The sequence below is a fragment of the Mycobacterium kyorinense genome (genome assembly GCF_002101735.1).
GTDB lineage: Bacteria > Actinomycetota > Actinomycetes > Mycobacteriales > Mycobacteriaceae > Mycobacterium > Mycobacterium kyorinense.
Map to the genome: position 1 here is coordinate 1 of NZ_LQPE01000106.1, position 55128 is coordinate 55128.

General features: G+C 66.6%; 57 protein-coding genes and 2 pseudogenes (1 of these 59 only partly in view). 27 read left to right on the forward strand and 32 right to left on the reverse strand.

The genetic code is table 11. The annotated features are described in order from the left end of the window. Window positions 1-108: 108 nt before the first annotated feature. Genes ipdC through echA20 form a run of 4 tightly spaced genes read right to left on the reverse strand, consistent with a single transcriptional unit; the run spans window position 109 to window position 3522 of the window. A complete protein-coding gene (gene ipdC / locus AWC14_RS12465; protein WP_045377391.1) occupies window positions 109-1167 on the reverse strand; it encodes a (3aS,4S,5R,7aS)-5-hydroxy-7a-methyl-1-oxo-octahydro-1H-indene-4-carboxyl-CoA dehydrogenase in 1059 nt (352 codons plus the stop codon). After that, window positions 1164-1907 (reverse strand): cholesterol ring-cleaving hydrolase subunit IpdB, encoded by a 744-nt coding sequence (gene ipdB / locus AWC14_RS12470; RefSeq protein ID WP_045377388.1) that lies wholly within the window; start codon window positions 1905-1907, stop codon window positions 1164-1166. The genes ipdC and ipdB overlap by 4 nt, the downstream gene beginning before the upstream one ends. After that, window positions 1904-2782 carry a cholesterol ring-cleaving hydrolase subunit IpdA gene (ipdA, locus tag AWC14_RS12475; RefSeq protein WP_045377385.1) on the reverse strand — a complete coding sequence of 293 codons (879 nt, stop codon included), beginning with the start codon at window positions 2780-2782 and terminating at the stop codon, window positions 1904-1906. Before ipdA ends, ipdB begins: the two co-directional genes overlap by 4 nt. Then, window positions 2779-3522: a (7aS)-7a-methyl-1,5-dioxo-2,3,5,6,7,7a-hexahydro-1H-indene-carboxyl-CoA hydrolase gene (gene echA20, locus AWC14_RS12480; protein ID WP_045377382.1), complete on the reverse strand. Its 744-nt coding sequence runs from the start codon at window positions 3520-3522 to the stop codon at window positions 2779-2781. Before echA20 ends, ipdA begins: the two co-directional genes overlap by 4 nt. A gap of 55 nt (window positions 3523-3577) precedes the next feature. Here echA20 and AWC14_RS12485 point away from each other — a divergent pair, with 55 nt between their 5' ends. After that, the gene (locus AWC14_RS12485; protein WP_162267195.1) at window positions 3578-4357 is read left to right on the forward strand and encodes an SDR family oxidoreductase; all 780 of its coding nucleotides are present in this window, start codon (window positions 3578-3580) and stop codon (window positions 4355-4357) included. Between the two features lie 14 nt (window positions 4358-4371). Next, window positions 4372-5283, forward strand: a complete 912-nt coding sequence (locus AWC14_RS12490) for an SDR family oxidoreductase (RefSeq protein ID WP_045377379.1) — start codon at window positions 4372-4374, stop codon at window positions 5281-5283. A gap of 1 nt (window position 5284) precedes the next feature. Here the strand turns inward: AWC14_RS12490 and AWC14_RS12495 are convergent, their stop codons facing one another. The 4 genes from AWC14_RS12495 to AWC14_RS12510 are packed head-to-tail and all read right to left on the reverse strand — an operon-like array spanning window position 5285 to window position 7732. After that, window positions 5285-5734 (reverse strand): nitroreductase family deazaflavin-dependent oxidoreductase, encoded by a 450-nt coding sequence (locus AWC14_RS12495; RefSeq protein WP_045377376.1) that lies wholly within the window; start codon window positions 5732-5734, stop codon window positions 5285-5287. 4 nt (window positions 5735-5738) lie between these two features. After that, on the reverse strand, window positions 5739-6191 hold the full coding sequence (locus AWC14_RS12500) for a nitroreductase family deazaflavin-dependent oxidoreductase (RefSeq protein WP_045377373.1): 453 nt from the start codon (window positions 6189-6191) through the stop codon (window positions 5739-5741). A 9-nt stretch (window positions 6192-6200) separates the two neighbouring features. Further along, window positions 6201-6572 (reverse strand): DUF8021 domain-containing protein, encoded by a 372-nt coding sequence (locus AWC14_RS12505; protein WP_045377370.1) that lies wholly within the window; start codon window positions 6570-6572, stop codon window positions 6201-6203. Next, the gene (locus AWC14_RS12510; RefSeq protein WP_045377367.1) at window positions 6572-7732 is read right to left on the reverse strand and encodes a steroid 3-ketoacyl-CoA thiolase; all 1161 of its coding nucleotides are present in this window, start codon (window positions 7730-7732) and stop codon (window positions 6572-6574) included. Before AWC14_RS12510 ends, AWC14_RS12505 begins: the two co-directional genes overlap by 1 nt. 120 nt (window positions 7733-7852) lie before the next feature. Here AWC14_RS12510 and AWC14_RS12515 point away from each other — a divergent pair, with 120 nt between their 5' ends. The 7 genes and pseudogenes from AWC14_RS12515 (at window position 7853) to AWC14_RS12545 (ending at window position 14681) form a co-directional block, all read left to right on the forward strand. Then, a complete protein-coding gene (locus tag AWC14_RS12515) occupies window positions 7853-9103 on the forward strand; it encodes a cytochrome P450 (RefSeq protein WP_045377364.1) in 1251 nt (416 codons plus the stop codon). Then, window positions 9103-10116 carry an acyl-CoA dehydrogenase family protein gene (locus AWC14_RS12520; protein WP_045377435.1) on the forward strand — a complete coding sequence of 338 codons (1014 nt, stop codon included), beginning with the start codon at window positions 9103-9105 and terminating at the stop codon, window positions 10114-10116. The genes AWC14_RS12515 and AWC14_RS12520 overlap by 1 nt, the downstream gene beginning before the upstream one ends. Beyond that, window positions 10101-11264 carry an acyl-CoA dehydrogenase FadE29 gene (gene fadE29, locus AWC14_RS12525; RefSeq protein ID WP_045377361.1) on the forward strand — a complete coding sequence of 388 codons (1164 nt, stop codon included), beginning with the start codon at window positions 10101-10103 and terminating at the stop codon, window positions 11262-11264. The genes AWC14_RS12520 and fadE29 overlap by 16 nt, the downstream gene beginning before the upstream one ends. Continuing rightward, a complete protein-coding gene (locus AWC14_RS12530) occupies window positions 11261-12199 on the forward strand; it encodes a bifunctional MaoC family dehydratase N-terminal/OB-fold nucleic acid binding domain-containing protein (RefSeq protein WP_057003278.1) in 939 nt (312 codons plus the stop codon). The genes fadE29 and AWC14_RS12530 overlap by 4 nt, the downstream gene beginning before the upstream one ends. Continuing rightward, window positions 12196-12585, forward strand: a complete 390-nt coding sequence (locus tag AWC14_RS12535) for a MaoC family dehydratase (protein WP_045377358.1) — start codon at window positions 12196-12198, stop codon at window positions 12583-12585. Before AWC14_RS12530 ends, AWC14_RS12535 begins: the two co-directional genes overlap by 4 nt. After that, the gene (locus AWC14_RS12540; RefSeq protein WP_045377354.1) at window positions 12585-13745 is read left to right on the forward strand and encodes a lipid-transfer protein; all 1161 of its coding nucleotides are present in this window, start codon (window positions 12585-12587) and stop codon (window positions 13743-13745) included. Before AWC14_RS12535 ends, AWC14_RS12540 begins: the two co-directional genes overlap by 1 nt. A 97-nt stretch (window positions 13746-13842) precedes the next feature. Further along, window positions 13843-14681 (forward strand): annotated as a pseudogene (locus AWC14_RS12545) (hypothetical protein). A 59-nt stretch (window positions 14682-14740) separates the two neighbouring features. Here the strand turns inward: AWC14_RS12545 and AWC14_RS12550 are convergent. Continuing rightward, window positions 14741-15601 (reverse strand): MaoC/PaaZ C-terminal domain-containing protein, encoded by an 861-nt coding sequence (locus tag AWC14_RS12550; protein WP_045377351.1) that lies wholly within the window; start codon window positions 15599-15601, stop codon window positions 14741-14743. 1 nt (window position 15602) lies between these two features. Continuing rightward, window positions 15603-17261: a 3-oxosteroid 1-dehydrogenase gene (gene kstD / locus AWC14_RS12555; protein ID WP_057003279.1), complete on the reverse strand. Its 1659-nt coding sequence runs from the start codon at window positions 17259-17261 to the stop codon at window positions 15603-15605. Between the two features lie 72 nt (window positions 17262-17333). On the opposite strand from kstD, the gene AWC14_RS12560 reads away from it, so the two are divergent. The 7 genes from AWC14_RS12560 to AWC14_RS12590 all read left to right on the forward strand — a co-directional run bounded on the left by AWC14_RS12560 (window position 17334) and on the right by AWC14_RS12590 (window position 23610). Beyond that, a complete protein-coding gene (locus tag AWC14_RS12560) occupies window positions 17334-18119 on the forward strand; it encodes a 2-keto-4-pentenoate hydratase (RefSeq protein ID WP_045377348.1) in 786 nt (261 codons plus the stop codon). A gap of 12 nt (window positions 18120-18131) precedes the next feature. After that, window positions 18132-19046: an acetaldehyde dehydrogenase (acetylating) gene (locus AWC14_RS12565; protein WP_045377345.1), complete on the forward strand. Its 915-nt coding sequence runs from the start codon at window positions 18132-18134 to the stop codon at window positions 19044-19046. After that, complete coding sequence (dmpG, locus tag AWC14_RS12570) at window positions 19043-20080, forward strand: 4-hydroxy-2-oxovalerate aldolase (protein WP_045377342.1); 1038 nt, start codon at window positions 19043-19045, stop codon at window positions 20078-20080. Before AWC14_RS12565 ends, dmpG begins: the two co-directional genes overlap by 4 nt. A 29-nt stretch (window positions 20081-20109) precedes the next feature. Then, the gene (locus AWC14_RS12575; protein WP_045377339.1) at window positions 20110-20412 is read left to right on the forward strand and encodes a hypothetical protein; all 303 of its coding nucleotides are present in this window, start codon (window positions 20110-20112) and stop codon (window positions 20410-20412) included. Window positions 20413-20500: 88 nt separating this feature from the next. After that, the gene (locus AWC14_RS12580) at window positions 20501-21628 is read left to right on the forward strand and encodes a hypothetical protein (RefSeq protein ID WP_045377336.1); all 1128 of its coding nucleotides are present in this window, start codon (window positions 20501-20503) and stop codon (window positions 21626-21628) included. Window positions 21629-21630: 2 nt separating this feature from the next. Beyond that, window positions 21631-22413, forward strand: coding sequence for an SDR family oxidoreductase (locus AWC14_RS12585; RefSeq protein ID WP_045377333.1), 783 nt, complete (start codon window positions 21631-21633; stop codon window positions 22411-22413). Window positions 22414-22443: 30 nt separating this feature from the next. Then, entirely contained in the window at window positions 22444-23610 is a 1167-nt protein-coding gene (locus AWC14_RS12590) for a sulfotransferase family protein (RefSeq protein ID WP_142281679.1), read from the forward strand. Window positions 23611-23692: 82 nt separating this feature from the next. Here AWC14_RS12590 and AWC14_RS12595 read toward each other — a convergent pair whose 3' ends face one another. Both AWC14_RS12595 and AWC14_RS12600 read right to left on the reverse strand, forming a co-directional pair. Continuing rightward, the gene (locus tag AWC14_RS12595) at window positions 23693-24085 is read right to left on the reverse strand and encodes a hypothetical protein (RefSeq protein WP_045377432.1); all 393 of its coding nucleotides are present in this window, start codon (window positions 24083-24085) and stop codon (window positions 23693-23695) included. Between the two features lie 44 nt (window positions 24086-24129). Continuing rightward, entirely contained in the window at window positions 24130-25287 is a 1158-nt protein-coding gene (locus AWC14_RS12600) for a 3-ketosteroid-9-alpha-monooxygenase, oxygenase component (protein WP_045377326.1), read from the reverse strand. Between the two features lie 111 nt (window positions 25288-25398). Here AWC14_RS12600 and AWC14_RS12605 point away from each other — a divergent pair, with 111 nt between their 5' ends. Further along, complete coding sequence (locus AWC14_RS12605) at window positions 25399-25923, forward strand: gamma carbonic anhydrase family protein (protein ID WP_045377323.1); 525 nt, start codon at window positions 25399-25401, stop codon at window positions 25921-25923. On the opposite strand, the gene AWC14_RS12610 is transcribed toward AWC14_RS12605, so the two are convergent. The 5 genes from AWC14_RS12610 to AWC14_RS12630 are packed head-to-tail and all read right to left on the reverse strand — an operon-like array spanning window position 25920 to window position 30456. Beyond that, the gene (locus AWC14_RS12610) at window positions 25920-26327 is read right to left on the reverse strand and encodes a nuclear transport factor 2 family protein (RefSeq protein WP_045377320.1); all 408 of its coding nucleotides are present in this window, start codon (window positions 26325-26327) and stop codon (window positions 25920-25922) included. The two genes, AWC14_RS12605 and AWC14_RS12610, sit on opposite strands and share 4 nt — an antisense overlap. Continuing rightward, window positions 26324-27205, reverse strand: coding sequence for a TIGR03619 family F420-dependent LLM class oxidoreductase (locus AWC14_RS12615; RefSeq protein ID WP_045377317.1), 882 nt, complete (start codon window positions 27203-27205; stop codon window positions 26324-26326). Before AWC14_RS12615 ends, AWC14_RS12610 begins: the two co-directional genes overlap by 4 nt. Then, window positions 27202-28371 (reverse strand): thiolase domain-containing protein, encoded by a 1170-nt coding sequence (locus AWC14_RS12620; protein ID WP_045377429.1) that lies wholly within the window; start codon window positions 28369-28371, stop codon window positions 27202-27204. The genes AWC14_RS12615 and AWC14_RS12620 overlap by 4 nt, the downstream gene beginning before the upstream one ends. A gap of 52 nt (window positions 28372-28423) precedes the next feature. Beyond that, window positions 28424-29485 (reverse strand): thiolase domain-containing protein, encoded by a 1062-nt coding sequence (locus tag AWC14_RS12625; protein ID WP_045377314.1) that lies wholly within the window; start codon window positions 29483-29485, stop codon window positions 28424-28426. Window positions 29486-29493: 8 nt separating this feature from the next. Further along, entirely contained in the window at window positions 29494-30456 is a 963-nt protein-coding gene (locus AWC14_RS12630; RefSeq protein WP_193393822.1) for a Zn-ribbon domain-containing OB-fold protein, read from the reverse strand. Between the two features lie 73 nt (window positions 30457-30529). Here AWC14_RS12630 and AWC14_RS12635 point away from each other — a divergent pair, with 73 nt between their 5' ends. Next, a complete protein-coding gene (locus AWC14_RS12635) occupies window positions 30530-31561 on the forward strand; it encodes an LLM class F420-dependent oxidoreductase (RefSeq protein ID WP_045377308.1) in 1032 nt (343 codons plus the stop codon). Window positions 31562-31662: 101 nt separating this feature from the next. Here the strand turns inward: AWC14_RS12635 and AWC14_RS12640 are convergent, their stop codons facing one another. Further along, on the reverse strand, window positions 31663-32385 hold the full coding sequence (locus AWC14_RS12640) for an acetoacetate decarboxylase family protein (protein WP_045377305.1): 723 nt from the start codon (window positions 32383-32385) through the stop codon (window positions 31663-31665). Between the two features lie 16 nt (window positions 32386-32401). On the opposite strand from AWC14_RS12640, the gene AWC14_RS12645 reads away from it, so the two are divergent. Next, window positions 32402-33610, forward strand: coding sequence for a cytochrome P450 (locus AWC14_RS12645; RefSeq protein WP_045377303.1), 1209 nt, complete (start codon window positions 32402-32404; stop codon window positions 33608-33610). 15 nt (window positions 33611-33625) lie between these two features. Here the strand turns inward: AWC14_RS12645 and AWC14_RS12650 are convergent, their stop codons facing one another. Next, window positions 33626-34501, reverse strand: a complete 876-nt coding sequence (locus tag AWC14_RS12650) for a type IV toxin-antitoxin system AbiEi family antitoxin (RefSeq protein WP_045377301.1) — start codon at window positions 34499-34501, stop codon at window positions 33626-33628. Between the two features lie 108 nt (window positions 34502-34609). Continuing rightward, window positions 34610-35410, reverse strand: a complete 801-nt coding sequence (locus AWC14_RS12655; protein ID WP_045377298.1) for a crotonase/enoyl-CoA hydratase family protein — start codon at window positions 35408-35410, stop codon at window positions 34610-34612. A gap of 68 nt (window positions 35411-35478) precedes the next feature. Here AWC14_RS12655 and AWC14_RS12660 point away from each other — a divergent pair, with 68 nt between their 5' ends. Next, window positions 35479-37125 (forward strand): acyl-CoA synthetase, encoded by a 1647-nt coding sequence (locus AWC14_RS12660; protein WP_045377295.1) that lies wholly within the window; start codon window positions 35479-35481, stop codon window positions 37123-37125. An 18-nt stretch (window positions 37126-37143) separates the two neighbouring features. Beyond that, window positions 37144-38691 carry an acetolactate synthase large subunit gene (locus AWC14_RS12665; RefSeq protein WP_045377292.1) on the forward strand — a complete coding sequence of 516 codons (1548 nt, stop codon included), beginning with the start codon at window positions 37144-37146 and terminating at the stop codon, window positions 38689-38691. A gap of 4 nt (window positions 38692-38695) precedes the next feature. On the opposite strand, the gene AWC14_RS12670 is transcribed toward AWC14_RS12665, so the two are convergent. The 9 genes and pseudogenes from AWC14_RS12670 to AWC14_RS12710 all read right to left on the reverse strand — a co-directional run bounded on the left by AWC14_RS12670 (window position 38696) and on the right by AWC14_RS12710 (window position 45545). Continuing rightward, a complete protein-coding gene (locus tag AWC14_RS12670) occupies window positions 38696-39541 on the reverse strand; it encodes a TauD/TfdA dioxygenase family protein (protein WP_045377289.1) in 846 nt (281 codons plus the stop codon). 13 nt (window positions 39542-39554) lie between these two features. Further along, on the reverse strand, window positions 39555-39890 hold the full coding sequence (locus tag AWC14_RS12675; protein WP_142281680.1) for a hypothetical protein: 336 nt from the start codon (window positions 39888-39890) through the stop codon (window positions 39555-39557). Further along, the gene (locus AWC14_RS12680; protein WP_045377285.1) at window positions 39883-41154 is read right to left on the reverse strand and encodes an aromatic ring-hydroxylating oxygenase subunit alpha; all 1272 of its coding nucleotides are present in this window, start codon (window positions 41152-41154) and stop codon (window positions 39883-39885) included. The genes AWC14_RS12675 and AWC14_RS12680 overlap by 8 nt, the downstream gene beginning before the upstream one ends. Before the next feature lie 12 nt (window positions 41155-41166). Beyond that, window positions 41167-41916: an SDR family NAD(P)-dependent oxidoreductase gene (locus AWC14_RS12685; RefSeq protein ID WP_045377282.1), complete on the reverse strand. Its 750-nt coding sequence runs from the start codon at window positions 41914-41916 to the stop codon at window positions 41167-41169. Continuing rightward, a pseudogene (locus AWC14_RS12690) lies at window positions 41909-42193 on the reverse strand (2Fe-2S iron-sulfur cluster-binding protein); the annotation flags it as partial. The gene AWC14_RS12685 and the pseudogene AWC14_RS12690, both read right to left, overlap by 8 nt. Before the next feature lie 49 nt (window positions 42194-42242). Next, window positions 42243-42707: a MarR family winged helix-turn-helix transcriptional regulator gene (locus AWC14_RS12695; RefSeq protein ID WP_045377277.1), complete on the reverse strand. Its 465-nt coding sequence runs from the start codon at window positions 42705-42707 to the stop codon at window positions 42243-42245. 8 nt (window positions 42708-42715) lie between these two features. Next, window positions 42716-43954, reverse strand: a complete 1239-nt coding sequence (locus AWC14_RS12700) for a metal-dependent hydrolase family protein (RefSeq protein ID WP_045377276.1) — start codon at window positions 43952-43954, stop codon at window positions 42716-42718. Beyond that, entirely contained in the window at window positions 43951-44280 is a 330-nt protein-coding gene (locus AWC14_RS12705) for a hypothetical protein (protein WP_045377273.1), read from the reverse strand. Before AWC14_RS12705 ends, AWC14_RS12700 begins: the two co-directional genes overlap by 4 nt. Then, window positions 44280-45545, reverse strand: a complete 1266-nt coding sequence (locus AWC14_RS12710; protein WP_045377271.1) for an aromatic ring-hydroxylating oxygenase subunit alpha — start codon at window positions 45543-45545, stop codon at window positions 44280-44282. Before AWC14_RS12710 ends, AWC14_RS12705 begins: the two co-directional genes overlap by 1 nt. 90 nt (window positions 45546-45635) lie before the next feature. Here AWC14_RS12710 and AWC14_RS12715 point away from each other — a divergent pair, with 90 nt between their 5' ends. Then, entirely contained in the window at window positions 45636-47078 is a 1443-nt protein-coding gene (locus tag AWC14_RS12715; protein WP_057003277.1) for an aldehyde dehydrogenase, read from the forward strand. On the opposite strand, the gene fadD17 is transcribed toward AWC14_RS12715, so the two are convergent. From fadD17 to AWC14_RS12730, 3 genes are read right to left on the reverse strand one after another with little or no spacing between them, the layout of a single operon-like run. After that, window positions 47075-48586, reverse strand: coding sequence for a long-chain-fatty-acid--CoA ligase FadD17 (gene fadD17, locus AWC14_RS12720; RefSeq protein ID WP_045377423.1), 1512 nt, complete (start codon window positions 48584-48586; stop codon window positions 47075-47077). The genes AWC14_RS12715 and fadD17 overlap by 4 nt on opposite strands. Before the next feature lies 1 nt (window position 48587). Beyond that, window positions 48588-49679 carry an acyl-CoA dehydrogenase family protein gene (locus AWC14_RS12725; protein WP_045377268.1) on the reverse strand — a complete coding sequence of 364 codons (1092 nt, stop codon included), beginning with the start codon at window positions 49677-49679 and terminating at the stop codon, window positions 48588-48590. 18 nt (window positions 49680-49697) lie between these two features. Further along, entirely contained in the window at window positions 49698-50879 is a 1182-nt protein-coding gene (locus tag AWC14_RS12730; protein WP_045377265.1) for an acyl-CoA dehydrogenase family protein, read from the reverse strand. 118 nt (window positions 50880-50997) lie between these two features. Here AWC14_RS12730 and AWC14_RS12735 point away from each other — a divergent pair, with 118 nt between their 5' ends. The 5 genes from AWC14_RS12735 to AWC14_RS12755 form a co-directional block, all read left to right on the forward strand. Next, complete coding sequence (locus AWC14_RS12735) at window positions 50998-51189, forward strand: ferredoxin (protein WP_045377263.1); 192 nt, start codon at window positions 50998-51000, stop codon at window positions 51187-51189. Window positions 51190-51213: 24 nt separating this feature from the next. Beyond that, a complete protein-coding gene (locus AWC14_RS12740) occupies window positions 51214-52122 on the forward strand; it encodes a 3-oxoacyl-ACP reductase (protein WP_045377260.1) in 909 nt (302 codons plus the stop codon). Between the two features lie 262 nt (window positions 52123-52384). After that, the gene (locus AWC14_RS12745) at window positions 52385-53149 is read left to right on the forward strand and encodes an MlaE family ABC transporter permease (RefSeq protein ID WP_045377257.1); all 765 of its coding nucleotides are present in this window, start codon (window positions 52385-52387) and stop codon (window positions 53147-53149) included. Continuing rightward, on the forward strand, window positions 53146-53988 hold the full coding sequence (locus AWC14_RS12750; RefSeq protein ID WP_045377254.1) for an MlaE family ABC transporter permease: 843 nt from the start codon (window positions 53146-53148) through the stop codon (window positions 53986-53988). Before AWC14_RS12745 ends, AWC14_RS12750 begins: the two co-directional genes overlap by 4 nt. 8 nt (window positions 53989-53996) lie before the next feature. After that, window positions 53997-55128, forward strand: partial view of an MCE family protein gene (locus AWC14_RS12755; protein WP_045377251.1) — the 5' portion only. Its footprint extends 71 nt past the window's final position; the window shows 1132 of its 1203 coding nt (coding positions 1-1132); its start codon is at window positions 53997-53999; the stop codon falls past the right edge of the window.

Below are 55128 nucleotides of genomic sequence, written 5' to 3' on the forward strand. Positions count from 1 at the left end.
GGGTTCCAAAGTCCCATAGAGTGACCGGCGTGGCGGGCGACCCGACCCCATTTTCACGCCTGCGAGGCGGCCCCCGGAAGGGTCAGAGGGCTCGCGGGCAAAAGGGGGCTATACCACCAACGCGGAGGCGGCCTGTAGGTGTTTGACGGCGTCGGCGACGATCGTCTGGATGAGCTCGGCGCACGACGGCAGATCCTCGAGGATGCCGGCCACCTGACCGGACGCCAGCACACCGGCATCGGTGTTGCCCTCGACCAGCCCGGCCTTCAGCAGCATCGGAGTGTTGGCCGCCATCACCACCTGCGACCAGGTCAACTCCTTGCCGTGCCGCATCGCCAGGCCGTCGCGGATCATCGACCTCCAGGTCATCTGCGACATCTTCTTGAACTTGGCGGCATTGCGCACCGCCGCGGTGAAACCCCTTGCACGCGAGCCACTCTCCAGCTTCTCGACCAGACCGGTGCGCAGCACGCGGTGCGGCATGCCGTCGACGCGGGTGGTGACCACCGTGCCGTCGAGCCCGGCCTCCAGGTAGCGCCGTTTGACCGCATCGGGCACTGTCGAATCCGAGGTCAACAAGAACCGGGTGCCCATCGCCACCCCGGCGGCACCGTACGACAACGCGGCCGCAAGTCCCCGACCGTCGAAGAAGCCTCCGGCCGCAACCACCGGGATATCCACTGCGTCCAATACCGACGGCAACAGCAACGTCGTCGCCACCGGCCCGGTATGGCCGCCACCCTCGCCACCCTGCACGATCACCGCATCGGCACCCCACGACGCCACCTTGCGGGCGTGTTTGGCGGCGCCGACCGACGGAATCACCACCGAGCCGGCCTCTTTGAGCCGAGTGATCAACTCCTGCTTGGGCGCCAACGCGAACGACGCCACCTTGACGCCTTCGCGGATCATCAGGTCCACCCTGTCGCCGGCGTCGGCGGCGTCGGCGCGGATGTTGACACCGAACGGCTTGTCGGTGGCGGCCTTGACCTTGCCGATCGCCACAGCCAGTTCGTCCAAAGTCATCGTGGCCGACGCCAAGATGCCCAGCCCGCCGGCGTTGGCGGTCGCCGAGACCAGCCGGGCGCCGGCCACCCAGCCCATCCCGGTTTGCACCACCGGATGCTCGACGCCGACCAGCTCGGTCAGCGGCGTGCGCAGCCTCATGAACGTACCTCTTTGTCCCGCAACGATTTCGGGTCGATGACTTCGCGGATCAGCCGCAACTCGTCGATATCGGGAGGCCTGGTCTCGCCGGCCTCGTCCAGCCCGTGGATCTCGAACGACGTGGCTTCCCGCACGTCGTCGGGGGAGACGCCGGTATGCAGGCTCACCGCCCGCATCGTGTGGTCCGGACCGCCGAAGTCGAACACCCCGAGATTGGACACCACCCGGTGCACGTTGACGAACCGGAACGCCGGATTCTCGGGATTGACCTTGTCGTAGCCGATCCCGGAGACCACGTCGACGGATTCGCAGAACACCCGCTTGGAATGGTTGCCGACCCAGTAACTGGTGGCATGGTTGATCGTGTTGCCGGGAGCGCCGCGAACGCCGAACATCTGCCGCGTCGGATGCTGCAGAGGCCCGAACGCCGACAGGTTCTGATTGCCGTAGCGGTCCACCTGATTGGCGCCCATCACCACATGCCGTCGGCCCCAGGCCAGCGTCTCGAACACCCGCCCGAACGGCATCCAGCCCTCGACGGAACCGGCGGCGCCCAGCGCCGGGGTGTCCGCCAGCAGCTGTGCTTCGCCGTCGGTCAGCAGAATGTCGGGGGAGAACGTCAACCGGGCCAGCCGGGCACCGACCAGCGCCACGGTCGTCATCGGACTGATCATGATCTCGCCGGCGTCGCGGAACAGCTCGGCGCATGCGGTCACGCAGATTTCGGCTCGGGTGATCATGACTGTGCTCCAAACTTGCGGACCGCCTCCTGGTAGTCGGCTTCGCTGCCGGACAGATAGGTCGCCACAAAGTCGCGCCAACCCTCGTCGGTTCCGGCGGCCTCGACGTAGTGACGCTGAAACTTCTCGTCGCGGCCGTAATCCGGTGCGGCGGTGGTGAAGTGGGCGCCGCCGGGCGCTTCCACCACGGCGTCGACCATCATCCGGTTGATCAGCAGCGCCTGCGGCGGCACCGCCTTGACCAGCTCATCGGTGGGCACCAGGCGCTCGACCGACAGGTAGCGCTTCTCGGCGGCCATCAGATACAGGTCGTCGAAGTAGGGGTCGATCCCGGTGTAGGCCGCATTGCCACGGGCGTCGCCGAGGTTCATGTGCACGAACGCGGCGTCCAGGTTCAGCGCCGGCATCGCGATCAGGGTTTCGTGCCGGCCATCGGACGACGGGTACGGCGATGTGACCGTTTGCAATTCGCCCTCGAAGAAGTCCGGCACGGAACTGCCCAGCCCTGCGCGGATCGGCAGGAACGGCAGCCGCTGCGCCGCCGCCTGCAGCCCGCAGCGCAGCATCCCCTCGTCCATCTCGCGGGCCTCGATCAAGCCGTTCGTGCGCGCGCGAGCAAACCACGGGTCGTAGAACGGCGGCGAGTCCAGCGAGACGAAGCCGTAGTAGACCCGGCGCACCTTGCCCGCCGAGCACAGCAGCCCGACGTCCGGGCCGCCGTAGGTCACGACCGTCAAATCCGTGACGTCGGTGCGCAGAATCGCGCGCACGAACGCCATCGGCTTGCGCCGTGACCCCCAGCCGCCGATTCCGATCGTCATGCCGTTGCGCAGCCCGGCAACAGCCTCGTCCAAAGTGGTCAGTTTGTTGCTCATGACTTCTTCACAAATGCGTCGCGGTGCTCGTCGGAAACCCCGGCGAGGTTGAGTTCGAACGTAAAGCCTTGCTCCATGCGGTAACTCGAGTTGACCCGCTGCACGTCGATGAAGTTCAGCGCCTCCTTGGCGGCCCGGATCACCCGGGTGTCCTTGGCGGCAATGTCACGGGCTACCCGTAAGGCGGCCTCGTCCAACTGATCTCGCGGTACCACCTCGTGGACCGAGCCGAAGTGATGCAGGGTGGCGGCGTCGACGGTGGCCGCGGTGAAGAACAGCCGTCGCATCATGTGCTGCGGCACCAGCCGGGACAGGTGGGTGGCCGCCCCGAGCGCACCGCGTTCCACCTCTGGCAGCCCGAACGTCGCGTCGTCGGAGGCCACGATGACGTCGGCGTTGCCCACCAGCCCGATGCCGCCGCCGACGCAGAACCCGTTGACCGCGGCGATCACCGGGACCGAGCACTCGTAGACCGCTTTGAATGCCGCGAAGCAGCCGCGGTTCGCGTCGATCAAAGCGGTGTAGCCGTCGGTGCGCTGCATCTCCTTGATGTCGACGCCGGCGTTGAAGCCGCGGCCTTCGGCCCGCAGGATCACCGCGTGGGTGTCCGGGTTGTCGCCCGCGGCCGTCAGCGCGTCGGCCAGTTCGAACCAACCTTGCGACGGGATGGCGTTGACCGGGGGAAAGTCGACTGTGACGGCGACGATGCCCGGTTCTTTGACGGTGGACGTGATCGGCATTGCACTTCCTGGGGGTCGGCTACCTGAGCAAGCACTTGCTTGGTACGCTAGCACAGTGACCCGCGCCGAAGCAGACCCCGCGATCAACTTTGGACTGGCCGGCCGGGTGGTACTGGTGACCGGCGGCGTCCGGGGGGTGGGCGCCGGGATCAGCTCGGTTTTCGCCGGCCAGGGCGCGACGGTGGTGACCTGTGCGCGACGCGCCGTCGAGGGCCTGCCCTACGAGTTCCACAGCTGCGACATCCGCGACGACGACGCCGTCAAGGCGATGATCGACGCGGTCGTCGACCGGCACGGCCGCCTCGACGTCGTCGTCAACAACGCCGGCGGTTCGCCGTACGTGCTGACCGCCGATTCCAGCGCGAAGTTCAACCGCAAGATCATCGAGCTGAATCTTCTTGGCGCACTGTTCGTTTCACAACACGCCAACGACAGGATGCAAGCCCAGCAGCACGGCGGGACGATCGTCAACATCACCAGCGTCAGCGGGCGACGGCCCACGCCCGGGACCGCCGCGTACGGAGCGGCCAAGGCGGGCATGGAGAGCCTCACCCAGACGCTGGCGGTGGAATGGGCGCCGAAGGTCAGGGTGAACGCCCTCGTGGTCGGCATGGTGGAAACCGAACAGGCCGATCTGTTCTACGGCGACGCCGAGTCGATCGCCGCGATTTCGAAGAACGTGCCGCTCGGCCGTCTCGCCAAACCGGATGATGTCGGTTGGGCGGCAGCGTTTTTGGCGTCGGATGCGGCGTCCTACATCAGTGGCGCCACGTTGGAGGTCCACGGTGGCGGCGAGCCGCCGCACTACCTCGCCACGACTAGCGCGATCAAGTAGAGGAGACAACGGATATGGGTTTGCTCGACGGCCGAGTGGTCATCGTCACCGGAGCAGGCGGCGGTATCGGCCGCGCGCACGCACTGGCCTTCGCGGCCGAGGGAGCGCGAGTCGTCGTCAACGACATCGGCGTCGGCCTGGACGGTTCCCCGGCGAGCGGGGGCAGCGCGGCACAAAGCGTGGTCGACGAGATCACCGCTGCCGGTGGCGAAGCCGTCGCCAACGGGTCGAACGTCGCGGACTGGAATCAGGCGGCCGAGCTGATCCAGACCGCCGTCGACACCTTCGGCGGCCTGGACGTCCTGGTGAACAACGCCGGCATCGTGCGGGACAGGATGATCGCCAATACCAGCGAGGAGGAGTTCGACGCTGTCGTCGCCGTGCACCTCAAGGGCCACTTCGCCACGATGCGGCACGCCGCCTCGTACTGGCGGGGGCTGTCGAAGGCCGGCAAAAGCGTTGACGCGCGGATCATCAACACCAGTTCCGGTGCGGGCCTGCAGGGCAGCGTCGGGCAGGGCAACTACAGCGCCGCCAAGGCCGGCATCGCCACGCTGACCCTCGTCGGCGCCGTCGAGATGGGCCGCTACGGCGTCACCGTCAACGCGATCGCACCGTCGGCCCGGACCCGCATGACCGAGACCGTCTTCGCGGAGATGATGGCCAGGCCCGACGAGGGTTTCGACGCGATGGCGCCGGAGAACATTTCACCGCTTGTGGTGTGGCTGGGAAGCAGCGAGTCAAAGGACGTGACCGGCAAGGTCTTCGAGGTCGAGGGTGGCATCATTCGCGTCGCCGAAGGGTGGGCGCACGGCCCGCAGGTCGACAAGGGCGCGAAGTGGGATCCCGCCGAACTCGGACCCGTCGTCGCCGACCTGCTGGCCAAGTCGCGGCCGCCGGTCCCGGTCTACGGCGCCGGGGCGTAGCTCAGGGTTCGCACACCACCAACGGGATCACCCGGTCGGTGGCCTGGCGGTAACCGCGATACGGCGGATACATCCTGATCAGCGCCGGCCAATAGCGTTGCCGCTCTTCGTCGGTGGCGTCGCGGGCGGTCAGACGCAGCCGCTCGGCGCGGATCTGCACCTCGACGTTCGGATTGGCGTGGAGGTTGAGGTACCACGTCGGGTTTTCGGCGCGACCGCCGAAGGAGGCGGGAAGGATCACGCGGTCGCCGTCGCGTAGGTACAGCGTGGGCGTGGTCCGCGGCTCGCCGGTCTTGCGGCCGGTGGTGGTCAGCAGCGCCGCGGGGAACCACAAGAGTCTGGCGCCGAGCCGGCCGTTAGTACGCCGATACACCCAAATATGGGCGCGGGCAAAGTATTTCAGCAGTAAGGCGAGGACCCGCGAATTGCGAATCCAGTGTCGCCGGGTCACTCTGTTAGGGCTCGCAGACCACGATCGGGATGGTCCGGTCGGTCCATGACTGGTAATCCTCGAACGAGGAGTACATCTCGACCAACGAAGGCCAGTACTTGGCGCGCTCCTCCTCGGTGGCGTCGCGCGCGGTGAGGTCGAGCACCTCTTTTTTGATCTGAACCGAAACCTTGGGGTTGGCCTTGAGGTTGAGGTACCACATCGGGTTGTTGGCGCGGCCGCCGTGGGAGGCAACCAGCACCACGCGGTCGCCGTCGCGCAGGTACAGCAATGGACTCACCCGCGGCTGGCCCGTCTTGCGGCCGATCGTCGTCAACAATGCGACCGGCGCGCCCTGCAGGAACTTGCCGCCGAGCTTGCCGCCGGTCGCCTTGTACAGCAATGCATTAGTGCGTGACATCCACTTGATGAAGACGCCAGTGCCGGCGGAATTGAGTGCACGCGGCGGATTGGCCATCGGTAATCCCTATCGCTGGATGAACGGGCGGAGCCGAGCATGGATGTGGTGGATTGTGCCATCCGGGATCAGAAAGGTCTCGTCGACGTGCGCGCCCACCCGCCGGCCGCCGAGCGACGGCTTGGTGATCACGTCGAACCGCGCCCGCACCCGATCGCCGTCGACGCTGAACTGCGGTAGCGTGGTGGCCTCGATCAGCCGGAACTGCGGGCCGCGATTCAGGCTGCGGCGCAAATGATTTCCGGAGAATCCGGTCTTGATGCCTTGCTCGATCCGCACACAGCCCGGCGCGAACGGAACCGAGTCGCCGTCGTGGGTGACCAGCGCGTCGATGTAGGACTGCGCGGCCGCGATGCGGTCGGCGTCGGAAACTTGAGCCACTAGATCCGCTCGATGATGGTGCCGGTGGACAGTGCGCCTCCGGCGCACATGGTGATCAGCGCGGTGCTCTGGTCCGACCGCTCCAGCTCGTGCAGCGCGGTGGTGATCAGCCGGCTGCCGGTGCACCCCACCGGATGGCCCAGCGCAATAGCGCCGCCGTTGACGTTGACCCGGGCCATGTCGGCGTTGTGCACCCGCGCCCAGGACAACACCACCGACGCGAACGCCTCGTTGATCTCGACAATGTCGATGTCGCCCATCTTCATGCCGGCCTTCTCCAGAACCTTGGCCGTCGACTGCACCGGGCCGTCCAGGTGGTAGTAGGGCTCGGCGCCGACGTTGGCCTGGCTGATGATCCGGGCGCGGGGCTTCAGACCGAGCGCTTTGGCTTTGTCTTCGTCCATCCACAGCACCGCCGCGGCGCCGTCGGAGATCTGCGAGGACGTGCCCGCGGTGTGGATACCGCCGTCGAGCACCGGCTTCAGCTGCGAGAGGCCTTCCAGCGTGGTGTCGCGCAGACCCTGGTCGCGGCTGACCATGTGCCGCTCGCTGGTGGGTTGCTTGTTCTCGTCGAGCACCGGCGCCTCGATCGGCGAGATCTCCCGGTCGAAGCGGCCCTCGTCCCACGCCTGCTTGGCCTTTAGCTGTGAGGCCAACCCGAACTCGTCGATGTCTTCCCGGGTGATGCCGCGGCGCTTGGCGATGCGCTCGGCGGCCTCGAACTGGTTGGGCATGTCGATGTCCCACGATTCGGCGCGCCAGTTGCGGTCCGGGCCGGCGTTGGCGCCCAGCCCGACGCGGCTCATCGCCTCGATGCCGCAGGCGATGCCGATGTCGATGGCGCCGGCCGCGATCAGCCCCGCGATCAAGTGGTTGGCCTGCTGGCCGCTGCCGCACTGGCAGTCGACGGTGGTGGCGCCGACCGCTTCGGGCAAACCCGCGGTCAGCCAGGCGGTGCGGCTGATGTTGTTGGACTGCTCGGCGTACTGGGTGACGCAGCCACCGATCACCTGCTCGACGGCACCGGCGTCGATGCCGGCCTTCTGTACCAGGGCCTTTTGCACCGAGCCCAGCAGCTCGGTGGCATGCAGCCCCGACAGCCAGCCGTTGCGTTTACCGATGGGGCTGCGAGTGGCTTCGACGATTACCGGGTTACCCATGCGGTCAGGCTAGAACACGTTTCATTACTCTGACAAGCGACGATGCGTTCACACCTTTTGGTCTGCGGTGAAGCCGTGTTTTACTGGCACTAGAACACGTTGCAATGAGGAGCTGTACCGATGCCTACCCCTAAACTTGCCCCCGGGTTCGACTTCCTCGATCCTGACATCAACGTCAAGGGCCTACCCGTCAAGGAGCTTGCCGAGCTGCGCAAGTCGCAGCCCATCTTCTGGGTGGACGTTCCGGGCGGGACCGGCGGCTTCGGGGACAAGGGCTACTGGGCGATCACCAAGCACAAGGACGTCAAGGAGGTCTCGGTCCGCAGCGACGTCTTCTCCTCTCAGCAGGACTGCGCCATCCCGGTCTGGCCGCACACGATGACGCGAGAGCAAATCGACCTGCAACGCAACGTCATGCTCAACATGGACGCGCCGCATCACACCCGGCTGCGCAAGATCATCTCGCGCGGGTTCACTCCGCGCGCCATCGGACGGCTGCGCGACGAACTCGATGCTCGCGCGCAGAGCATCGCCAAGACCGCCGCCGCGGCGGGGACCGGTGACTTCGTCGAGCAGGTGTCGTGCGAGCTGCCGCTGCAGGCGATCGCCGGTCTGCTGGGCGTGCCCCAGGACGACCGGGACAAGATCTTCCGCTGGTCCAACGAGATGACCGGCAACGAGGACCCCGAGTACGCGCATATCGACCCCGCGATGTCGTCGGCCGAGCTGATCATGTACGCGATGAAGATGGCCGAGGAGCGCGCCAAGAATCCCGGGGAAGACATTGTCACGCAGTTGATTCAGGCCGACATCGACGGCGAGAAGCTCTCCGACGACGAGTTCGGGTTCTTCGTCGTGATGCTTGCGGTCGCCGGTAACGAGACCACCCGCAACTCCATCACCCACGGCATGATCGCGTTCTCGGAGTACCCGGACCAGTGGGAGCTGTTCAAGAGGGAGCGCCCGGAGACGGCGCCCGACGAAATCGTCCGGTGGGCCACCCCGGTCACCGCGTTCCAGCGCACCGCTCTCGAGGACTACGAGCTCTCCGGTGTGCAGATCAAGAAGGGCCAGCGGGTGGTGATGTTCTACCGCTCGGCCAACTTTGACGAAGAAGTCTTCGAGGACCCGTTCACGTTCAACATCTTGCGCAACCCCAACCCGCACGTCGGCTTCGGTGGCACCGGGGCGCATTACTGCATCGGCGCTAACCTGGCCCGGATGACAATCAGCTTGATCTTCAACGCGGTCGCCGACCACATGCCCGACCTCAAGCCATTGTCGACGCCCGAGCGGCTGCGGTCGGGATGGCTCAACGGCATCAAGCACTGGCAGGTCGACTACACCGGCAAGTGCCCGGTGGTGCACTGATGGATTTCACCCTCGACCCGGCGCAGCAGGCTGTCGCCGACGTGGTCACGTCGGTGCTGGACCGCGATTTGAGCTGGGACGCATTGGTTTCCGGTGGCGTGACGGCATTGCCGGTGCCGGAACGACTGGGCGGCGACGGGGTGGGCCTGGCTGAAGTTGCGACGGCGCTGACCGAGATCGGCCGCCGAGGCTTCGTCGGGCCGGCCCTGGCCACCCTCGGGCTCGGCGCCGTGCCGCTGCTGGACTTGGCCTCCGACGAGCAGCAGGACCGCTACCTCGCTGGCCTGGCCAAGGGTTCTGTACTGACCGCCGCGCTGAACGAGCCCGGTTCCGCGCTTCCGGAGCGGCCCGCCGTGGTGCTTGCCGGTAACCGGTTGTCCGGCACCAAGATCGGTGTCGGCTATGCCGAGCAAGCCGAGTGGCTGGTCGTCACGGCCGACAGCGGCGTCGCCGTCGTCTCGCCCAAGGCCGACGGTGTGCAGCTGGTGCACACCCCGACCTCCAACGGATCCGACGAGTATGCGGTGACGTTTGTCGATGCGCAGGTCGACGGTGTGCTGGACGGGGCCAGCGCGCATCGGGTCAACCAGCTTGCCCTGGCGGCGATCGGTGCCTACGTGGCCGGGTTGGTGGCCGGCGCGCTGCGGCTGACCGCCGACTACGTGGCCAACAGGCACCAGTTCGGCAAGCCGCTCTCGACGTTCCAGACGGTCGCCGCGCAGCTCGCCGAGGTCTACATCGCTTCGCGGACAATCGATTTGGCGTCGACCTCGGTCGTTTGGCGGCTTTCCGAGGGCCGCGACGCCGACGACGACCTCGACGTGCTCGGCTACTGGATCACGTCGCAGGCGCCGCCGGTGATGCAGATCTGCCACCACTTACACGGCGGGATGGGCATGGACATCACCTATCCGATGCCGCGGTACTACTCCACGATCAAGGACCTGACCCGGTTGCTGGGCGGGCCGTCGCATCGTCTCGACCTGGTAGGGGCGCAATGTTCGTCGATCTGACGCCGGAGCAGCGGCAGCTGCAAGCCGAGCTGCGGCAATACTTTTCGAATCTGATCTCGCCCGACGAGCGCAGGGCGATGGAGTCCGACCGGCACAACGAGGCGTACCGTGCGGTGATCCGGCGGATGGGCCGCGACGGCAAGCTCGGGGTGGGATGGCCAAAGGAGTTCGGCGGCTTAGGTTTCGGCCCGATCGAGCAGCAGATCTTCGTCAACGAAGCGCATCGAGCCGACGTGCCGCTGCCCGCGGTGACGCTGCAGACCGTCGGGCCCACCCTGCAGATCTACGGCAGCGAGATGCAGAAGAAGAAGTTCCTGCCGGCGATCCTGGCGGGCGAGGTGCACTTCGCGATCGGCTACACCGAGCCGGAGGCGGGCACCGACCTGGCTTCGTTGCGCACCACGGCGGTTCGCCACGGCGACGAGTACATCGTCAACGGCCAGAAGATCTTCACCACCGGCGCGCATGACGCCGACTACATCTGGCTGGCCTGCCGCACCGACCCGGATGCGGTGAAGCACAAGGGCATTTCGATCCTGATCGTCGACACCCAGGACCCCGGCTACTCCTGGACGCCGATCATCCTGTCCGACGGCGCCCACCACACCAACGCCACCTACTACAACGACGTCCGGGTGCCGGCCGACATGCTGGTCGGTGAGGAGAACGGCGGATGGCGGTTGATCACCACCCAGCTCAACAACGAGCGGGTGATGCTCGGCCCAGCCGGCCGGTTCGCCAGCATCTACGACCGGGTGCACGCGTGGGCGTCCAAGCCGGGCGGCGACGGCGTCACGCCGATCGACCACGACGACGTCAAGCGCGCGCTGGGCGAGATTCATTCGATCTGGCGGATCAACGAATTGCTCAACTGGCAGGTGGCCGCCGCCGGCGAGGACATCAACGTGGCCGACGCCGCCGCCACCAAAGTCTTTGGCACCGAGCGGGTTCAGTATGTCGGTCGGCTCGCCGAGGAAATCGTCGGCCGCTACGGCAACCCCGCCGAGCCGGAGACCGCGGAGCTGCTGAGCTGGCTGGATGCCCAGACCAAGCGCAACCTGGTTATCACCTTCGGGGGTGGCGTGAACGAAGTGATGCGGGAAATGATCGCCGCCTCGGGTCTCAAGGTGCCGAGGGTGCCGCGATGAGCGACTTTGACGCCGCCGTCGAACAGGTCAAAGCCGCGGGCAAGAGCAAGCCGCGCCTGGGCCGGGATCCGGTGAACCTGCCGATGATCCACCACTGGGTCGACGCAATGGGTGATGCGAACCCGATCTACGTCGACGAGGCGGCGGCGAAGGCTGCCGGGCACCCGGGAATTGTCGCGCCGCCGGCGATGATTCAGGTCTGGACGATGATGGGCCTGGGCGGTGTTCGGCCCGACGATGACCCGCTGGGCCGCATCATCACGTTGTTCGACGACGCCGGCTACGTCGGGGTCGTCGCGACCAACTGCGAGCAGACCTACCACCGGTACTTGCGGCCGGGCGAAGAGGTCAGTGTCAGTGCCGAGCTCACCGACGTGGTCGGCCCGAAGCAGACCGCGCTGGGCGAAGGCTACTTCATCAACCAGCACATCACCTGGCAGGTCGGCGACGAGGACGTCGCCGAAATGAATTGGCGCATCCTGAAATTCCGGCCGCGTGAGGCAGACAAACCGGCGGTGCCCGACGACCTCGACCCGGCTGCGCTGATGCGGCCGGCGTCGTCGAAGGACACCCAGTTCTTCTGGGACGGCGTGAAAGCGCACGAGTTGCGGATCCAGAAGCGCGCCGACGGCAGCCTGCAGCACCCGCCGGTGCCCGCGGTGTGGCAGGACGCTAAAAAAGAGGTGGCGCCATCGGATTATCTCGTGGCCAGCGGCAAGGGCACGGTGTTCAGCTTCGTGGTGCACCACGCGCCGAAGGTGCCCGGCCGGACGCTGCCGTTCGTCATCGCGCTGGTCGAACTCGAGGAGGGGGTGCGGATGCTCGGTGAGCTGCGCGGGGTCGATCCGTCGCGCGTGGAGATCGGAATGCCGGTCCGGGCAACGTATATCGACTTCCCGGACTGGACACTGTATGCGTGGGAGCCGGACGAATGACCGCTGTGGGTACCACGCTGCCCGAGTTGAAGCTCTACGGCGACCCGACGTTCATCGTGTCGACGGCGCTGGCCACCCGGGATTTCCAGGATGTCCACCACGACCGGGACAAGGCTCAGGCCAAGGGGTCCAAAGACATCTTCGTCAACATCCTCACCGACACCGGCTTGGTGCAGCGCTACATCACCGACTGGGCCGGCCCGTCGGCGGTCATCAAGTCGATCGGCTTGCGGCTCGGTGTGCCGTGGTATGCCTACGACACCGTGACCTTCTCCGGAGAGGTAACCGCCGTCGAGGATGGCCTGATCACCGTGAAAGTGGTGGGCCGCAACAGCCTTGGCGATCACGTGATTGCCACGGCCACACTGACGATGGGGGGCGCGTGATGTTGTCCGGCAAAGCCGCCATCGTCGGGATCGGCGCCACCGACTTCTCCAAGAACTCCGGCCGCAGCGAGCTGCGGTTGGCCGCCGAGGCGGTGGCTGACGCCCTCGACGACGCCGGTCTTGCGCCGTCGGATGTCGACGGGCTGACCACGTTCACGATGGACACCAACACCGAGGTGGCCGTCGCGCGGGCGGCCGGAATCGGTGAGCTGAAGTTCTTTTCGAAGATCCACTATGGCGGCGGCGCGGCCTGCGCGACCATTCAGCAGGCCGCGATGGCCGTCGCCACCGGAATCGCCGACGTCGTAGTCGCCTACCGGGCATTCAACGAGCGGTCCGGCATGCGATTCGGACAGGTGCAGACCCGGCTGACCGAGAACGCCGACTCCACGGGTGTCGACAACTCGTTCTCGTATCCGCACGGCCTTTCCACGCCCGCCGCTCAGGTGGCGATGATCGCCAAGCGCTACATGCACCTATCCGGTGCGACCAGCCGCGACTTCGGCGCCATCTCGGTGGCCGACCGCAAGCATGCCGCCAAGAATCCCAAGGCCTACTTCTACGAGAAGCCGATCACCATTGAGGACCACCAGAATTCGCGGTGGATCGCCGAACCGCTGCGGCTACTGGACTGCTGCCAGGAAACCGATGGCGCGGTCGCGATCGTGGTGACGTCGGTCGAGCGGGCAAAGGACCTCAAGCACCGGCCGGCTGTGATCGAGGCCGCGGCGCAGGGCTCCAGCCCCGACCAGTACACGATGGTCAGCTACTACCGGCCCGAGCTCGACGGCCTGCCGGAGATGGGTCTGGTCGGCAAGCAGCTGTGGGCGCAGTCGGGGCTCAAGCCGACCGACATTCAGACCGCGGTGCTCTACGACCACTTCACCCCGTTCACGCTGATTCAGTTGGAGGAGTTGGGATTCTGCGGCTGGGGTGAGGCCAAGGACTTCATCGCCGACGGCGCGATAGAGATCGGGGGACGGTTGCCGATCAACACCCACGGCGGTCAGCTCGGCGAGGCCTACATCCACGGCATGAATGGAATCGCCGAGGGCGTGCGGCAATTGCGCGGCACCTCGGTGAACCAGGTCGACGGCGTCGAGCATGTGCTCGTCACCGCTGGCACCGGCGTCCCCACGTCGGGCCTGATCCTGGGCTAACCCGCGCCGAGCGTAACGCCAGGGCGAAGTCGAGCCGGAAATCCCGCCGTGGCGTTACGCTCGCGGACGTGTCGGTGCGCGGATGCACACTCCATGCGTGGGGGAGCCATTCATCGGAAGTGAGGCACTCGCTGCCGGCTGGCTGACGCGGCATCGGCTTCGTACGCATTTCGTCACGCTCCATCAAGACGTGTACGTCCGCAAAGGTTCGAGCTGACGGCGGTGGTGCGGGCGAAGGCATGCTGGTTGCGGTCTCGGCGTCGCGGCATTCTCGCCGGCTACTCGGCGTCGGCGCTGCACGGAGCACGGTGGATCGACTCCCGGCGGCCTGCCACGATCATCGACACCAACCGGCGGCGCGCGCCCGGTGTCGAAGTGTGGGAGCAGCTGATCGAGCCCGACGAAATCTGCCTCATCGGCGCGATGCGCGTCACCACGCCCGCGCGCACCGCCCTCGACCTTGCCTGCCGGTATCCCGTAGACGAGGCTGTAGCGGCGATCGACTCACTGGCCCGGGCTACCCGGCTCAAGCTGGGCGAACTCGATGTCCTTGTCGAGCGCCACAAGGGCTCGCGGGGCATCAGGCGGGCCCGCAGGGCCCTGGACCTCGTCGACGCGGGTGCGGAGTCACCGCGAGAGACGTGGCTGCGGCTGTTGCTCATCCGTGCTGGCTTTCCACGTCCCCGAACTCAGATCCCGGTTTACAACGAATATGGCGTTTTGATCGGGGAGGTCGACACCGGATGGGAGGAAATCAAGGTAGCCGTCGAATACGAGGGCGACCACCATTGGAAGAGCCGCTGGCAGTTCGTCAAGGACGTCAGGCGACTCGAGGCGTTGACCGAAGCAGGTTGGATCGTCGTTCGCGTGACTGCAGAGGACACCCCCGCCACCGTCGAGCGTCGGGTGGCCGCCGCCCGGACCCGTCGACTGTAACGGGGGGCGGGAAATGACGCGAAATCCCGCCGTGGCGTTACGCTCGGCGCAAAGGCCGGCTAGGCCGGGACCAGCTCCACGCCGGACAGCACTACCGCGTTCTCGCGGCCAGGTGCGACGACGCTGGCCAGCAGCCGGCCGTCTTCCTTCCACACACCGGCCCGCAAGGTCTCACCCGGGAACACCACGCCCGCGAAGCGGGCGCCGTAAGAGGCCACCCGGCTGACGTCGCTGTCCAGACAGGCGTCGACGACTGCTTTGCAGGTGATGCCGAAGGTGCACAACCCGTGCAGGATCGGCTTGGGAAACCCTGCGGCGGCAGCGAATTCGGGGTCGGAGTGCAGCGGATTGCGATCCCCGCACAACCGGTAGAGCAACGCCTGCTGCGGCAGCGTCGGCATCTCCAGCTCGACGTCCGGTGCGCGTTCGGGCGCGGAAACCGACGTCGACGGTCCGCGCTCGCCGCCGAATCCGCCCTCGCCGCGGGCGAAAATCGAGCGTCGCTGTGTCCACAGCGGCGACCCGTCCGACGCGGTCACCGACGTTTCCAGCACGACGACCGCGGCCTTGCCCTTGTCCCACACCTCGACGATCCGGCTGACGGCGCGGGCACTGCCCGACGGCGGCAACGGCGCGGGCACGCTCACCTGCTCGGAGGCGTGCAGAATCTTGGCCAGGTCGATGTCGACGCCCGGCCAGCTGACCTTCGGCGGCTCGATGTCGTTGAAGGAGGCCGCGACGCAGCCGAAGGTGGGCAGCACCTGCGGCTTGTGATCTATCACGTAGCTCAGCTCGCGGGGATTCATCGGGTCTGCGCCGGCTCCCAGCGCGAGGTTGTAGAGCTGCACATTGCCGGCTGTCCACGAGAATTCGACGTCACCGAACTCGGCGCCCAGTGCGACGTCCGGATTGATCGGCATGTCAGGCCTCCCCTGCGATGTGTAGCGCGGCCAAGTACCCGAACGTCATCGCCGGGCCGATGGTTCCACCCGGACCGGGATACGTGTGACCCATCACCGGAGCACTGACATTACCTGCAGCATAAAGCCCTTCGATGACGCTGCCGTCGTCGCGCAATGCTCGCCCGTGCACGTCGGTGCGGATACCACCCTTGGTGCCCAGATCCCCGGGCACCATCTTGGCGGCGTAGTACGGCGGGTGGCTGATCTCGCCGAGATTCGGGTTGGGTTTGTTGGTCGGGTCGCCGTAGTAACGGTCGTAGGCGCTTTCGCCGCGGTGGTAGTCCTCGTCGACACCCGAGCGCGCAAACCCGTTGAACCGCTGGACGGTCGCGACAAACTCGTCAGCCGGCAGACCGGCCTTGGAAGCAAGCTCCTCCAAACTCGGGGCCGAGACGATGACGCCGGATTCCATCCACTTGCGCGGAATGCGTTGGCCCGGCTGCAAACCCGCGAAAATGTAGCGGTCCCGGTACTGCTGGTCGAAGATCAGCCAGGCCGGAATGTTCTCGCCGGGTCCGGGCCCCTGGCCGTGTTCCCCGCCGTACATGTGGTGAACGGCTTCGACGTAGGGCATCGACTCGTTCATGAATCGCTTGCCGGACATGTTCACGATGATCGAGCCCGGCGAGTTGCGCTCCGACAGCGCGAACCACGGTGCACCCACCAGCGGAACCGTCGGGCCCCACCACGCGTCTTCCATCAGTTCCAAAGTGGCGCCCAGCTTTTCGGCGGCCACAATCCCGTCACCGGTGTTGGCTGCGGCGCCCACGGTCCACTCTGTGCTGATCGGCGCACGCTGGTATTTGACCCGCATCTGCTCGTTGTGTTCGAAACCGCCGCAGGCCAGGATCACCCCGCGCCGGGCCCGGATCAGCTCGCCGTCGTTGACGTAGACCCCGCGCACCACGCCGTCCTCGACGTAGAGATCCGTCAGGGCCGTGTTGAGCCGTACCGGAACCCCGGCCTCCCGCAACCCGATTCGCAGCGGGGCGATCAACGCGCGGCCCATCCCGACGAGGTTCTTACCGGTTGCCTTGGCCCACATGGTGCGCGCGCCGACCTTGAGGCTGCGCAGCACGCCGCGCGGGTGCCGCTTCAGCTGGTTCAGCCGCACGTAGTCCTGTTGCATGACAACCACATTCAGCGGGACCTTGCCGTACGGCGGCTCCAGCGCGGGCAGATCGGGCCCGAGCTTGTTGGCGTCGAATGGCTTGGGCTCGATCGAACGGCCGCCCGGCCGCCCGCCCGGGGCCTCCGGGTAGTAGTCGGAGTAGCCGGGCACCCAGCACATCTTCAGTGGTGTGTGCTTGAGCACGAACGACAGCATTTCGGGGCCGCGCTGCAAATAGGTGTCGATGCGTTCCGGCTCGACGATGTCTCCGATGATCCCGTGCAGGTACGTACGGGCCGCCTCGGGGGTGTCGGTGACGCCGTCGCGCTTGAGCACCTCGTTGTTCGGAATCCAGACGCCGCCACCCGAGCGCGCGGTAGAGCCGCCGTAATGACCGGCCTTCTCGATGACTATGGTCTTAAGACCTCGGTGAGCGGCGGCGAGGGCAGCAACCATGCCGGCGCCGCCACTTCCGACCACGACGACGTCGAACTCCTGAGCTGTCATGTAGAACACGTTATAGAATTGCCCGGGTCGGGCGCTACTGGCCCGGTCACACCGACGAGGGGACTTCGGGAAATGCTCACCGTCCAGGCCCGCGAGCAGCTGGCCGCCGACCTGGCGCAGGCCGAGCGCAGCCGTCGGCCGATCGCACCGCTGACGGCGGCGCACCCGGAGATCGACGTCGTCGACGCCTACGAGATCCAGCTGATCAACATCCGTCAGCGGGTGGCCGGGGGCGCACGGGTGGTCGGCCACAAGGTGGGACTGTCTTCGCTGGCAATGCAGCAGATGATGGGCGTCGACGAACCGGACTACGGCCACCTGCTCGACGAGATGCAGGTCTTCGAGGACAAGCCCGTCAAAACGGCCAACTACCTCTATCCCCGGGTGGAGGTCGAGGTCGGCTTCATCCTGGCCGACGACCTGCCGGGCGCGGAGTGCACCGAAGACGACGTCCTCAACGCCACCGCCGCATTCGCGCCGTCGATCGAGTTGATCGACACCCGCATCACCGACTGGAAGATCGCGCTGTGCGACACCATCGCCGACAACGCATCCTCCGCGGGATTCGTGCTCGGCAAGGAACGGGTGTCGCCCAAGGACATCGACATCACCGCGATCGACGCCGTGCTGACCCGCAACGGCGAGGTGGTGGCCAAGGGCCGCAGCGACGCCGTGCTGGGCAATCCGGTCACGGCCGTGGCATGGCTGGCCCGCAAGGTGGAAAGCTTCGGGGTACGGCTGCGAAAAGGTGACATCGTGTTACCCGGCTCGTGCACCCGGGCCTTCGATGCCGGGCCCGGCGACAACTTCGTCGCCGAGTTCACCGGCCTCGGGTCCGTCCGGCTGTCTTTCGAATAACGAGGAGCATTCATGCCGTCCAAAGCTTCAGTGGCGATCGTCGGGTCGGGCAACATCAGCACCGATCTGCTGTACAAACTGCTGCGCTCGGAGTGGCTGGAGCCGCGCTGGATGGTGGGCATCGACCCGGACAGCGAAGGTCTGGCCCGGGCGCGCAAGCTGGGCCTGGAGACCACCCACGAGGGCGTCGACTGGCTGCTGGCCCAGTCGGAGAAGCCGGACCTCCTGTTCGAGGCCACCAGCGCCTATGTGCACCGGGAGGCGGCGCCGCGGTACGCCGAGGCCGGCATCCGGGCGATCGACCTGACCCCGGCCGCCGTCGGGCCGGCGGTCATCCCGCCCGCGAACTTGAGGGAGCACCTCGACGCCCCGAACGTCAACATGATCACCTGCGGCGGGCAGGCGACCATCCCGATCGTGTACGCGGTGAGTCGTGTCGTGGAGGTGCCCTACGCCGAGATCGTCGCGTCGGTGGCAAGCGTTAGTGCCGGTCCGGGCACCCGGGCCAACATCGACGAGTTCACCAAGACCACCAGCAAGGGCGTGGAAACCATCGGCGGCGCCAGACGGGGCAAGGCGATCATCATCCTCAACCCGGCCGACCCGCCGATGATCATGCGCGACACCATTTTCTGCGCCATCCCCGAGGACGCCGACCGCGACGCGATCGCGCAGTCGATTCACGACGTCGTCGAAGAGGTGCAAAGCTACGTGCCGGGTTATCGGCTGCTCAACGAGCCGCAGTTCGACGACCCGTCGCTCAACTCCGGCGGCCAAGCGCTGGTCACCACGTTCATCGAGGTCGAGGGCGCCGGGGATTACCTGCCGCCGTATGCGGGCAATCTCGACATCATGACTGCCGCGGCGACCAAGGTCGGCGAGGAGATCGCCAAGGAGACGCTGTCGGTGGCAGGAGGCACGCGATGAGCAGCATTTGGGATGTCCGGATCACCGACACCAGCCTGCGCGACGGCAGCCACCACAAGCGTCACCAGTTCACCAAAGACGAAGTGCACGCGATCGTCGCGGCACTGGACGCCGCCGGGGTGCCGGTGATCGAGGTGACCCACGGCGACGGGCTGGGCGGGTCGAGTTTCAACTACGGGTTTTCCAAGACCCCCGAGCAGGAGCTGATCAAGCTGGCGGCCGAGACCGCCAAAGAAGCCAGGATCGCGTTTTTGATGCTGCCCGGGGTGGGCACCAAAGACGACATCAAGGAGGCGCAGGACAACGGCGGCTCGATCTGCCGGATCGCCACCCACTGCACCGAGGCCGACGTGTCGATCCAGCACTTCGGGCTGGCCCGCGAGCTGGGCCTGGAAACGGTCGGGTTCTTGATGATGGCCCACACGATTCCGCCGGAGAAGCTGGCCGCTCAGGCCCGGATCATGGCCGACGCGGGTTGTCAGTGCGTCTACGTGGTGGACTCCGCGGGCGCGCTGGTCCTCGAAGGCGTGCGCGACCGGGTCGCCGCGCTGGTGGCCGAGCTGCGCGACGACGCCCAGGTCGGTTTCCACGGGCACGAAAACCTCGGTCTGGGGGTGGCCAACTCGGTGGAGGCGGTGCGCGCCGGGGCCAAGCAGATCGACGGGTCGGTGCGCCGCTTCGGCGCCGGGGCGGGCAACGCTCCGGTCGAGGCGCTGATCGGGGTGTTCGACAAGATCGGCGTCAAGACCGGCATCGACTTCTTCGACATCGCCGACGCCGCCGAGGACGTTGTGCGCCCGGCGATGCCGGCCGAATGCCTGCTCGATCGCAACGCGCTGATCATGGGCTACTCCGGGGTGTACTCCAGCTTCCTCAAACACGCCGTCCGCCAATCCGAACGCTACGGCGTGCCCGCCCATGAGCTGCTGCACCGGGCCGGTCAGCGCAAGCTGATCGGCGGCCAGGAAGACCAGCTCATTGACATCGCGCTGGAGATCAAGAGGGAGCAGGCCGGCGCCGGCACGCACAGGTGACGCAAAGGTAGCGCTAGTAGCCTGTTCGCATGAGCACATCCAAGACAGTCGGCCTTCGTCGCCGCGGGCTGTACGGCCTGCTCGGCGGCGGGCTCCTCACCGCGACCGCCGCGACGATGATCGCGCTGCCCGTGGCCAGTGCGGATCCCTCGTGCGATCAGGACGTGGGTAGTTCCATCGATGCGTACCTGCAGCGCCATCCCGACCTCCATGCGCAGCTGCAGGCCAAGGCTTCGGCAGACGGCGGTAACGGCAGCGTGATCGACTACCTGAACCGGCATCCTGACGTGCGCCAGCACCTGATCGACCTGTCCCACTCGTGCCCGCCCTAGCGAGTCGGCCTCGTCGTTGAACCCCGCGGCCGACGCCGCGGAATGTTCGCCCATTGACGGAAACTAGAACACGTTCTAGCGTCGAGGCGTGTTCTCCCAACCGCTCGCACAGGCGATCGCCGAGGCCGAAGAACTCGTCGCCTCCGCACCACATATCGAAACCGAGGCGGATCTACTCGAGGGACTGCAGTACCTGGCGCAAGGCATTGCCGCCTGTACCCATCTGGCTTTCCACTACGACCGGGACCACCCGTTCTTCCTCAGCGGCACCGGTCCGTTCACCAAGATGGGCCTGGACAATCCAGACACCATGTACTTCGGCACCCGCGTCCAGGCGGGCCACGAGTACGTGGTGTCCGGAGTGCGTGGCACCACCACTGATCTGAGCTTCCAGCTCTTGGGCGGTGAGTACACCGACGAAGGTGTGCCGGTCAGCGAGGCCGCGTTCGACGACCGGGAACTCGACATCGCTTCGGACGGCAGCTTCGAGTGGCGTTTCACGCCCAAGAGCCCCGCGCAGCTCGTCGTACGTGAAGTCTATGGCGACTGGTCCCAGCAGCGCGGCACGATCGCGATCTCACGAGTCGACACCGCCGGCACCGCGCCTCCTCCGCTGACCCGGGCAACCATCGAAAAGCGTTACGCCACAGCGGGGAAACAACTCGTGCAGCGGATCAAGACGTGGCTGCAGTTCCCGCAATGGTTCTACCTGAACATCCCGGTCAACATTATGGTGGCCCCGCGGCTGACACCCGGCGGCTTGGCGACGCAGTACTCGTCGGCCGGGCATTTCGACCTGCGGCCCGATCAGGCTCTGGTGATCACCCTGCCGGTGACCGACGCGCCGTACCTGGGCTTCCAGCTGGGCAGCATGTGGTACATCTCGCTGGACTACATCAACCACCAGACGTCGCTGAATGCGTCTCAGGCTCAAGCAGATCCGGACGGCAAGATCCGCATCGTCGTGGCCGACCAGAACCCGGGAGTCACCAACTGGGTGGAAACACTCGGGCACCGGCGCGGTTTCCTCCAGTTCCGCTGGCAGCGGGTATCACGGCAGCTGACCGAGGCGGACGGGCCGCGCGTCGAATTGGTCGACTTCGACGCTGTGCCGGCCGCGCTGCCGTACTACGAGCAGAACAAGATTTCCGAAGACGCCTGGCGTGCGCGAATTGCGCAGCGCCAGCAGCAAATCGCCAACAGAATGCTGGGGTAGTGATGGCCGGAATGCTCGACGGCAAGGTTGTGGTGATCAGCGGTGTGGGCCCTGCGCTCGGCACGACGCTGGCCCGCCGCTGCGCCCAGGACGGTGCCGATCTGGTGCTGGCCGCCCGAACCGCGGAGCGTCTCGACGACGTCGCCAAGCAGATCACCGACACCGGGCGGCGCGCCGTGGCGGTCTCGACCGATATCACCGACGACCACCAGGTGGCCAATCTTGTCGAGGCGTCGATGGCGGCCTACGGCAAGGTCGACGTGTTGATCAACAACGCGTTTCGGGTGCCGTCGATGAAACCGTTGGCGGCCACGAGCTTTCAGCACATTCGCGACGCCATCGAACTCACCGTGCTGGGCGCGCTGCGGCTCATCCAGGGCTTCACGCCCGCGCTCGCCGCATCCAAGGGCTCGGTCGTCAACGTCAACTCGATGGTGATCCGGCATTCGCAGGCCAAATACGGCGCCTACAAGATGGCCAAGTCTGCGCTGCTGGCCATGTCGCAGTCGCTGGCCACCGAGCTGGGCGAGCAGGGGATTCGCGTCAATTCGGTTGCGCCCGGCTATATCTGGGGCGACACCCTCAAGGGCTACTTCGCTCATCAGGCCGGCAAATACGGGACCACTGTCGAAGACATCTATACCGCCACCGCGGCCAATTCCGACCTCAAGCGGCTGCCTACCGAGGACGAGGTGGCGTCGGCGATCCTGTTCCTGGCCAGCGACCTGTCCAGCGGCATCACCGGGCAGACCCTGGACGTCAACTGCGGGGAGTACAAGGCCTGATGCGCGCCGCCGACGATGCAGAGCGGAGCGATGAGGAGGAGGGGCGCAATAGTGGGTGAGCGCACCGACGTTGGCACCGTCGACGACCTGCACGCCTCGGCGTCGAAGTTCACCGGGCTGGACGACTTCGGCACCGACGACGACAACTACCGCGAGGCACTGGCGGTGCTGCTGGAGTCCTATCGACGCGAAGCGGACCTGACTCCGTTGGGCAGCAAGATGAATCGCTTCTTCCTCCGCGGTGCGCTGGTGGCCAGGCTGCTGGCGGAAGCGGCGTGGAAGCAGCACCCGAAACACGCCGACGTGGTCATCGAGCGGCCGATCTTCGTCACCGGGCTGGTGCGCACCGGCACCACGGCGCTGCACCGCCTGCTCGGCGCCGACCCCGCCCACCAAGGGCTGGAAATGTGGCTGGCCGAATACCCCCAGCCCCGCCCGCCGCGGGAAACCTGGGAATCCAATCCCGTTCATCAACAGATTGACGCCCAGTTCAGCCGGCACCACGAGGAGAACCCGGACTACACTGGGCTGCATTTCATGGCCGCCGACGAGCTCGAGGAGTGCTGGCAGCTGCTGCGACAGTCGTTTCATTCGGTGTCGTACGAGACGCTGGCGCATGTGCCGACGTACGCGCAGTGGTTGTCCCAGCAGGACTGGACACCGGCATATCGACGGCACCGCAAGAACCTCCAGCTGATCGGCGTCAACGATGCCGACAAGCGGTGGGTGCTGAAGAACCCCAGCCATCTGTTCGCGCTCGACGCGCTGATGTCGACCTACCCCGACGCGCTCGTCATCCAAACCCACCGCCCAGTCGAGACCATCATGGCGTCGATGTGCTCGCTGGCCCAGCACACCGCCGACGGGTGGTCCAACAGCTTCACCGGCGCCCAGATCGGCTACGACGCAATGGAAACCTGGTCGCGCGGGCTGGAGCGGTTCAACGCCGAACGCGCCAAATACGATCCGGCGCAGTTCTACGACGTCGAGTACCGCGATTTCATCGCGGACCCGCTGGGCACGGTGGAAAAGATCTACCGTCACTTCGGCCTTGCGCTGACCGACGAGGCCAGAGCCGCGATGGAGAAAACCCACGCCGAGAGCAAGAGCGGACCGCGGGCGCCCAAACACACGTATTCGCTGGCCGATTACGGGCTGACGGCTGAGTCGGTGAAGGAGCGATTCGCCGGCCTGTAACGAGGCGCGCGGCGCCTCGGGGTTGACTCTGCGCTGACCAGGCAACCTACTCGGACATTTGCCTGGTAGACGCAGACTCAACTCAGAAGTCGGCTGCGTCCAGGTCCAGAACACCCTCGGCCACAGCATGTTTGATGCTGTCGGTCAACTTGGGGCACGACTTGGTGCGGGCGCTGTCGCCGCCGGATGCGCGAAGTTCGGTGAAATACGCGCAGCGCTGCGCCGCTTCGCTGTTCCACTGCACCGCGGTGTGGCCGGGACCGAGCTTCTTGACGTCGACGGTGACGTGGCAGAACCGGCAGTCGACCGGCTGCAGACCGGACTTCAGGTAGCGATCGCGGTCGGCCTGGGTGGCCTCCCGCACCGCCGCGGCGCGCTGCGGATCATCCGCGAAAGCCGGTGCCTTGGACCAGGTTCGGCGTCCATCCTCAACGGGAGGGTGTTCATCGTCGTGCCCCCCGTGCAGCAGCAGCATCGCCCGGGCCAGCCGGTCGATGCCAGGCGGCTCGTCGCGACCGGTCACCCTGAAACCTGAGTCGGCTGTCCTTCTGACTCGGCCTGGCGCTTGAGGTTTTCCTCGACCTCGACGTGCCAGCGCTCGTTGGCGACCGTGGTGTCGACCTCGATCTCGAAGCGGTCCGTCATATCGGGCGTCACCTTGTCGGCGTCGACGTAGAACTGCTGATACCAGCGCCGCATCTGGTAGACAGCGCCGTCCTCCTCGACCAGCAGCGGGTTGTCGATGCGGGTCTTGTGCTTCCAGATCTCGACATCTTGCAGGAAGCCCTTGCTGACACCCTCGGTGAACGTCGCCGCGAGCTTCTCGGTGGTTGCGTCGTCGAGTCCCTTGGGCTTTTCGACGATGACGCCCCACTGCAGCACGAACGAATCCTGAGTCACCGGGTAGTGGCAGTTGATCAGGATCGACTCGGCCTTGTAGTCGCCGTATTTGTTGTGCAGCCAGTTGATCATGAACGACGGGCCGAAGTAGCTGGCCTCCGAATCCAAGTGCGCCTCACCGTAAGTGGTGCCCATGTCGTCGACGTCGGGGCGCCCGACGTTGTGCAGGTACTGCGAGGCGATGTGGCCCTCGAAGACGTTCTTGAAGTACGTCGGCAGGCCGAAGTGGATGTAGAAGAAGTGCGCCATGTCGGTGACGTTGTCGATGATGTCGCGGCAGTTACTGCCCTCGATCAGCATCGAATTCCACCGCCAGTCGGTCCACTCCTCGCTGTAGGCCTCGGGGATGTCGGGGATGCGCACTTCCGGTTGCGGTGGGTTGCCCTCGTGGTCATGCCAGACGAACAGCAGTCCGCCGCGCACGTCGGTGTGCCAGGCGCGGGTGCGGGCCAGCTTCGGAGTGCGCTTGGCGTAGGGAACGAGCTTGCATTTGCCGTCGCCGCCCCAGCGCCAGTCGTGGAAAGGGCAGGCGACCTCGTCGCCCTTGATGGTGCCCTGCGCCAGGTTGCCGCCCATGTGCCGGCAGTAGCCGTCGAGAACCTTCAGGTCGCCGTGCGAGTCGGCGAACACCACGAGGTGGGTGCCGAACGCCTCGACCCCGTGCGGCTTGCCGTCCAGGTAGTCCTTGACCGGGCCAAGGCAGTGCCAGCCGCGGGCATACCGGTCGGGCAGGGTGCCGGTGTCGATCTCGCGAATGCCGGCGGTCTCGGTAGCCATGACGCCTCCAACTCGATGTCTCTAACTAGAACACGTTACAGTTTTTCCGCCGGATCGCGCAACGACGGCCGCGCCCGTCTGCGATTACCCGGCCTGCGGTATATCTGAACGATGCCGCTATTCGCATTCGAGGGCCGGTCGCCGAAGGTCGATCCGACCGCGTTCGTCGCCCCCACCGCCACGCTGATCGGCGACGTCACCGTCGAGGCCGGGGCCTCGGTGTGGTTCAACACCGTGCTGCGCGGCGACTACGCGCCCGTCATCGTGCGCGAAGGCGCCAACGTCCAGGACGGGTCGGTGTTGCATGCCCCACCGGGCATCCCCGTCGACATCGGCCCGGGAGCCACCGTCGCGCACATGTGCACGATCCACGGAGTGCACGTCGGCGCGGAAGCGCTGATCGCCAACCATGCCACCGTGCTCGACGGCGCGGTGATCGGGGCGCGCAGCCTGATCGCGGCGGGCGCGCTGGTGGTGGCCGGCACGAAAATCCCGGAGGAGGTGCTGGTGGTGGGGGCTCCGGCCACCGTCAAGGGGCCGATCGCCGGGACCAGCGCCGAAACCTGGGTGAACGTCAATCCGCAGGCGTATCAGGACTTGGCCCGGCGTTATCAGACCGGCCTGGAGCCGCTCTAGACCTTGCGGGCGGTCGCGGTCGCGCGGTCGACTTCCCAATACGCGCGCAGCGCCGCCAACTTGCCGTCGCCGTCGGCCTTGTAGGTGAACACCCCTTCGGCGGTCACCTGATAACCGGCCGTGGTGATCACGATGTTGCCGACGTTGGCTTCCTCGTTGCCGCACTGGAAGGTGTCGACGAAGTTGAACTCGATCTTGTCCGTCGGCGCAATCGCCTTGTCCCAGAACGCCGAGATCGCGTCACGGCCGCGGTGGCCCTTGCCTTCCGGGTCGAAATGCGACGGCCCGATCGGGTCCTCGACGATGGCGTCGTCGGCGAACACCGCCAGCCACGCGTCTTTGTCACGCGCTATTACCGCCTCGCGGGAGCGCTTGCCTGCTTCGTGAGCCGCGTTGTCGGTCATTTGTCCTGCCATCCCGAGTGGATATAGGTGTCGGCGAAGCGTTTCAGCGAGTCTTTCTTCGCCTCCAGCGGCGCGTCGAAGCCCAGCCCGTCCATCAGCCACGGGATCACAATGTTGTCGGTGACGCCGATTTCGGCCAGCTGTCGATGCCCGTCGACGCCGAACTTGTCGACGCACACCGCCTGGAATTCGAAAGGCTGGTCGGCCCGGCCGTATTCGGCCCGTAAGGCGTTGAGCTTGCCGATGGTTTCGGCCAGCTGGTCGGCGGTCATCATCGCACTGGTCCAGCCGTCACCGACTCGGGCGGCCCGCTTGAGCGCGACGTCGGTGTGCCCGCCGACGTAGAACGGCACGGGTTCCGACGGCGCGGGGCTCATCTGCAACCGGTCGAAATCGAAGAACTCACCGTGGAATTCGACCATACCGCCGCCGAGCACCAGCTTGATGACCTCGATCATTTCGTCGACGCGTGCGCCGCGCTGCTTGTAGGGCACCCCGCACCACTCGAATTCCTCGGGCGCCCAGCCTATTCCAACGCCGCAGCCGAAGCGGTTGCCCGTCAGGTTGGCCACCGAGCCGACCTGGCGGGCCAGCAGCAACGGGTTACGGGAACCGAGCTTCATCACGTTGGTGTAGAACCGCAGCGTCGACGTGACCGCGCCCATCGCCGCGGCGGCGATCAGCGGGTCCACCCAGGGGGTGTTCTCGTCCCACATCCGCGACCCGTCGGGGGTGTACGGGTAGTCGGCGGCCGCTTTTTCCATGTAGAACAGCGAGTCCGGCAGCGCGATCGCGTCGAACCCGACCTCTTCGGCGGCCTTGGCCAGCTCGGTCAGCTGGTCGATCGGGCCCATCGCGATGCTGCAGGTGTATTTCATGGCTTGTCGGCTCCCACCACCCACATCGAGTAGTACTGCGAGCCACCACCGTAGGCATGGCCCAAAGCCTTGCGCGCACCCGGAACCTGGTGTGCCTCACCCTTGCCCATCACCTGGATGGCCGCCTCGGCAAACCGGATCAGGCCGGATGCGCCGATAGGGTTCGACGACAGCACCCCGCCGGACGGATTGACCGGCAGCCGCCCGCCAATCGCGGTTTCGCCGGCCTCGGTGAGCTTCCAGCCCTCGCCCTCGGGCGCAAACCCCAGGTTTTCCAACCACATCGGCTCGAACCACGAGAACGGGACGTAGATTTCGGCGGCGTCGATCTCGTCGATCGGGCTGGTGATGCCGGCTGCCTTCCATAGCGCTTTGGCGGCGTCGCGCCCGGCCTGCGGGTTGACTTGATCCCGGCCGGAGTACGCCAGCGGCTCGGTGCGCAACGCGGTGGCGTGGACCCAGGCCACCGGATGACCGTCGGCGACCCGCTGATCGGCGGTCTGCTCGTCGCCGATCACCACGGCACAGGCGCCGTCCGATGACGGGCAGGTCTCGTCGAAACGGATCGGGTCCCACAGCATTTGCGACGACATCACCTTTTCCAGCGTGATGTCCGGTTGATGCAAATGCGCCAACGGGTTCTTGGCGCCGTTCAGCCGGTCCTTGACCGCGACCATGGCGCCGATGTGGGTCGGCGCGCCCGACCGGCGGATGTAGGAGCGGACGTGCGGAGCGAAATAGCCACCGGCGCCGGCCCCCACCGGCTTGGTGAAGGGCACCGGAATGCTCAACGCCCACATGGCGTTTGACTCCGACTGCTTCTCCCAGGCCATCGCCAGCACGCGGCGGTACTGGCCCGACTGCACCAGGCTGGCCGCCACCACACCGGTGGAGCCACCCACCGAGCCGGCGGTGTGCACCCGGATCAGCGGCTTGCCGGTGGCGCCCACAGCGTCGGCCATGAACAGCTCGGGCATCATGACGCCCTCGAAGAAGTCCGGCGCCTTGCCGACCACGACGGCGTCGATGTCGTCGAACGTCGAGCCCGAGTCGGCCAGCGCGCGGTCGATCGCCTCGCGCACGAGGCCGTTCATCGAAACGTCTTGCCGCTTCGCGACGTATTTGGTCTGCCCGGTGCCCAGTACCGCGGCTAACTGCTTGGTCATCAGCGCCACTCCTCCTCATCGGGCTTCGCGCTCTGCATCGTCGTTGGCGTGGTCATCGTGCCTCCATAACCGCGACCAGATTCTGTTGCAGCGCAGGCCCGCTGGTGGCATGGGCCAGGACCCGCTGCGCCGAGCCATCCCAAATATGCTGCGCGGCAAAGCCGATGCGCTCCAGGCCGGCGACGAACATCGGGTTGGCGGCCAGCGCGCCGCCGGACGGATTGACCTTGGTCGACGAGGCCAGCCCGATCGCCTCGGCGAGGATCAGGTGCTGATGGGTGAACGGGGTGTGGATTTCCGCGACGTCGATCGAGCCCACGTCGCCGCCGGTTGCGGTCTGCGCCGACGTCGCCGTCGACGGGGAGCTCGTCAGATCGCGCGCACCCAGCACCGGCGTCTCGATGCGATGGTCGAAACCGGTGATCCAGGCCGGGTTTTCACGCAGTTCCCGAGCCCGGCCGTCGGCTGCCAGCACGATCGCGGCGGCACCGTCGGTGATCGGCGCGATGTCGTGGCGGCGCAGCGGATCGGCGAAAAACGGCCGGGCCAGCAGCTCGTCGATGCTCTTGGCCGGCTTCTCCGAGTCGGTGCGCTCCGCGTGGGCGAACGAGTCCAGCGCCACCTGCGCCATCTGCTCGGCGGTCCACTTGCCGGCGTCCAGTCCGAAGCGCGCCTGCAGCCCGGCCATCGACACCGAGTCCGGCCACAGCGGCGCCACGGTGTACGGGTCGGTCTGGCGCGACAGGATGCGGCGCAGCACGCCGGCCGAAGACTTGCCGAAGCCGTAGACCAAAGCGGTGTCGACCTCGCCGGTCAAGAGCTTGATGTAGGCCTCATACAACGCCCACGCGGCGTCCATCTCGACATGCGACTCGTTGATCGGCGGTACCGCGCCAATCGAGTCGATCGCCGAGATGAACGAGAAGGCCCGTCCGGCAAGGTAATCCGAGGAGCCCGAGCACCAGAACCCGATGTCGGCCTTGGTGATGCCGAGCTCGTCGTAGAGCTGGGCGAAGCACGGCATCAGCATTTCGACGCCGTTGGTGGTGCCGTCGGTGCGGCGTACGTGCGGGGCGTGGGCGAACCCCACCACGGCTACATCACGAATACTCATAACAGCCTTTACAGGTGGTGCTTGTAGGTGTCGTAGTCGGCGTCCGGTTCGCCGGTGGGCCGGAAATGCGAGATGTTGTCGATGCCCAGACCCCATTCCTCGCGGGGCCGCCACACCGCCTCGACCCGCATGCCCATCCGAACCTCGGATGCGTCGATGTCGGTAACCAAGTGCAGGAACGGAATATCGGCGCCGTCGAGCAGCACGTAGGCCGCCACGTAGGGCGGCTTGATGCGCTGGCCCGCGAACGGAATGTTGATGATGGCGAACGTCGTGACCGTGCCCTTGTCGGGCAGCTCGACGTAGTTGTCGAGCGCCACGCCGGTGGCCGGGTCGGCCTCGCGGGCCGGGAAGTACACCTTGCCCGTTTCGCCGGTGCGGGCACCCAGCAGCTTGCCTTCCTGCAGCGCACGCAGATAAGCGCTTTCCGGCTGTGACGCGCTGTGCTGGATGGTCAGGCTGATCGGCGTCTCGACCATGGTGACCGGATCCCGGTCGTCGGGCTGGCCCTCCGGCTCGGCCTCGTCACCGAGCGCGAAATACGCGATGTCGGTGATCGCGCCGCCGGGCTCGTCTGCCCAGTGCACGTGCACCCGGGTGCCGCGGCTGATCGCGTCGGGCGTGCCCGCGTCGACGGCGTGCAGCAGCGTGGTGTCCGCGCCGTCGAGCTTGATCAGCGCCCAGGCGAACGGGCGATCCAGCGGCTGACCCTCGAGCGGCTGCGGCTGCCACGTCCAGGACTCGACGGTGCCGGTGGCCGCCACCGGTACCATCTCGCCCAGCGGTTCGTAGCTGACCGGGTCGTATTCGGCCGGCGGCACATGCACCCGGCCATCGGATCCGCGAACCCCGAGGATGCGGCGTTCGCGTAGGGCAGTGAAGAATTTGCCCAGGGTGGGACCGACCGAACGGGTGTAGTCGAAGGACAACGTCAGCGGCGCCGAGAGAGGCGGCTCAGGGTGTTCGATCAGCGGTGGGCGTGTTGAACTGGGTGTCACGTCTTCGAGTAGAACAGGTTCTAAGAATCTGAGCAAGGAGCCAGGGATGAAGCTGGGATTGCAGCTGGGATATTGGGGCGCTCAGCCGCCGGAGAACGCCGGTGAACTGGTCGCCGCGGCCGAGGACGCCGGCTTCGACGCCGTGTTCACCGCCGAAGCATGGGGATCGGACGCCTACACCCCACTGGCCTGGTGGGGCGCGTCGACCCGACGCCTGCGGCTGGGCACGTCGGTGGTCCAGCTGTCCGCGCGCACCCCGACCGCGTGTGCAATGGCGGCGCTGACTTTGGACCATCTGAGCGGTGGCCGGCACATGCTGGGCCTGGGCGTGTCCGGCCCGCAGGTGGTCGAGGGCTGGTACGGCCAGCGCTTCCCCAAGCCGCTGGCCCGCACCCGCGAGTACATCGGCATCGTGCGCCAGGTGCTGGCCCGGGAGAAGCCGGTGACCAGCGACGGCCCGCACTACCCCCTGCCGTTGACCGGCGACGGCACAACGGGTCTGGGCAAGGCGCTCAAACCGATCACCCACCCGCTGCGGGCCGACATCCCGATCCTGCTGGGCGCCGAGGGGCCGAAGAACGTCGCACTGGCCGCCGAGATCTGCGACGGCTGGCTGCCGATCTTCTACACGCCGCGGCTGGCCGGCATGTACAACGAATGGCTCGACGAAGGGTTCGCCCGGCCCGGGGCGCGACGCAGTCGTGAGGACTTCGAGGTCTGCGCGACGGCCAACATCGTCATCACCAATGACCGCGCCGCCGCCTTCTCGGCGATGAAGCCGTATATCGCCCTGTACATGGGCGGGATGGGTGCCGAAGACACCAACTTCCACGCTGACGTGTACCGCCGGATGGGTTACGCCGAGGTCGTCGACGAGGTCACCCGGCTCTTCCGCAGCGACCAGAAGGACAAGGCCGCGGAGATCATCCCGGACGAAGTCATCGACGACGCCGCGATCGTCGGCGACCTGGACTACGTGCGTGAGCAGGTCAAGGTCTGGGAGGCCGCCGGCGTGACCATGATGGTGGTGTCCGGTCGCAGCACCGAGCAGATTCGCGAGCTCGCGACGCTGATCTGACCGTTGCGGTCCGGTTAGAACACGTTCTAACGTGGCGATCGCAAGCGCGGCGAAGCCGGGCGCAGCGGGTCGCCACGAGGATAGGAAGCCGGATGAGACGCTCAGGTGAGCGGGTGCGCGTCGCCGAACGACATTTCGACGTTGGCGACCGACCCGGACACCATCGCCCGCTTCGGCAGGCCCAGCGACGCCAGCTCCTTGGCGTAGGGGTGATCGCCCAGCCGCACCGTCGCCCCGCCGGGTCGGCCGCGCAGTCCGCTGACCTTCATCTCCCACGGCACCTCGCGGGTGGTGCCGTCGGCGTAGGTGTAGGTCTTGAGCACCTGCCCGCGCGACGTGAAGATCGACGGCACCGGCAGGCCACGACCGAACTCGATGCCCGCGATGTACGCGCCTTCGGCGCTGACGTCGAACCCGAACCTGCGGCCTTCGCGAACGGTGAAGTCCGCCATGATCTTTGGAAAACCCCAAATGGTGCGGCCCGCCTCGAGGGTGAAGGATTGGTCGACCGGCAGGTGGTGGATGAACGCAGCGGCGTCCTTGAAGGCCCGCCAGCCGCCGGCCGTCGAGCCGGGCGGGTTGACCATCACGGCGGTGCCGAATTCGTGGTATTGCCCGAGATCGCCGTCGATATAGCGGGCCAGCATCAGGTTGACCACCGCCCGGCCCGGTCGGTGCTGGCAGACCCGCAGGCCGCTGTAGTCGATAAGCCGCTGCGCCGCCCCGGCGTCCACCGAGAACATCGCGGTATGTACGTCAGCCTTGCGAACGCGGACCGGCATGGTCAGCACCGTTCCGGCGATGGTGTGTTGTGACTCAGGCATATCTGGAGGTTAGTAGATGACGGTCACAATTCCAGACGTTGATCTGACCGACGGCACTTTCTACGCCGACGGCCGGCGAGCCCGCGAGGCATATCGCTGGATGCGGGCCAATCAACCGGTGTTCCGGGACAGCAACGGTCTGGCCGCCGCGACGACGTATCAGGCCATCATCGACGCCGAGCGCAATCCCGAATTGTTCTCCAGCACCGGCGGTATCCGTCCGGACCAGCCGGGCATGCCGTACATGATCGACATGGACGATCCGGCACATCTGTTGCGGCGCAAGCTCGTCAACGCCGGCTTCACCCGCAAGCGGGTGCGCGAAAACGAGCCGTCGATTGCCCGGCTGTGCGACACGCTGATCGACGCGGTGTGTGAGCGCGGCGAGTGTGACTTCGTCCGCGACATCGCCGCGCCGCTGCCGATGGCGGTGATCGGCGACATGCTCGGTGTGCTGCCCGAAGATCGCGCGATGCTGTTGAAGTGGTCGGACGACCTGGTGACCGGGCTGAGCTCGCACCTAGACCCGACGTCGGCCGAATTCCAAGCCGTGATGGACGCTTTCGCCGCCTACACCGAATTCACCATGAGCATCATCACCAAGCGCCGGTCCGAGCCCACCGAAGACCTGTTCTCGATCCTGGTGAACGCCGAGGTCGACGGGCAGCGGATGTCCGACGACGAGATCGTCTTCGAGACGCTGCTGATTCTGATCGGCGGCGACGAGACCACCCGGCACACCCTGTCCGGTGGGACGGAGCAGTTGCTGCGCAACCACTCCCAGTGGGAGCAGCTGGTGGCCGACCCGTCGCTGCTACCCGGCGCCATCGAGGAGATGCTGCGCTGGACGTCGCCGGTGAAGAACATGTGCCGGACACTGACCGCAGACACCGAATTCCACGGAACTGCCCTGAAGCAGGGCGAGAAGATGATGCTGCTCTTCGAGTCCGCCAACTTCGACGAGTCGGTGTTCGACAACCCGGAACAGTTCGACATCAGCCGAGACCCCAACAACCACATGGCTTTCGGCTTCGGCACCCACTTCTGCCTGGGGAATCAGCTTGCCCGGCTCGAGCTTTCGCTGATGACGTCGCGGATACTGCAGCGGTTGCCCGATCTACGGCTGGCCTCCGACGACAGGCTGCCTTTGCGGCCGGCCAACTTTGTCAGCGGCCTGGAATCCATGCCGGTGGTCTTCACGCCCACAGCTCCTCTGCACCGCTGACCGCCGAACGTGTACTCAGGACGAAAAATTCGTCAAAATCCCGCCCTGGTTACACGTTCGCCGATCCCATGCGTCACCCACGCGCCGGATGATGCCGCCTTCGGTATCCTCGGCCGTGACGCGCACGTCGATCCATCCCAACTCCGTCAGGGCTTCCGCGCGCCGAATGTCGTGGTAGAACCGGCGTCGGTCGGTCCAGTGATGATCGCCCTCGTAGTCGGCGGCCACTTTGATGTTCTCCCAACCCATATCGACGACGGCAACGAGGACGCAGTATTCGTCGTACACCGGAATCTGGGTTTGTGGCGGAGGGAAGCCTGCGCGGACCAATAGCAAGCGCAACCATGTCTCGCGGGGCGATTCCGCACCGGGGTCGACGAGTGGCAACGCGATGCGGGCACGCCGAATACCGCGACGTCCCTTGTATCGCTCGGTCAGCAGTTCGACGTCAGCCAAGTTGAGGCGTGTCGCCCGGGCGAGCGCGTCAATGGCCGCGACGGCCTTGCCGACGGGGTTACGGCACGCCAAATCGAGGGCGGTGCGTGCTGGCGTGGTTGCGACCATGCCATCGATTAGTTGGATTTCGTCGTCATCGACACGATCGGACCAGGTGCGAATACCGTTGGGCGGCCGGCGATAGTCGTACAGCAACTCGGCCGGTGCCCGGTCATCGACCCATTTGGCGCGATGCAAAGCCGAAGCCGAGTGACCTGCGATCACGCCGCGCCGCCGAGACCACAGCCAGGCGGCGCGGGCGCGCAGCACGGCTGTGAGTTCGGTGCCGACTGGGACGTAGACGTCAGGATGGATCGCGACGTATCTGCTTCGCAGTGCATGCTTCGTCAGCTGACCACAAGCTAGGGCTTCGCTGCCCAAGAACGGTTCCCCCATGGCGGGAGTGTGCCGTCCGGCACCGACAAGCCCACCAACGTGTATTCAGGGCGGAAAAACGGCGCGTATCCCGCCCTCAGTACACGCTCGGCGCCAAGAGCGGACGCGTCAGCGGCCGCGGAAGACAGGCGCGCGCTTTTCCTTGAAGGCCAGCGGGCCTTCCTTGGCGTCCTCGGAGAGGAACACCTTGATGCCGAGCTGGGTGTCGATCTTGAACGCCTCGTTCTCGTGCATGCCCTCGGTCTCGCGGATCGACCGCAAAATCGCCTGCACGGCCAGCGGGCCGTTAGCCGCAATCACGTCGGCGATCTCCAAAGCCTTGCTCAGCGCCTGCCCGTCGGGAACCACGTGCCCGATCAAGCCGATCTCCTTGGCCTCCGCGGCGGTGATGTGCCGTCCGGTCAGCAGCAGATCACACGCCACGGTGTAGGGGATCTGGCGGACCAGTCGCACCGCCGAGCCGCCCATCGGGTAGAGGCTCCAGCGGGCTTCCGAGATGCCGAACTTGGCGCTCTCGCCGGCCACCCGGATGTCGGTGCCCTGCAGGATCTCGGTGCCGCCGGCGATGGCCGGACCCTCGACGGCGGCAATCAACGGCTTGGTCAGCCGCCGGCCTTTCAGCAGGGCGTCGATGCGCGACGGGTCGTAGCTGCCGTCCTTGAACGACTCACCCGGCGGTTTCGCGGTGGCCGCCTTGAGGTCCATGCCCGCACAGAAGTAGCCGCCGGCGCCGGTCAAAATGCAACACCGGATGTCGGGATCGTTGTCGACGCGGTCCCACGCCTCGACCATGATTTGCATCATTTCGCCGCTCAGCGCGTTGCGCGCCGCCGGCCGGTTCATCGTGACGATCAGGGTGTGTCCGCGCTGCTCAACCAAGGCGTCGGGTTCTTTCTCGGACTCGCTCACCGGTGTTCGCCTTCCTGCCAGAGGACCCCAGACTTGTCAGGAAATGTAACACGTTCTAATTTGGGTCCGTGGCTCTGAACATTGCCGACCTAGCCGAGCACGCCGTCGACGCCGTGCCTGACCGCGTCGCCCTGATCTGCGGCGACGACCAGCTGACCTATGGCCAGCTGGAGGAGAAGGCCAACCGGTTTGCGCATTTCCTGATCGACCAGGGCGTCAAGAAGGACGACAAGGTCGGCCTGTACTGCCGTAACCGTATCGAGATCGTGATCGCGATGCTGGGCATCGTCAAAGCCGGCGCCATCCTGGTCAACGTCAACTTCCGCTACGTCGAGGGCGAACTGCGCTATCTGTTCGACAACTCCGACATGGTCGCGCTGGTGCACGAGCGTCAGTACTCCGACCGGGTCGCCAACGTCTTGCCGGACACCCCGAACGTCAAGACGATCCTGGTCGTCGAGGACGGCAGCGACAAGGACTACCAGCGCTACGGCGGCGTCGAGTTCTACTCTGCACTCGAAAAGGGCTCTCCCGAACGCGATTTCGGCCCCCGCAGCGCCGACGACATCTACCTGCTTTACACCGGCGGCACTACCGGCTTCCCCAAGGGCGTGATGTGGCGCCACGAAGACATCTACCGGGTGCTGCTGGGCGGCACCGACTTTGCGACCGGCGAATACGTCAAGGACGAGTACGACCTGGCCAAGCAGGCCGCCGCCGGGCCGCCGATGGTCCGGTTCCCGATTCCGCCGATGATCCACGGCGCCACCCAGTCGGCGACCTGGATGGCGTTGTTCTCCGGCGGAACCATCGTGCTGGCACCGGAATTCGACGCCGACGAGGTCTGGCGCACCATTCACAAGCACAAGGTCAACCTGCTGTTCTTCACCGGCGACGCGATGGCGCGGCCGCTGCTCGATGCATTGCTGGAAGGACAGGAGAAGGGGCAGGCCTACGACCTGTCCTCGCTGTTCCTGTTGGCCAGCACCGCGGCGCTGTTCTCGCCGAGCATCAAGGAGAAACTGCTCGAACTGCTGCCCAATCGGGTCGTCACCGACTCGATCGGATCGTCGGAAACCGGGTTCGGCGGCACCAGCGTCGTCGCCAAGGGCGAACCGCACACCGGCGGCCCGCGGGTCACGATCGACAAGTGGACCGTGGTGCTCGACGAGGACGGCAACGAGGTCAAGCCGGGCTCCGGCGTGCGCGGGGTCATTGCCAAGCGCGGGCACGTCCCGGTCGGCTACTACAAGGACCCGGAGAAGTCGGCGGCCACCTTCAAGGTGATCAACGGCGTGCGCTACGCCATCCCCGGCGACTACGCCCAGGTGGAGGCCGACGGCACGGTCACCATGCTCGGCCGCGGGTCGGTGTCGATCAACAGCGGCGGGGAGAAGATCTACCCGGAGGAAGTCGAGGCCGCGCTCAAGGGCCATCCCGACGTGTTCGACGCGCTGGTGGTCGGGGTGCCCGACGAGCGGTACGGCCAGTGTGTGGCCGCCGTCGTGCAGCCGCGGCCCGGCATGCGTCCGTCGCTGGCCGAACTCGACCGGTTCGTGCGCAGCGAGATCGCGGGATACAAAGTGCCGCGGGCACTTTGGTATGTCGACGAGGTCAAGCGGTCACCGGCCGGCAAGCCCGACTACCGCTGGGCCAAGGAGCAGACCGAGGCCCGCCCGGCCGACGAGAGGCACGCCAACCACGTCAGTGCGTGAGGCGTTTACAGTCGAAGCGTGAATGGTGCTCATGCGCTGATCAATACCCTGGTCGACGGCGGCGTCGACGTGTGTTTCGCCAATCCCGGAACATCCGAGATGCATTTCGTTGCGGCGCTGGACGCCGTGCCGCGGATGCGCGGGGTGCTGACGCTGTTCGAAGGGGTGGCCACCGGCGCGGCCGACGGCTACGCTCGCATCGCCGACCGTCCCGCCGCGGTGCTGCTGCATCTCGGACCCGGGCTGGGCAACGGGCTGGCCAACCTGCACAACGCGCGACGCGCCCGCGTCCCGGTCGTGGTGGTCGTGGGCGACCACGCCACCTATCACAAGAAGTACGACGCCCCACTGGAATCCGACATCGAGGCGCTGGCAGGCAGCGTGTCGGGCTGGCTGCGGCGGTCCGACGGTGACGTTGCCTCAGACGCCGCCGAGGCCATCGCCGCCAGCCGGGCCGCCGGGCAGGTCGCCACGCTGATCCTGCCGGCGGATGTTTCCTGGACCGACGGTGCGCAGACCGGCCACCCGGCCGCTGCTCAGACGCCGTCGACTCTCGACATGGACGCGGTGGAGCTGGCGGCCAAGGTGCTGCGTTCCGGCGAGCCGACGGTGATCCTGGTCGGCGGCGACGCCACCCGCGCCGCGGGCTTGCAGGCGGCGGCCCGGGTCGCCGCGGACACGGGTGCGCGCTGGTACTGCGAGACGTTCCCGACCCGCTTGGAGCGCGGCGCCGGCCTGCCGGCTGTCGACCGGCTTGCGTACTTCGCCGAAGCCGTTGCGGCACAACTCGACGGCGCCAAGCATCTGATACTGGCCGGGGCACCGTCACCGGTGTCGTTCTTCGCCTATCCCGGCCGGCCCAGCGACCTGGTGCCCGACGGCTGTCAAGTGCACGTGCTGAGCGGTTACCGTGGTGCGGCCGAAGCACTCACAGCGCTGGCCGACCAGATAGCGCCCGGCACCGACGCCCCGGTGGCCGAGCCGTCGCGTCCGCAGCTGCCGACCGGTGCACTGACGGCCATGACGGCGGCCGACGTGATCGGCGCGCTGCTGCCGGAGCGCGCGATCGTCGTCGACGAATCCAACACGTCGGGTCTGCCACTGGCGGCCGCGACTGCCGGTGTGCCCCCGCATGATTGGCTGACGCTGACCGGCGGCGCGATCGGCTACGGCATCCCTGCCGCGGTCGGTGCCGCCGTCGCCGCGCCCGACCGTCCGGTGCTCTGCCTGGAATCCGACGGCTCGGCGATGTACACGATCTCCGGGCTGTGGACGCAGGCGCGGGAGAACCTCGACGTCACCACCGTCGTCTACAACAACGGCGCCTACGACATCCTGCGCCTCGAGCTGCGACGGGTCGGGGCGGAAATCACGCCGGGCCCCAAAGCGCGTGAGCTACTCGACTTGACCCGCCCCGCAATGGATTTCGTCAAGATAGCCGAGGGCATGGGCGTCCCGGCGCGCCGGGTCAGCACCGCGGAAGAGTTCGCCGACGCCCTGCGCGCCGCATTCGACGAGTCGGGACCGCATCTCGTCGAGGCAATGGTGCCCTCGATGCTGGGATGACGGGCTACCGAATCGGCTCGTCGCCAAGTACGGTGGTGCGCAGCATCTCTCGCGGAGAATCCGGGTCGTAGGGAGCGGCGCGGTGCAGCACGCCGCGGTTGTCCCAGATCACGGTGTCACCGACCGACCAGCGGTGGCTGTACACCTTGTCGGGAACGGTGGCCCGCTCCAGCAGCTCGGTCAGCAGCGCCCGGCCCTCGTCGAGGTCCATGCCCACGAGGTAGTCGGCCGACGCCCCCAGTACCAGCGACTTGCGGCCGTCGTTGTGGGTCCAGACCAGCGGATGCTCGTGGGTCGGCCGCGACCGCCAGCGCGCCAACTGCGCAGGTGTGGGGTCGGGTGTGACGCGGCGCTGCGAAGCCTCAAGGGAGTGAACGACTTTCAGCGACGAGAACCGCCGCTTCTCGTCAGGGCTCAACGCGTCGTAGGCCGCGTACGTGCTGGCGAACTCGGTTTCGCCGCCGCGTTCGGCGACCTGCACCGCCGACAGCACAGTGGCCTTCTGCGGGTATTCGTCGCCCATCGGGGTGCAGCCGTCGATGTGCCAGTCGAAGGTGGCGCGCAGATACGCCGCCGAGGAGTTCTTCGCCGGGTCCAGGGTGATCGGGTAGATGCCCGCCACCGGATGATGGCCGTCGGAGGAGTGGTCGACCTCGCCGAGCCGGCGGCAAAACGCCACCTGCGCTTCGGGTTTGAGATGCAGGTCGGGGAAGACCAGCACACCGTTGTCCTCCAGCGCGTCGAGCACCGCTTCGGCGAGCACGTCGTCGGTGGCCAGCCGGTCGGGGTCGATGCCGCCGACTTCGGCGCCCACCGACGTGGTGAGCTTGGTGACGGTGAGCAGACTCATCGGGTGTCCTCTCTCATGGCACCGGCTCGCCGATGCGAACCATGACCGCGTCAGCGGCGTCGGTGGGCCGGGGTTGATGCATGATTTCCACCGCCATCGCGACCATGACCAGCGAATAGATCAGGTGCAGCAGGTTCAGCGCATCGTCGGGCAGGTCGTCCAGGGAGAACTTGTCGCAATACTCGATGGCCTCTTCCAGCCGCGGAAAGAAGGCGTCGTAGAACTCCCGCATCTCGGCCATGCTGCTGGCCATCCGGCGGTCCCACCGCTCGGCTTCGGTTGGCAGGCACCAAATCTGCGCGTACGACTCGAGTTCGGCGAACGCACTCGGCAGCAACGCGTCAGCCACGGCTGGCCCCTACCGGCGTGCGCTCGGCTTGATATTCCGCCACCCAGTCGCCGACCACCCTGTGCAAATGGCGCACCAGGATCTCCTGGTCGTTGAGCGGGAACTCGTCGACGATGCCGGTCTCCAGCGCCGCCTGGGTGCCGCCCAGCATGCCGGCGTCCTGCAGCGCGAACTCCTTGAGCACCACCGCCGCCACCTCGTGCTCGATCCGTTCGCGCACACTGCGGGCCGGGTGAAACGCGGTGTAGGCCTCGAACCGGTGGGTGTTGTGCGACGTCGGCCAATACCGGTACAGCAGATACCAGCCGCCGTAGATCAGGATCTCCAGGTTCGGGAAAATCTGGAAATTGCTGATCCCCCACGGCTCGATGCCGCCCGGGTTCAGCCCGGCCGGCAGCTCACCCAGATCGGGGGTGCGCCACGGGCCGACAAGCCCACTGCGCGTGGCCCGTTCGATCGGATACATGTACTCCGGCGCCAGCAGCCATCGGCGAGTTCCGGCGGTGGACACCAAACGGTGCGGCCCATCGATCTGGAAATGTGCGCATTCGAAGCCGGCGTTGGGGTCACGCACTGCCGGCGGAACCTGCTGTGGGTGCAGCGACGGCACGTGGTAGTACTCCTGGAACGCGTCGGCGAAGATCTTCCAGTTGCTGTTGTTGTCGGCGACCCAGTCGTAGCGCTCGGTGAGCTTGTCGAACGGATAGCCGTCCAGCGCAGTGACCATGGGGCCCAGGAACTCTCGCAAGGTCTGGCGCGGTTCGTCGTCGAAGTTGACGAAGACGAAGCCGTTCCAGACGTCACAGTGCACCGGGCGCAGGCCGTAGGCGTCGCGATCGAGGTCGAAGAACTCCGACTCCTGCTGCACGAATGTCAGCGCGCCGTCGAGGTCGTAGCGCCAGCCGTGGTACTTGCAGGTGAACTGCCGGCACACGCCCTTGGTTTCCTCGTTCGGAAAGTCGTTCCACACCAGCTTGTTTCCGCGGTGCCGGCAGATGTTGTGGAACGCGCGGATCGTCTGGTCCTTGCCCTTGACCACGATGATCGACGTGCCCACGGCGGCAATGTCTTTGGTGAGGTAGCTACCGACGCGGGGAAGTTCCTCGACACGGGCGACGTTGAGCCAGGCGCGTTTGAAGATCGCCTCCCGTTCGGCCGCGTAGAACTCCGGCGACGTGGAGTCCCGGAAGGAAATCGGGCCGGTGCCCAAGTCCGGATAGTGCTGCGTCCAGCTGCCTTCCGCCGGTTTAGGCCATCGCGCCATGCGAACCTCCTGTCACATCACTGCCCCGCCGTTGACGCCGAGCACCTGGCCGGTGATGAAGCCGGCCTCCTCCGAGCACAAAAACCCGACCGCGGCCGCGATATCCGCCCCGGTGCCGAGATGGCCGAGCGGGATTGTTCCGGCCATGGTTTCGTTGGACGGCAGGTTGCCCTCCGCCTGGGACTGGTGCTGCATCGGTGTCTCGATGCCGGACGGCGGGATGTTGTTGACGGTGATGCCTGCCGGCGCGTATTCGCGCGCCAGCGATTTCGTCAATGTGATCAGCGCGCCCTTCGACGCGGCGTAGTGCGCCATGCCAGGGGAGCCGCGTTGGGCGGACGACGACGAGATCATCACGATGCGACCCCAGCCCGCCGCCACCATGTCCGGCAGCGCCACCTGGCAACAGTGAAACGTGCCCGTGAGGTTGACGTCGATGATCCGCTGCCACGACTCGGGTGTGATCTCGGTAAACGCAGCGAAGCCCACCATGCCCGCGCTGGTCACCAGAATGCCCACCGGCCCCAACTCGCTGCGCACCTTCGCGAACGCTTCCTCGACCGCGCGCCGGTCGCTCACGTCCGCCCCGGCCCCCAGCGCGGTCACTCCCTCGGCGCGCAGCTCGTCGGAAACCCGTTGCGCGGCTTGGCTGTTGATGTCGAGAACCGCTACCTTGTGGCCGCGGCGGCCCAGCTCGTGGCAGGTCGCCTCGCCCATGCCCGACGCACCGCCGGTCACCACCGCCACCCGCTGGTTACTCATAAACCACCCGCACTGTGCGACTCGTCGGCAGAGATTGACAGGTCAGCACCCAGCCCTCGGCGACGTCGTCGTCGGTGAGTGCGTCGTTGTTGATCATCCGCACACTGCCCTCGACCAACCGGGCCATACATGTTGCGCACGAACCGGTCTCACACGACGACGGCGCAGCCAGCCCGGCCATCCGGGCGGTTTGCAAAACCGTGTTGCCCGGCCGATAGGGCACCACCGTGGTGCGCCGGTCCAGCTGGATCGTCACCACTTCGGTGACCGTGTCGGTCGCAGTCTCTTCCATCGCCAAGCACAATATCAAGTACTTGCGATGCGTATCAAGTACTTGATTCATCGCCAGTATGGTCGGTGAACAGCGGGTTGCCGGTGCCCTGTTCGACCACGCGGGCCAGCAGGTCGTGCAGCAGTTGTTGCTCGTCGGGGCTCAGCACGCCGAATACCTGGTCATGGGCGGCCAGCGCGTCGGCGAGCACCGCAGAGACCACGGCGCGACCCTGATCGGTCAGATAGGTCTGCAGGATCCGCCCGTGCTGCGGGTCTTGCTTGCGCTCCACCAGCCCGCGGTCCTCGAGCGCGGCGATCGCCAACTGTGCACCCTGCGGGCTGATCAGCAGCCGGCGGGCCAATTCGGCCCCGGACAGTCCCGGCTCGTTCGCCAGCTGACGCATCAGGCCGATCTGCGCGGTGGTGACTCCGTGACTGCTGATCGCGTCGTTGACGGTCTTCAGCGAGAAGTGGAAGGCCTGCTTGAGCAGCCACAGGATGTTGTCGGTGAGTTCCATGGTGTGTCCTACGGCCGCTTGTGAACCTGCCCGTCCTTCATCACGAACCGTACGTCGAGCGTGCTGGCGATGTCGCGCGACGGGTCGCCTGGCACGGCGATGATGTCGGCGAGGTAGCCCGGCGCCAGCCGGCCGAGTTCGTCGTCGGCTTCGATGAGCTCGGCGCTGGTCACCGTCGCCGCGCGGATCGCCTGCATCGGTGTCATGCCGCGGTCGACCAGCGCGCACAGCTCCTTGGCGTTCTCACCGTGCGGGATCGCGGGCGCGTCCGTGCCACAGGCGATGCGCACTCCCGCGGCTATTGCCTTGGGCAGCATGGCTTTTGCCTGCGGGAACACCTCGGCGGCCTTCTTGCGCAACTCGGGTGCCACCCGGTCCACGGCCAGCGCTTCGGTCAGGTAGGTCGTGGAGACCAGGAAGGTGCCGTGGTCGACCATCATCGCGATGGTGTCGTCGGTGGCCAGGAATCCGTGTTCGATGCAGTCGATTCCGGCTTTGATGCAGGCCCGGATCGCGCTGTCGCCGATCGCGTGCGCGGCCACCCGGATACCGGCCCGGTGCGCCTCGTCGGCGATCGCGGCGAACTCCTCGTCGGAGTACTGCTGCGATCCGGGTGCGGTGCTGTGCGACATCACCCCGCCCGACGCCGACACCTTGATCACCTTGGCGCCGTGGCGGATCTGGTAGCGCACGCAGGCGCGCACATCGGGTACCCCGTTGGCGATCCCTTCGGCCACCGACAGCGGCATGATGCCCGGCGCCAGCCGCTGGAACACCGTCGGATCCAGATGCCCGCCATAGGGTGTGACGGCATGGCCGGCCGGCACCACCCGCGGGCCGACGTGCCAACCTTGGTCGATCGCGCGCTGCAGTGCCACGTCGAGCAGATAGCCGCCGGTCTTGACCATCAGGCCGAGATTGCGCACGGTGGTGAAGCCGGCGTCCAGGGTGGTGCGGGCGTTCACCGCGCCGCGCAACGTGCGGTAGGCCGGGTCGTCCTGCACACCGTGCATCGGCGACGGCAACCCTTCCGGTCCGCCGGGGCCGCCGATGAGCAGGTTGAGCTCCATGTCCATCAGGCCGGGCAGCAGCGTGACGTCGCCGAGATCGATCTCGGCTGCCGAATCGGCCGGTGGCTCAGGCGGATTCACCGACACGATCCGGTCGCCGTCGACCACGACCACCGCCGGCGAGCGGACCTCACCGGCGTCGACGTCCGCCCAACGGGCGGCCCGCAACACGATCACGGCACCGGTTCGCTCACGCAATCCAGGGTCGAGGCGCCCGAGTCGGGAATGCGGGGCTGCTTCCAGCATTCGACCGGGAACGACACCATGATCATCGAGTACAGCAGATGCATCAGGTTGGTCACGTCGTCGGGCAAGTCGTCGAGGCTGAACTTGTCGCAGTAGGCCAGCGCGTCCTCCGCGCGCGGGATGATGGCGTCGTAGAACGCCTGCATGTCGGCCATCGAGCTGGTGAGTCGCTTGTGGTAACGCTGCGGCTCGGTCGGCAGGCACCAGTCGGAAAATGGCTCCAGATCGGCGAATTCGGGTGGCAGCTTGGCGCTCATCAGACCCCCGCCGTCGCGCGCCGGTACTCGTCGATCCACGCCGCGGTCTCGCGGTGTAGATGACGAATCAGCACCTCTTGATCGTTGAGCAGGAAGCCGTCGACGGCACGAGATTCGATCATCGACTGGGTGGCCTCCAGCGTGTTGGCGTCCTGCAGGCCGAATTCTTTGAAAGTCACCGCCGCCAGCTCTTGAGCGACCCGTTCGCGCGGAGTGCGCGGCGGCGGGAAATACAGCGTGCCCTCGAAGACGTGGCTGTTGTAGGAGGTCGGCCAGTAGTGGTAGGTCAGGTACCAGCCCTGCCCCCAGATCAGGATCACGAAGTTGGGGAACAGCTGAAACGAGTCCAGTCCCCACGGGTCACAGTTGGCCGGGTTGACGCCGTCGGGCAGGGGGCCGAGATCCGGGCTGTCCCACGGGCCGAAAAGCCCGCTGCGACAGATCTCGTCGATCGGCTTGCGCATCTCGGCGTCCATCTCCCAGGCCCGCACACCCGAGGTGCTGACCAGCCGGTGCGGCCCGTCGATGCGATAGTGCGGCGCTTCGAACCCGGCCTCGGCCGCCGCCTTGGAGTACTTGGTCGGCGACTGGTTCGCGTGTAACACCGGCGCGTGGTAGAACTCCTGGAACGCGTCCAGGTAGAGCTTCCAATTCGCTTTCACCACCGAGCGGTAGCGCCACCGCGACGTCATCTGCCCGAACGGATAACCCTCCAGCGCGGTGATCATCGGGCCCAGGAATTCCCGCAGCGACTGGTCGGGTTCGGCGGCGAAGTTGACGAAGATGAAGCCTTCCCACACGTCGCAGTGCACCGGCACCAACCCGTAGCGGTCCTTGTCCAGGTCGAAGAACTCCCCTTCCTGCGGGACGTGAGTCAGGTGGCCGTCCAGGTCGTAACGCCAGGCGTGGTACTTGCACCGGAACTGTTTGCAGAAGCCGCTGGTCTCCTCGGCCGGCATGTCGTTCCATACCAGCTTGTTGCCGCGGTGCCGGCAGATGTTGTGGAACGCCTTGATGTCACCGTCGGTGTTGCGCACCACGATGATCGAGGTGTTGACGACCTTGAGTTCCTTGGTGAAGTAGCTGCCGGTGCGCGGAAGTTGCTCGGCCCGGCCGACATTCAGCCAGGTGCGTTTGAAAATCGCCGCCCGCTCGAGCTCGTAGAACTCCGGCGAGATGGAGTCCTCGTAGGACACCGGCCCGGTGCCGAGATCGGGGTAGTGCTGCGTCCAGCTGCCCTCCGGCGGCTTGGGGAAACGAGGCATGCGTACTCCTGTCGATATCCGCCCGCAGGGCCGACCGTATATGCTCGACAGAGCAATCGCAAGTAGTTGATATTACGGGCGGAGGTCGGTGTGCGAGGCGACGGGCTCTTCATCGGTGGGCGTTGGGTGGCGCCGAGCAGCGACGCCGTGATCGAGGTGATCTCACCGGTCACCGAAGCACCGGTCGCCCGCGTCGCGGCTGCCGGTCCGTCCGACGTCGACGCCGCCGTCGAGGCTGCCCGCAACGCGTTCGACGACGGCCCCTGGCCGAGGCTCGATCCGTCCGAGCGCACTGCCGCGGTGCGCCGGCTGGCCGAGCTCTACGGCGAACGGCGTTTGGAGATGGCCGATCTCATCACCGCCGAGATCGGCGCGCCCACCAGCTTCGCCCAGCGGGCCCAGGTCGGCCTGCCGTGGATGATGATGACCGCGTTCGCCGATCTGGCTGCCGACTTTGCGTGGCAGGAAACCCGGCGAGGCCGCTACGGCGCCGACATCCGCATCCGGCGAGAACCGGTCGGCGTGGTCGCCGCGATCGTGCCGTGGAACATGCCGCAGTTCCTGATCGTCACGAAGCTGATGCCCGCATTGCTGGCCGGCTGTTGCGTGGTGGTCAAACCGGCGCCCGAGTCGCCGCTCGACGCGCTGCTGCTGGCCGAACTGCTCGACGAGCTCGACCTGCCGCCCGGTGTGGTAAACGTCGTGCCGGGCGGCGCCGACGTCGGCGCCTACCTGGTGGGGCACACAGGCGTGGACAAGGTGTCGTTCACCGGGTCCACCGCCGCCGGCCGACGGGTGGCCGCGGCTTGCGCTACCGGGTTGAAGCGGGTCAGCCTGGAACTCGGCGGCAAGTCGGCGGCGATCGTTCTCGACGACGCGGACCCGGCCGCCGTCGCAGTCGGGATCCGCTCGGCCAGCCTGTCCAACAGCGGCCAGATCTGCAACGCGCTCACCCGGATCCTGGTGCCCGCCAAGCGAAGCGACGAATTCGTCGACGCGCTGGCCGCGGAAATAAAGACGCTCGTCGTGGGCGATCCGAGCGACCCCGCCACTCAACTGGGCCCCCTGGTGTCTCGGCGGCAACAACAGCGCGTCCTCGACTACATCGAAATGGGCCAGCGTGAAGGCGCCCGACTGGTCACCGGCGGCACCGGCATGCCCGACGGCGCCGAGCGGGGCTGGTACGTTCGGCCGACGCTGTTCGCGGACGCCGACAACAGCATGCGGATCGCGCGCGAAGAAATCTTCGGCCCGGTGCTGACGGTCATCGGCTACGACGACGAGGACGAGGCAGTCCGGATCGCCAACGACTCCGACTACGGGCTGGCCGGCTCGGTCTTCAGCGACGACACCGAACGTGGGGTGGCGCTCGCTACGCGCATGCGCACGGGCACTTTCGGCGTCAACCAGGGTTACACGATGGACCCGTATGCGCCGTTCGGCGGCGTCAAATCCAGTGGCTACGGCCGGGAATTGGGCCGCGAAGGCATCGAGGCCTACCTGGACACCAAGTCGATCTCGGTGGCCGGCTAGCGCTCGCGCACGGTCCAGACCGGGTCGGGGCAGACGATGCCCTGGGCCGACAGTTCCCGCTTGAGCACCTTGAAGGTCGCGGTGCGCGGCAGCGCGCTACTGACCCGCACGTAGGACGGCCACTGCTTGGGCCCGAGGTCGGGCTGCTCGGCCAGGAACGCGCGGAACTTGTCGACGTCGAACTCCGCGCCCGGCGCCATCACCAGCGCGGCCATCACCCGGTCGCCGACGGCGGGATCGGGCACGCCGTACACCGCCACCTCCGACACCCCGGGGTAGCGTGCCAGCACCCGCTCGATCGGCGCGGTGCCCAGGTTTTCCCCGTCGACCCGCAGCCAATCACCAAGCCGCCCAGCAAAATACACGTATCCGTTCTCGTCGCGGTAGGCCAGGTCGCCACTGTGGTAGACACCGTCGGCCATCCGTGCGGCATCGGCCTCCGGGTCGTTGTAGTAGCCCTCAAACCGGCCCGGGCCCGCGACGTTCACCAACTCGCCGATGACCCCCGGCGGGCATGGCGCACCGGTCTCGGTGTCGCGGATCTCGATCCCGTCCGGCAGTGGGCCCAGCGAGCCCTCGGGCGTGTCAGGTGTTCGGGCGATCGCCACGCCGCCCTCGGTCGAGCCGAAGCCGTCGACGGCGATACAGCCGAACCGGCGGGCAAAGCGTTCGATGTCGGCGGGCGCACCCTCGTTGCCGTACACCACCTTCAGCGGGTTGTCCGCGTCGTCAGGCCGTTCCGGGGTGGCCAGCACATACGACAGCGGCTTGCCCACGTAGTTGGCGTAGGTGACGCCGTACTTGCGGATGTCGGGCAGAAAGCCCGACGCGGAAAACTTGCGCCGCAACACCATTGACCCTCGGCACGCCGCGGCCACCGACCAGCCCACCAGCACCGCGTTGGAGTGGAACAACGGCATGGACACGTAGCAGCGGTCGGCGGGGCCGAGACCGAACCGTTCGGTCATCGTCACCCCCGCGATCCCGACCTTGCCGTGACTGCATTTCACCGCCTTCGGATCACCGCTGGTGCCCGAGGTGAAGATCAGCATGAACAGGTCTTCGGGCGCGGCATCCCGGAAGCGCACCTCGGCGTCGCCGTGCGCGGCCACCTCGTCGGCCCACTCACCGGAGTCGACATTGATATGCGCGATATCGCCCAGCGCCGCAGCCGAATTCGCATCCGCCAACACCAGCTGGCAATCCGCATAGTCGATGTCGCGGGCCAACGCGGCGCCGCGGCGCACCGGGTTGAGACCCACCGGCACAATGCCCGACATCCCGGCCGCGACGAGCACCGACGAGAAGAACGGGGTGTTCTCCAGCAGCACCCCGACATGCGGCGGGCGGGTGGGGTCGAGCCGCGCCCGCACCGCAGCCGCCACCGCCGCGCCGTGCCGAAGGTGGTCACGCCAGCTGGTGAACGAGTCCTCGAAGTAGACGCCCCGATCGTGGATGTCGACAAGCGGTTTCAGCAAGTCGGTGACGGTCGGGAGAACCTCGGTCACGTCAGGCGGGCGTGTCCGCGAGCTCACGGCCGATCCGGAGCAGTTGCCCCGTCGCGCTGCCCAGTGCGAACTCGGTCTGCTTGGCCGCCAGGAAATAGCGATGAACCGGGTGGTCGATGTCGATGCCGACACCACCGTGCACGTGAACGATGGTGTGGGCCACCCGGTGTCCGGCGTCGGCCGCCCAGAACGCCGCCGTGGCCACTTCGGTGTCGGCGGGCAAATCCTCGCTCACCCGCCACGCCGCCTGGGTGAGCGTCAACCGCAGCCCCTTGACGTCGATGTAGCCGTCCGCCAACCGCTGCGACACGGCCTGGAAGCTGCCGATCGGGCGGTCGAACTGCTCACGGGTGCGGGCGTACTCGGCGGTCAACTGCAGCCCGCGGTCCAGCACGCCGAGCTGAAAGGCGCTGTGGCCCAACGATGTACGTGTTGAAATCCAGCTCACCACGTTGTTGCCACCTACCAGCCGGGAGCCCTCGAGCTCGACCCCGTCCAGCTGTACATGCCCCACGCTGCCTAGGCCCGTTGTCTCCAGCGGGGTTACCAAGACTTCGTCGGCGCTGACCAGGAAAACCGCTGTCCCGGAATCGGTTTCGGCAGGCACCAGAAAGCCGTCGGCCACCGGGGCATAACCGACCAGGGTGCGCGTTCCGGTCAGCCGGTAGCCGTCACCCGAACGGGTGGCCTGCACCGGGCCGTCGCCCATCTCGCCGTCCAGCGCGACGGTCAACACCTTGGCGCCACTCACCGCGGGCGCGGCCCACTGCTGCTGCAGTTCGGGCGAACCGAACCGGGACAGCGCACCGGCGGCCAGCACCACCGACTCCAGATACGGCACTGCGGCCAGCCCCCGGCCCAACGCGACCAACACCGCGGTCTGCTCCAGCACGCCATAACCGCCGCCGCCCAACGACTCCGGGGTTGCGGTGCTCAGAATGTCGGCGTCGACGAGCTTGCCCCACAGCGAACGATCGAAGCGTTGCTCGAGCCCGTCCAGCTCGCGCTGATGCTCCGGCGTACACACGGCGTCGACGATCGTGTCCACCAGACCGCCGAGGTCTTGGGCGGCTTCGGTTGTCGAGAAGTCCATCAGTAAGTCCTTTACCGGTCAGCGGTTGGCTCGGGGCAGACCCAACGCGACCATGCCGATGATGTCGCGCTGAACTTCGTTGGTGCCGCCGCCGAAGGTCAGGATCAGACACGCCCGGTGCATCCGCTCGACCCGACCCCGCAGTAGCGCACCGAACGAATCCTGGCGGACAGTGGCCCCCGACCCCAGCACCTCCATCAGCAGCCGGTAGGCCTCGGTGGCCAACTCGGTGCCGAACACCTTGGCAGCCGACGCGTCGGCGGGGGAGGGCGCGGCGCCTTCGGCCGAGGCCAGCTCCCAGTTGATCAGCTTGAGCACCTCGACCTTGGCGTGCACCCGGGCCAGGTTGAGTTGCACCCATTCGGAGTCGATCAGCCGGGCGCCGCCGGCGTCTTTGGTGTTCTGCGCCCACTCGCGAACCTGGTTGAGCGCCACGATGATCGGCTGCGCGGACACCAGCGCGACGCGCTCGTGGTTGAGCTGGTTGGTGACCAGCTTCCAGCCGCCGTTCTCCTCGCCGACCCGGTTGGCCACCGGAACCCGGACATCGGAGTAATAGGTGGCGCTGGTGTCGGGGCCCGCCATCGTGTGCACCGGCGTCCAGGAGAAGCCGTCGGCGGTGGTCGGCACGATCAGCACCGAGATGCCGCGGTGCTTCTTGGCTTCGGTGTTGGTGCGCACGGCCAGCCACACGTAGTCGGCGTACTGGATCAGGGAAGTCCACATCTTCTGGCCGTTGACGATGTAGTCGTCGCCGTCGCGCACCGCGGTGGTGCGCAGGTTCGCCAGATCGGTGCCGGCGCCGGGCTCGGAGTAGCCGATGGCGAAGTGCAGCTCGCCCGCGGCGATCTTGGGCAGGAAGAACTTCTTCTGCTCCTCGCTGCCGAACGCCATGATCGTCGGGGCAACGCTGTTGATCGTCAGGAACGGCACCGGCGCCCCGGCGATCGCCGCCTCGTCGGTGAAGATCAACTGGTCCATCGCCGAGCGGGCCTGCCCGCCGTACTCCTTGGGCCAGCCCAGCGCAAGCCACCCGTCGCGGCCCATCTGCGCGACGGTCTCGCGGTAGACGTTGCCGGTGCCGTACTCACCCGACGTCGAGCTCAGCGCCTCGCGGCGCTCAGGGGTGATCAGCTTGGCGAAATACGACCGCAGCTCGCGGCGCAGTTCCTCCTGCTCCGGGGTATAACTGATCCGCATTGGCCGTCCCTTCGCGATGCGGTTACCTTCCTGGTTGTAACACGTTCTAGTCTGAGGGTCCAGCGGGCCGTCGTCGTATGGTGGGGACACGGCAGCCGGAAACGCAAGGAGGAACCTCGTGCGAGTGATAGTGGACCGCGATCGGTGTGAGGGCAACGCGGTGTGCATGGGAATCGCGCCGGATATTTTCGAGCTCGACGACGAGGACTATGCCGTGGTGAAGACGGACCCGATTCCCGCCGACCGGGAGGCGCTGGCCGAGCAGGCGATCGCCGAATGCCCGCGCGCCGCCCTGAAGCGCGAAGACTGACACCAGACTAGAGGTATTCATAAATTGACTAGCAGCACGAACGCGACCGACCTATCCGGGAAGGTCGCGGTGGTCACCGGCGCGGCCGCAGGACTGGGCCGCGCCGAGGCGATCGGCTTAGCCCGCGCCGGCGCCACCGTCGTCGTCAACGACATCGCCGGCGCGCTGGACGCCTCCGACGTGATCGACGAGATCACCGCGGCCGGCTCCAAGGCCGTCGCGGTAGCCGGCGACATCAGCCAGCGCGCGACCGCCGACGAGCTGGTCGGCACCGCCGACGGGCTGGGCGGGCTGAGCATTGTGATCAACAACGCCGGGATCACCCGCGACCGGATGCTGTTCAACATGTCCGACGAGGAGTGGGACGCTGTGATCGCCGTGCACCTGCGCGGCCACTTCCTGCTGACTCGCAATGCGGCCACGTATTGGCGCCAAAAGGCCAAGGACTCGGGCGGTTCGGTGTACGGCCGGCTGGTCAACACCTCGTCGGAGGCCGGGCTGGTCGGTCCGGTCGGGCAGGCGAACTACGGCGCCGCCAAGGCCGGCATCACCGCGCTGACCCTGTCCGCCGCGCGGGCGCTGGGCCGCTACGGGGTCTGCGCCAACGCGATCTGCCCGCGGGCGCGCACCGCGATGACCGCCGACGTGTTCGGCGAGGCGCCCGAGACCGGCGAGATCGATCCGCTTTCGCCCGAGCATGTGGTGACCCTGGTCCGGTTCCTCGCTTCGCCGGCGGCCGAAGCGGTCAACGGTCAGCTGTTCATCGTGTACGGACCGCGGGTGACGCTGGTGGCGGCGCCGACGGTCGAGCAACAGTTCGCGACGGACGCGCCGGCCTGGGAGCCCGGGCAGCTGAGCGCGACGCTGCAGGAGTACTTTGCTGGGCGCGACCCCGAACGCACCTTCGCGGCGACCGGCCTGATGGAGTCGTGACGGGCGCGTGAGACGATGTGTATCGCCGTTCGCCGGGTAGAACACGTTACAGGATGATTTGCGTCACATAGCGTCTGACCTCGACAAACTACTAACTTTTGTCTAATTTTGCAGTTCTTTGACACTGCGAACTTGTTCTAGTTACTATGATCCGGCTCACGCGGAGCAGCGTCCGACGATAGGGGAGACATACCGGCGCGCGTAGGGGACGCATAGGCTTCGCCAAGGTTGCAGACGCCCCCACCCGAGAAGGGACCGAAGGTTGATCGAACAGCTCGCGGTTCCAGCCCGGGCCGTGGGCGGGTTCGTCGAGATGTCGCTGGAGACGTTCCGGGCGATGTTCCGACGACCATTCCAGCTCCGCGAGTTCCTCGACCAGACCTGGATGATCGCCCGCGTGTCGCTGATCCCGACGCTGCTGGTGGCCATCCCGTTCACCGTCCTGGTGGCCTTCACCCTCAACATCCTGCTGCGCGAGCTCGGCGCCGCCGACCTGTCCGGGGCGGGCACCGCGTTCGGGACCATCACACAGCTCGGCCCCGTCGTCACCGTGCTGGTGGTCGCCGGCGCCGGAGCCACCGCGATCTGCGCCGACCTGGGCGCCCGCACCATCCGCGAGGAAATCGACGCGATGCGGGTGCTGGGCATCGACCCGATCCATCGGCTGGTGGTGCCCCGCGTGCTGGCGTCGACGTTCGTCGCGCTGCTTTTGAACGGCCTGGTGTCGGCGATCGGCATCGCCGGCGGCTACGTCTTCTCTGTGTTATTGCAGGGCGTCAACCCGGGCGCGTTCGTCAACGGCCTGACGGTGCTGACGCACCTCGGTGAGCTGGTGCTCTCCGAGGTGAAGGCCCTGTTGTTCGGGGTCGTCGCCGGCTTGGTGGGCTGTTACCGGGGACTGACGGTGAAGGGCGGACCCAAGGGCGTCGGCGTCGCCGTCAACGAGACCGTGGTGTACGCGTTCATCTGCCTGTTCGTGATCAACGTGATCATGACGGCGATCGGGGTTCGGGTGCTGGCCCGATGAGCTACGACGCCACGCTGCGGTTCCGCCGCTTCATGTCCCGGTTCGCCGGGCCGGTCGACAACTTCGGCGAGCAGGCGCTGTTCTACGGCGAATCGATGCGCTACATCCCGAACGCATTCGGCCGCTATCGCAAGGAGACCATCCGGTTGATCGCCGAGATGACGCTGGGTACCGGCGCGCTGGTGCTGATCGGCGGAACGGTCGGGGTGGCGGCGTTTCTGACGCTGGCCTCCGGCGGCGTCATCGCGGTCCAGGGCTACGAGTCGCTGGGCAACATCGGCATCGAGGCGCTGACCGGCTTCCTGTCGGCATTCCTCAACGTCCGCATCGTCGCCCCCGTCGTGGCCGGCATCGCGCTGGCCGCGACGATCGGCGCCGGCACCACTGCCCAACTGGGCGCGATGCGGGTCGCCGAAGAGATCGACGCCATCGAATCGATGGCCGTGCACTCGGTGTCCTACCTGGTGTCTACCCGGTTGATCGCCGGGCTGATCGCGATCGTCCCGCTGTACTCGCTGGCGGTGCTGGCGTCGTTCTTCGCGGCCAGGTTCACCACGGTGTTCATCAACGGGCAGTCGGCGGGCCTGTACGACCACTACTTCAATACGTTCCTCAACCCGAGCGATCTGCTGTGGTCGTTCCTGCAGGCGATCGTAATGTCGATCGCGGTGATGCTGGTCCATACCTACTACGGCTACAACGCTTCTGGCGGCCCGGTGGGCGTCGGCCTGGCGGTCGGCCAGGCGGTGCGCACGTCGCTGATCGTCGTCGTCGTCATCACTTTGTTCATCTCGCTGGCCGTATACGGTGCGTCCGGTAATTTCAACCTCTCCGGATAAAGGGAGCGATGGCAAGCACAGGGGCAAGACGTACTCATGTCAGGCTGGCAGCGGCGCTGCTGGCCTCTCTGTTGCTGGGCTTTGTGCTGTTGACGTATCTGGCCTACAACGCGGCGTTTACGTCGACCGACACCGTCACCGTGACCGCGCCGCGGGCCGGTTTGGTGATGGACCGCGACAACAAGGTGAAGTACCGGGGCATCCAGATCGGCAAGGTCAAGAACGTCAGGTACTCCGGGGACCAGGCCCAGCTCGAACTCGCCATCAACAGCGGCGAATTGCGCTACATCCCGTCCAACGCCACCGTCCACATCGCCAGCAACACGATCTTCGGCGCCAAGTCGGTGGAATTCCTTCCGCCGCAGTCTCCTTCGAAGACCTCGCTGCGGCCGGGCGCGCACGTACAGGCCTCGGCGGTCTCGCTGGAAGTCAACACATTGTTCCAGTCGCTGATCGAGCTGCTGCACAAGATCGACCCGGTCGACCTGAACGCCACGCTGAGCGCCGTCGCCGAAGGTCTGCGCGGCCACGGCGACGACCTGGGCGACCTGCTGTCTGGCGTGAATACCCTGACGCGGCAGCTGAATCCGAAACTGCCGACGTTGCAGCAGGACTTCGCCAACACCGCCACGGTGGCCAACATCTACGCCGACGCCGCCCCCGATCTGGTCACCGTGTTCAACAACACGCCGACCATCGCCAAGACCGTCGTCGACCAACAGGGCAACCTCAACGCGACCCTGTTGGCGACAATCGGGTTGGCCAACAACGCCTATGACACGCTGGCCCCGGCCGAGGAGGATCTGATCGACGGCCTCAAGCGGATGCGGGCGCCGCTCAAGGTCGCCGGCGACTACTCGCCGGAATTCGGCTGCATGTTCAGGGGAATCCAGCGCGGCATCGACGAATTCGCGCCGCTGCTCGGTGTGCGCAAGGCCGGCCTGTTCACCTCGTCGAGCTTCATCCTCGGCGCGCCGTCGTACACCTATCCGGAGAGCCTGCCGATCGTCAACGCCTCCGGCGGCCCCAATTGTCGTGGCCTGCCGGATATCCCGACCAAGCAGTTCGAAGGCTCCTGGTTCCGCTCGCCGTTCCTGGTGACCGACAACGCGTACATCCCGTACGAGCCGTTCACCGAAA

Excerpts from the sequence above, each read along its gene's own strand:
- ipdC (WP_045377391.1), bottom strand. The coding sequence starts at position 1,167 with ATGAGGCTGCGCACGCCGCTGACCGAGCTGGTCGGCGTCGAGCATCCG.
- ipdB (WP_045377388.1), bottom strand. The coding sequence starts at position 1,907 with ATGATCACCCGAGCCGAAATCTGCGTGACCGCATGCGCCGAGCTGTTC.
- ipdA (WP_045377385.1), bottom strand. The coding sequence starts at position 2,782 with ATGAGCAACAAACTGACCACTTTGGACGAGGCTGTTGCCGGGCTGCGC.
- echA20 (WP_045377382.1), bottom strand. The coding sequence starts at position 3,522 with ATGCCGATCACGTCCACCGTCAAAGAACCGGGCATCGTCGCCGTCACA.
- AWC14_RS12490 (WP_045377379.1), top strand. The coding sequence starts at position 4,372 with ATGGGTTTGCTCGACGGCCGAGTGGTCATCGTCACCGGAGCAGGCGGC.
- AWC14_RS12500 (WP_045377373.1), bottom strand. The coding sequence starts at position 6,191 with ATGGCCAATCCGCCGCGTGCACTCAATTCCGCCGGCACTGGCGTCTTC.
- AWC14_RS12510 (WP_045377367.1), bottom strand. The coding sequence starts at position 7,732 with ATGGGTAACCCGGTAATCGTCGAAGCCACTCGCAGCCCCATCGGTAAA.
- AWC14_RS12515 (WP_045377364.1), top strand. The coding sequence starts at position 7,853 with ATGCCTACCCCTAAACTTGCCCCCGGGTTCGACTTCCTCGATCCTGAC.
- AWC14_RS12520 (WP_045377435.1), top strand. The coding sequence starts at position 9,103 with ATGGATTTCACCCTCGACCCGGCGCAGCAGGCTGTCGCCGACGTGGTC.
- fadE29 (WP_045377361.1), top strand. The coding sequence starts at position 10,101 with ATGTTCGTCGATCTGACGCCGGAGCAGCGGCAGCTGCAAGCCGAGCTG.
- AWC14_RS12530 (WP_057003278.1), top strand. The coding sequence starts at position 11,261 with ATGAGCGACTTTGACGCCGCCGTCGAACAGGTCAAAGCCGCGGGCAAG.
- AWC14_RS12535 (WP_045377358.1), top strand. The coding sequence starts at position 12,196 with ATGACCGCTGTGGGTACCACGCTGCCCGAGTTGAAGCTCTACGGCGAC.
- AWC14_RS12540 (WP_045377354.1), top strand. The coding sequence starts at position 12,585 with ATGTTGTCCGGCAAAGCCGCCATCGTCGGGATCGGCGCCACCGACTTC.
- AWC14_RS12550 (WP_045377351.1), bottom strand. The coding sequence starts at position 15,601 with ATGCCGATCAATCCGGACGTCGCACTGGGCGCCGAGTTCGGTGACGTC.
- kstD (WP_057003279.1), bottom strand. The coding sequence starts at position 17,261 with ATGACAGCTCAGGAGTTCGACGTCGTCGTGGTCGGAAGTGGCGGCGCC.
- AWC14_RS12560 (WP_045377348.1), top strand. The coding sequence starts at position 17,334 with ATGCTCACCGTCCAGGCCCGCGAGCAGCTGGCCGCCGACCTGGCGCAG.
- AWC14_RS12565 (WP_045377345.1), top strand. The coding sequence starts at position 18,132 with ATGCCGTCCAAAGCTTCAGTGGCGATCGTCGGGTCGGGCAACATCAGC.
- dmpG (WP_045377342.1), top strand. The coding sequence starts at position 19,043 with ATGAGCAGCATTTGGGATGTCCGGATCACCGACACCAGCCTGCGCGAC.
- AWC14_RS12575 (WP_045377339.1), top strand. The coding sequence starts at position 20,110 with ATGAGCACATCCAAGACAGTCGGCCTTCGTCGCCGCGGGCTGTACGGC.
- AWC14_RS12585 (WP_045377333.1), top strand. The coding sequence starts at position 21,631 with ATGGCCGGAATGCTCGACGGCAAGGTTGTGGTGATCAGCGGTGTGGGC.
- AWC14_RS12590 (WP_142281679.1), top strand. The coding sequence starts at position 22,444 with ATGAGGAGGAGGGGCGCAATAGTGGGTGAGCGCACCGACGTTGGCACC.
- AWC14_RS12595 (WP_045377432.1), bottom strand. The coding sequence starts at position 24,085 with ATGCTGCTGCTGCACGGGGGGCACGACGATGAACACCCTCCCGTTGAG.
- AWC14_RS12600 (WP_045377326.1), bottom strand. The coding sequence starts at position 25,287 with ATGGCTACCGAGACCGCCGGCATTCGCGAGATCGACACCGGCACCCTG.
- AWC14_RS12605 (WP_045377323.1), top strand. The coding sequence starts at position 25,399 with ATGCCGCTATTCGCATTCGAGGGCCGGTCGCCGAAGGTCGATCCGACC.
- AWC14_RS12610 (WP_045377320.1), bottom strand. The coding sequence starts at position 26,327 with ATGACCGACAACGCGGCTCACGAAGCAGGCAAGCGCTCCCGCGAGGCG.
- AWC14_RS12615 (WP_045377317.1), bottom strand. The coding sequence starts at position 27,205 with ATGAAATACACCTGCAGCATCGCGATGGGCCCGATCGACCAGCTGACC.
- AWC14_RS12620 (WP_045377429.1), bottom strand. The coding sequence starts at position 28,371 with ATGACCAAGCAGTTAGCCGCGGTACTGGGCACCGGGCAGACCAAATAC.
- AWC14_RS12625 (WP_045377314.1), bottom strand. The coding sequence starts at position 29,485 with ATGAGTATTCGTGATGTAGCCGTGGTGGGGTTCGCCCACGCCCCGCAC.
- AWC14_RS12635 (WP_045377308.1), top strand. The coding sequence starts at position 30,530 with ATGAAGCTGGGATTGCAGCTGGGATATTGGGGCGCTCAGCCGCCGGAG.
- AWC14_RS12640 (WP_045377305.1), bottom strand. The coding sequence starts at position 32,385 with ATGCCTGAGTCACAACACACCATCGCCGGAACGGTGCTGACCATGCCG.
- AWC14_RS12645 (WP_045377303.1), top strand. The coding sequence starts at position 32,402 with ATGACGGTCACAATTCCAGACGTTGATCTGACCGACGGCACTTTCTAC.
- AWC14_RS12650 (WP_045377301.1), bottom strand. The coding sequence starts at position 34,501 with ATGGGGGAACCGTTCTTGGGCAGCGAAGCCCTAGCTTGTGGTCAGCTG.
- AWC14_RS12670 (WP_045377289.1), bottom strand. The coding sequence starts at position 39,541 with ATGAGTCTGCTCACCGTCACCAAGCTCACCACGTCGGTGGGCGCCGAA.
- AWC14_RS12680 (WP_045377285.1), bottom strand. The coding sequence starts at position 41,154 with ATGGCGCGATGGCCTAAACCGGCGGAAGGCAGCTGGACGCAGCACTAT.
- AWC14_RS12685 (WP_045377282.1), bottom strand. The coding sequence starts at position 41,916 with ATGAGTAACCAGCGGGTGGCGGTGGTGACCGGCGGTGCGTCGGGCATG.
- AWC14_RS12695 (WP_045377277.1), bottom strand. The coding sequence starts at position 42,707 with ATGGAACTCACCGACAACATCCTGTGGCTGCTCAAGCAGGCCTTCCAC.
- AWC14_RS12705 (WP_045377273.1), bottom strand. The coding sequence starts at position 44,280 with ATGAGCGCCAAGCTGCCACCCGAATTCGCCGATCTGGAGCCATTTTCC.
- AWC14_RS12710 (WP_045377271.1), bottom strand. The coding sequence starts at position 45,545 with ATGCCTCGTTTCCCCAAGCCGCCGGAGGGCAGCTGGACGCAGCACTAC.
- AWC14_RS12725 (WP_045377268.1), bottom strand. The coding sequence starts at position 49,679 with ATGGACTTCTCGACAACCGAAGCCGCCCAAGACCTCGGCGGTCTGGTG.
- AWC14_RS12730 (WP_045377265.1), bottom strand. The coding sequence starts at position 50,879 with ATGCGGATCAGTTATACCCCGGAGCAGGAGGAACTGCGCCGCGAGCTG.
- AWC14_RS12750 (WP_045377254.1), top strand. The coding sequence starts at position 53,146 with ATGAGCTACGACGCCACGCTGCGGTTCCGCCGCTTCATGTCCCGGTTC.